Raw genomic sequence first — 57,671 nt, forward strand, 5'->3', positions numbered from 1 at the left:
CGCATTTTCCATGCGGAAGAGACAGACACTGAAGCGAACGATGAAGCTAAACAATCTGGTTCTGTTTGGAGGAAAATTTATAAAGATTTAATGAACGGCGTCTCTTACATGCTCCCATTTGTTGTGGGTGGCGGTATTTTGATGGCTATTTCCTTCTTATTTGAGGGTTTTCTTGGAGAAGAATCAGAACTCTTTGCGTTCTTTAATACAGTTGGTGACAATGCATTCAACTATCTGATTCCGATACTCGCTGGTTTCATTGCAATGAGTATTGCCGATAGACCTGGTTTAATGCCTGGTATGGTCGGCGGTCTGATGGCGGTTAACAGCGACGCTGGTTTTCTAGGCGGACTGGTTGCCGGTTTCCTGGCTGGTTATCTAGTTATTTTTGTAAAATGGATGTTCCGCGGATTACCAAAATCCCTAAATGGGCTAAAATCCATTTTGATTTATCCGGTAATAGGTTTATTTTTAATTGGAATATCCATGTATGTAGTTATCGGCCCTGTCTTTTCGACAATTAACACGGCAATGATGACCTTTCTTGAAAATCTTGGTACCGGGAATGCAGTGCTGGTAGGTGCGCTGCTTGGTGGCATGATGGCGATTGATATGGGTGGACCCTTTAATAAGGCTGCTTACACCTTTTCGATTGGCATGTTTACGGATACGGGAGACGGTAGTTTGATGGCTGCAGTTATGATCGGCGGTATGATTCCTCCGATTGCGATTGCGCTGGCAACGACCTTCTTTAAGCATAAATTTACGGAAGAGGAGCGGCAATCAGGGTTAACCAATTATATCATGGGACTATCTTTCATCACAGAAGGTGCAATCCCATTTGCAGCCGCTGATCCGGTTCGCGTAATTGGTTCATCCGTACTGGGTACCGTAATTGCAGGTGGCTTAACACAGCTTTGGAGCAGTACGATACCAGCCCCCCACGGCGGTATTTTCGTTATTGGACTTGACGGAATCACCTCTGCCCTGTACTTCCTGCTAGCACTTCTCATCGGCTCAGTCATATCCGGTATCACACTCGGCCTATGGAAGAAACCTAAAAATTAACGGGACACGGGGACAGGTTCATTGTCCCTCCCGTCTCCTCATTCATCGGATGACAGAAACATAGTCCCCTGGGGCGTAGGACTGGGACAGCGGACCTGTCCCCCTGTCCCAGGGCCCGCCTCTCTCCACAGCGGGAGGCGGGCTTTTTTTATATAAATTTGTGTCAATCCAGTGACAAATCAGGTAACTTTTTGTTACAATACATATAAGAAAACCCTTTCATTTGAATGATATTGGTTAGGAGATGATCAAAATGGGTGTTACCCTTATGTTTATGATGCTTGCAACATTGACGCCATTTTTATTCCTACGTTTAAATAAAAAATTATATGCTGCCATCCAATCTGTACTGTTGATAGGAATGTGGTTCTACTTTTTCGTAGCTATGTTCCAGACAGCTCCTGCTCCATTTTCTATTTCATGGATAATGTTTTACTTGAGTCTCATTGTTGCGGAAGTCGCTTGGATCATGTTTATCATAGACGAAGTCAAATTTATGGCACTTAGAAGAAGCAACCTGTATTAAACGAAAAAGGCCCCCTCACTTGTTTGTTAAGAATAAGGAGGGGGGTTTTGATTTGATATGATATTTTTGGTCTTTCGCTTTACATAAACCTATTAGATTTCATTGGTTCCATTCGATTCCTCATCAATGGTCCCCATGGTCTTCATGCTGCTCCATTTGCTCATGCTGGTGATCTCCTTCATCGTGGTCATGATCATGCGTAAAGCCAAATGACATGGTAAATAGCGAACCTGCTACAATAATACTTGCCAGTACAGCCGCATGAAACATCATATTCCAAGGTGCATGCGTTGCTCCCGACTCGATGATGTGCATAAACATAAACAACTGAATCCCCGCCTGAATCACAGCCAGCGCCATGATGGCGGCAATGATCCAATGATTCGGCAGATCGGAACCTAGCGCAGTCCACGCAGCTATGATGGTCAAGACAATGGATATCAGAAATCCAATGAGATGTTTTACCGGGAACTTGCTGGATTGTTTTTCCATATTATATCACCATCCCAATCAAATAAACACTGGTAAATATGAAAATCCAGATAACATCAAGGAAGTGCCAATACAACCCAATGATAAACACTTTTCGGCTCGTGACTGCAGTGATCCCCCGTTGCTTGAGCTGAATCAACAGGAGGATCATCCAGCCAAGCCCAAGTGCCACATGGACCCCGTGCGTACCTGCCAGTACATAAAAGGCGGACCAGAACGCACTCGATGGCAATGTTGCCCCTTCACTTACATAATGGACAAATTCATATACCTCAAAGCCCAGAAACGTCAGACCTAATACTGCGGTGATAATCAGCCAAGTCATCAAACCTTTCACTGTTCCTTCGCGCATCCGGTGAATTCCGATACCACACGTAAAGCTACTCGTTAAAAGAATGAACGTCATCACCAGCACAATGCCTGGCTCAAATAATTCCGCCGGTGTTGGCGCATCAGCCGTTCTGCCAAATAGAACGGCATATGTGGCAAATAATGTTGCAAATAACGCTATTTCAGCAGCAAGGAAAATCCAGAAACCAACAATGTTCATCTGCCCCTCATGCGACCTATATTCCAAAGGGACGGCGTTCATTTCATTTTCACTCATGCTATAACCCCCTCGCTGCGCGCTCTGTTCGTTTAATTTCATCCACATCGATATGATAGCCTTCATCATAATCGAATGAACGGATAACCATCATCACCAGCACACCGATTAAACCAATCACTGCCAAGGTAATCCACTCAAACACAAGGGCAAAACATGCAGCGAACAGAATAGCCATCATAATAATTGGCTTCCCGGTGTTATTTGGCATATGAATCGGTGCTAATTTATCCTCATCAAAGGTGGTCTCCCCTTTTTCCTTCATATCGATAAAGGCATCATGACTTTCCACATGCGGAAGGGTGGCAAAATTATATTTGGGTATTGGTGTAGGCGTCGCCCATTCCAGCGTCCGTCCATAGCCCCAGTCATCGCCATTCGTTTCTCTTTTACTGTACCGATAACTGTAATAAATACCATAAACGAAGATGGCAAAGGCGATACCCATGACAAATCCGCCAACCGTTGAGACGAAATTAAGCGTCATCCATTCCGGTCCAATGGTGAAAATCCTTCTAGCCATGCCGTCGAGCCCCAAGAAATACTGCGGGAAGAAACAAACATGGAATCCAATTAAGAATAACCAAAAGCTCCATTTCCCGATTCGTTCATTTAATTTATGTCCAAACATTTTTGGATACCAGAAAATGAGACCGGCAAAACAAGCAAACACCGTACCCGGAATCAACACATAATGGAAATGGGAAACCAAGAAGTAGGTGTTATGATACTGGTAATCGGTTGCGGCCATGCCAAGCATAACACCGGTGACTCCACCTACTGTAAAACTCGGTATGAATGCCAGGGACCATAACATTGGCACCGTGGCAGTGATTCGTGACTTATACAGGGTTGCCAGCCAATTGAATATTTTCACCCCGGTTGGTATGGCAATCATCATTGTCGTAATCGAGAATATCGAGTTGACAAATGCACCGGCACCCATCGTAAAGAAGTGGTGCACCCACACAACGAAACTTAATCCTGCAATCACAATAATCGCCCAGACCATCGCCGTGTATCCAAATAGTTGCTTTCGTGCAAAGGTTGCAATAACCTCGGAAAAGATACCAAACGCCGGTAAAATAACAATGTAAACCTCCGGATGACCCCACATCCAGAACAGATTGGCCCACATCATCGGCAGCCCTTCTCCTGTTAGTGTAAAGAACTGCGATCCAAAAATACGGTCAATCGTAAACAATGCCAAGGCCACTGTTAAGATCGGGAATGCAAAAACGATAATAAAAGATGTGATAAACGTAGACCACGTGAATATCGGCATTTTAAATAATGTCATACCAGGGGCACGCCTTCTTAAGATCGTGACCATCAGGTTAATTCCTGTAGCCAGTGTCCCGATCCCCGATAATTGCACCCCGAGCAGGTAAAAGTTGATCCCCGGCCCGGGACTCATCGCAGATCCGGCAAGCGGAGCGTAGTTTGTCCACCCGGCATCCGGTGCTCCTCCGATGACGAAGGAAAGATTAAATAGCATCGCCCCAAAGAAAAAGGACCAAAAACTAAGAGCATTTAAAAACGGAAAGGCAAAATCCCGTGCCCCAATTTGCAGGGGAACAACAATATTCATTAAACCGATTAAAAATGGCATGGCCATAAAGATAATCATGATCGTCCCATGGGTTGTAAAAACTTCATCATAGTGCTGTCCACCCAAGAAATTCATCGTCGGAAACGCCAGCTGTGTCCGCATCATTAACGCATCCGCACCTGCACGAAACAACATGGCCAGCGCACTTAATATATACATGATACCGATTTTTTTATGGTCGACGGTTGTCAGCCATTCCCGCCACAGCCATTTCCATTTTTTAAAATACGTTAACAGGAAAATAATGGCTGATGTAACGAGAACAATGGCTACCATCCCAGCATAAATTAACGGCTCACCCGTAACAAAAAATTCATCTAACTGCATGTTTTCTCACCTGCTTTCTACTTACTGTTCATGCTCTTCGCGCCAGTTCTCATCATTTTCCAGATGCAGTTGTTCCTCGTACAACTCTCTGTGACGTTCCACAGAATAATCTCGATCGTCATTGCTTCCATGATCAGCAAATGCAAGATGTGTTGAGGAGAATTCCATCTCATCCAATAAACCGGGTTTTAGCAAATCATCATACGTTTGCTGTGTTAATTCCGGTGCCTCGTCCTGGGTCGCCTCCACCCAGTCGTTGAATGCTTCTTCTTCCTGCGCGTGTACATCAAATGTCTGTCCGGTGAATCCTTCTCCCGTAAAGTTTGCATTACGTCCTTGGAAGACGCCGGTTTCGTCTGCTTGCAAATAAAGGGTATTTTCCATACCAGCCATGTTATACTTCTGCCCTCCAAGCTTCGGAATCCAGAAAGATGCCATCGAATCTGCAGAAGACAGGCGGAATTCAATCGCTCTGTCCGTCGGGATATTTAAGTAGTTCACAGTTTCAATTCCCTCTTCCGGATAACTGAAAAACCATTTCCAATCTGCGGAAGTCGCATAAATGACCAATGGCTCTTCCTCAGCACTTGACTCCGGAGGTTCCTCCAGGTCAAATATCGTACTCACCGTTGGAATCGATAATGCAGTGACGATCAATATCGGGATGACCGTCCAGACAATTTCAATCTTCATATTCCCGTGAAGACTGGGTTTGTAGTCTTCCTCTTTCCGATTCGGGTTACTGTCGCGGTATTTATATAGCATAAAAGCAAATAAGCTAAATACAACAACAATAATCCCCGTCATGAAAATAAGGGAGTATAAAATTAAATCCCTCTGGTTCGCTGCTACAGGACCTTTCGGATCAAGCACCGCCAATTGGTCACAACCGCTTAGAAATAAAGCGAAACCAACCAGTAATAAGGCCAGGCCTTTTTTATAAGAATGTCGTTTTTTCTTCATTAGAAACACTCCTGCATGAACAAAATTAACTATTTTCAGGACTCAGAATAGATCAAATCGTTTTTTAGCGTCGTCACCGATATTACAAGGAAGTAGATTCAAGTCTTATTAGAAAACGACAAGAAATGGAATGACGTTCTGATGGCTAAACTACTTAGCTATCTGACCTTCGATTGTTCATTTTTAATCTTCCATTTTATTGCCCCGAGTCCCGATTTTATTATTTTCTACTATAACCATACCCAAAATAGTAACAAATAAAGCAGACTTATCGGGACTTCTTACAATCTTTTTATATAATCTTCATATTTCCGGTACATTTTTGTAATAAAATCTTCAAATTTACATTTTATAGGAAGATTGATCTGCTAAGGTGAGTATCTAAAATAGCAGCTATTCGTTGCGAATTTTTTTAAGATTGACCGCCTTCGAAAAAATATTTAGTTGTTAACAGGAAGGCGCAATATATATATGAAGTTATGAAAAATCGGCTCTCTGCCGAAACAGAAAACCGATTTTTCATCATTTCATTTTTTCTGGTAGTGCGTGTATCGATTCGATTAACAGATTGAGCTTTGCCTCAATACGGTGGAGCAAGTAAAATGTCACCGCAATCGGAAAGCCGACATCTGTAATGAATGATAGCCATGCTTCCATTGGTGGTGCCTCCTTTCCAATCATTGTTGGGGGGGTTCTCCCGATTTGGCTTGGCGCTCTCCCGATCTGGCTTGGCGCTCTCCCGAGTTTGGATCGTGCTCTCCCGATTTGAGTTGGCGCTCTCCCGGTTTGACTTGGCGCTCTCCCGATCTGGCTTGGCGCTCTCCCGAGTTTGGATCGTGCTCTCCCGATTTGAGTTGGCGCTCTCCCGGCTTGACTTGGCGCTCTCCCGGGTTCGGACTGTGCTCTCCCGATTTGGCTTGGCTCTCTCCCGAGTTTGGATCGTGCTCTCCCTATCTGACTTGCCGCTCTCCCGAGTTAAGCCACCACCCCCGTGCCATCCAAAGCGACCTCACTCACTTTCCCTTCTATCAAAACAGACCAGTGGACGAGCCGCTGGTCATGTTTTTCACTATTTTCATTGAATGATCGCTCATGGATGATGTCAGCACTTGCATTCCTTTCACTATCCCAACTCAATGTCCTCCACGGTACGTTCAACAACACGGGCGCTTTCTTTCCTTATTACGTCACCGCCTGTTGATGTGAAGGCATTTTGCTCGATGATTTCATCCATTACAGTGTTGACTGTTTCTGGATCTACTGGCTCGATCGGATTATCTAATGCATACGTGACAATCTTATCGTCCTCGTTGCGAAATTTAAGCTCAATCTTCTTGGTCATGGTCTAACCTCCTTTCCGAAAGATTACTTGAACTCCCAATTTCGGGATTCCAATTAGTCTTCTCTAATTTCGGAGTTGTCCCTGCGCTCGATGCTGTACAAGGGACTCTCCTGCAATGCTGCAAGTCCTTCAGCGATTGGCAACAATTGATCTGCGTCTGCATCTGTTTTTACATTATTGAAGTTTTTATACTTGTACACCGGCTCCCCGGTCAAGTCATCATCACCTTCATACAGAATCAAACGCAGCGTTGAACTGACCTTATCCGCTACCGCCATGCTTATCACCTCCCTCACCCATACAATCGAACAGAAAGTAGATTTGGGGGCAAAGGACGGAGGGACAGGTCCCTTGTCCCAGCATCCGTCCATGATCTGGAATGGGAGAGGGACAATGAACCTGTCCCCCTGTCCCACTTTTGTCCTAGAAAAAATTTATGGAAAACGGACATTATCCTGTCAATCATGGTATATAATCTGTAAAATAAGGACTAAGAAATTAGGAGGAGTTCGTTGTTCGATGATCAGCCAAAAGCGTTTGAGAAATCTTTCCAAGAAAAAATTGTTTCTATATGGTGGAATCGTTTTCATTTTCCTTATTGGGATTGGCGTAGGCTATGCTGTTTATTTAGTTGACAGGACGGCTGGCACGGTAGCTGACTCACATGAGGAAGTGGGACGTGACAATGAGACATCGCCGCTTCGTGAGGGGCATGTTGATCCGGTGGAGGATAATGTTTCGGTTCTTTTTATTGGGGTGGATAGCAGCGAACAACGGGATAATGAGGAAGAAAGCCGTTCGGATGCGTTGTTGCTTGCAACCTTCAATAAGGATGATAGTACGGTGAAATTATTAAGTATTCCGAGAGATTCCTATGTTTACATTCCGGAAGTTGCTTATCAAACGAAAATCAATCATGCGCATGCGTTCGGCGGCCCGGAAGCGACGATTGAAACAGTGGAGAATTTCCTGCAGGTGCCTGTGGATTACTTTGTGCGTATAAACTTTGAAGGATTTGTTGAGGTTGTAGATACACTGGACGGAATCAAGCATGACGTGCCCTATGAATTTACAGAATCCGACTCCAATGATGACAAGGACTCGATTCATTTATATCCAGGGAAGCAAAATTTGAACGGTGAAGAAGCATTAGCCATGGCACGCACGCGAAAGCATGACAGTGATGTCGAACGTGGAAAACGGCAACAGGAGATTCTCGCAGCGATTGCCAGTAAGGCGACCTCCCCGTCTGCTGTCTTCAAACTGGATGAATTAATCACAGCTGTCGGGTCAAATATGGCAACCAATATGAAATTTAATGAAATCAGGAGCTTCTTGTCTTATGGGTTGGATGAAGAAGTTGCAATCGAAACCGTTAACCTTGATGGCGAAGGAAGTTATATGAATGATGGTGGCTGGTATTATCAAGTGGAAGAAGACAGCAGAGCCAAGACACAAACCGAGCTCAGGGAGCATCTTGATTTGCCTGAGGTGGACCATAATAGCGACTTTGCGGAGGATGAAGACGCATTTTATTAGAAGGCTATAGAGACAATTGACTTACTTCTCGACAATGGTTTTTATATAGATCGACCCGTGGACGCATGAATGTGCTTCAATCAACATAACGACGGTAGGAATACCACACTTTCTTCCTAAAAATGATGGATGGATGGCTGGGACAATGAACCTGTCCCCTTGTCCCTTTTAAGGGATCATACTCTCTTTTAAGAAGCCTGATTAGGGGCTGGTAAGGAGGGATGTCTATGGGAAATGATAAGCATGAAGGAGACAGGGAGGATGATAACCTGGTTAAAAAGACGTCTAAGGAAGTCAACGATCTCTTTGGGCATACGGTGGATACGTCCGGAAAGATCGTCAAATCGATTTCAGGTGAAGGAGGTCTAGTTGGTAAAGCGACTGATGCTTCAGGTAGAATCTTAAAAGGTACAGCTGGAAAAGCCAATGATATTATCGGGAAAACATCAGAAGCACCTGGGAAATTTTACAGGAGTGCCACAAGGCGTCATAATCAAAAGGATCATAAAGAGCAAGACCACAATGATAAATCAGATAAATAAGTTGAAAACGAGGTTGGGACAAAACAAACGTGTTTCATTAAAAAGACGAACATTATCAAACTTAGCGTAGGAAATATGCGGAGACTCCAGCGGGAGAAAAGGCATAGGTGAGACACCGAAGTGCGATAGCACAAGGGGGCACACCAGCCGCCCGCGGAAAGCGAAGTATATTTCCGAAGCGATGTATGTTCGGATTTTATTTGTTAAAAATACTTTTGTCCCAGCCTCGTTTCATTTATAAACCTAGCTATCAAACATTGCTTATTTACAAGAGCACAGCGATCTTTTTAGTTACATAAGCAGCTAAACAAAGAACATTTCGCTGCTTCTTCTTTATTTATCTTTCGGTTTATATTCCGCTTTGATGGATTTCCAAATCGATACAACCATAATTAGAAGAATGACTGTAAATGGTAAGGCTGCTGTTAGTGATGCTGTTTGCAACGCGTCCAATCCACCTGTAAATAATAACACAAGGGCAATGGCTGTAATCAGAACGCCCCAAATGATTTTGGTGACCAGGGCTGGATTTAGACTACCTTTAGACGTCATCGTTCCTAAAATATATGTTGCAGAGTCCGCAGACGTTACCATAAATGTGAAAATAAGTAATATCGAAATGATCGATAGAATGTCTGTAAAGGGCACGACACCGAGCGCTTCAAACAAGGCTACGGTGACATCTTCGTCCACAGCCTCTGCAATCTGTGTCCCATTATTTAAATCACTGTAAAGCGCCGTCCCACCAAATACGGCAATCCAGATACAGGCAATGGCGGGCGGTACAACCATCACACCTGCTACAAATTCACGGATCGTTCTACCTCTGGATACACGCGCAACAAATGCGCCTACAAATGGAGACCAAGCAATGGCCCAGGCCCAGTAAAATATCGTCCAATCGTTTACCCAGTCACCACCTGTATACGGCGTCAGACGAAGACTGTACTGAACAAAATTGGTTATATAATCGCCTAAACCAAGGACAGCAGAATTTAAAATAAATACGGTTGGCCCAAGTAAAAATACAATGACCATCACAAGCAAAGCCATCCCCAGATTAATATTGCTCAACCATTTGATTCCTCTATCCAGTCCTGTACCGGATGAAATTAAATAGCACCCCATCATGATTAGAGCTATAATAACCTGGACCCCGATATGATTCGGAATATTAAATACGGAGGCAAGTCCTCCATTCAACTGGATAAACGATAATCCAACCGTTGTCGCAACACCCATGACTGTAGCAATGACAGCCAATATATTAATCGTATTCGCTACCCCTTTGTTTTTTCCGATAACGGGTTCGATAGCAACAGAAACCAATCCACTCTTCCTTTTTCTAAATTGCAGAAAGGCAATCCCCAGTCCAGCTACCGCAAAGACAGCCCACTGACTAATTCCCCAGTGGAAAAAGGAATACCCCATTGCTACCCTAGCCGCTTCTTCTGACTGCGGCTCCAGGCCGGGAAAAGGTGTAACAAAAAAATGACTCATCGGTTCAGCGACACTCCAGAAAACAAGTGATACACCAAAGCCAGCCGAAAATAGCATACCAACCCATGTAAAAAACGGGTACTCCGGCCGTGAATCAACTGGTCCCAACCGCATTTTCCCATATTTACTGATGGAAATTCCAACTAAAAAAAGAATAATGGCAAATACAGCCAGTAAATAAAACCATCCAAAATTAGTCGTTGTGAAATCAAATAATGTCTGAGCTACGGAGCCAAATTTCGCTGGCAGGAAAGCGCCAATGATAACGAGTAATCCAAGAATCGTTGCCGAGATAAAAAATACCGGGTTTTTGTACGAGTTTTCTTTATTCATAACATATCCTTTCTGTTTAGTTTTTATGTAGATGAATGTTACACTATACCCTACACGCCAATGATTAAACATCTCAGGACACAATACTGGAGTCTATATCATCATGCTTCCCTTTTAAGAGGCACGTAAACGAGCACGGCTCCTATACCAGCCTCCCTTACCTCCTTAGTACCACTCTAAACATAAATTCAAATACCTTCAACATGCGCTTCCAGCGAAATGGCTGTTTCAGTAAACGATACAACCACTCCAGGTTTAATTTAATCCAAATTTCAGGTGCACGCTTTACTTCACCAGCCAATATATCAAAGCTGCCGCCTATCCCCATAAATAATCCTTTTCTAAATTTATCTTTATGTTTTGCGATCCACTGTTCTTGCCGAGGCAGGCCAAGCGCAACAAAAATAAGATCCGGATCTGTCTGTACGACTTGTGCAACTATTTCAGGATCATCGATATCAAAAAAACCATGATGACGACCGGCAATGCTCAATCCGGGAAATTTTTTCTTTGCCTCCGAGACAGTCTTTTCATTCACATCTTCCTTTGCCCCGAGAAAATAACAGCTTAACCCTTCTGCTTCTGCAAGCTCCAATAATTCCATCATCAGATCATAACCTGCGATCCGCTCCGGAAGTGGTTGCTTCATATATTTTGCTGCCAACAGAATTCCGGCACCATCTGGAACAACATAGTCCGCAGATTGAACAATTTGTTTGTATTCCAGATCTTCTCTCGTTTTCATAACAATTTCAGGATTAGCAGTGACCACATGACTTTTATCTTGCTGCTGTAATCGAGGAAGAAGATCCTTACGCAAAAATTCGTCTTTCGTTGTTTTCAAAATTTTTATACCCATTATTTCTGTCGAATCATGCATTTTTAAACAACCTTTCCCATCATTTCCGACATATAATTACAGAATGTAACAAACGTGTTAAAAAATGTTGTTTACGGATAAACATATTCATAGTAGAATTAAGATAGTTTGCAATAAGCAAATGTAACATGCATTTTTTATGAACACTGGAAATATGATAGCATTAAATATTTTATTTTCCTATTTAAATGTTACGAATAAAGGGAGAATTTTTATGTCTAAAAATAAGACACAAACGCGTACAGTGAAACGTAAAAAGCGCAAATTGAGAAAAAGGGCATATTTGATTTTCATACCTATACTAGTTGTATTCCTTGGTGTAGTAGGCTATGGAACTTATTTATATATTAAAGCAGACACCGTTTTATCCAATTCCTATGAAGAAGATGAAAGAGAAAAATCCGATCTGCGGGAAAGTGCAGTTGACCCGACAGAAGATAATGTTTCTGTTCTCATTATGGGGGTAGACTCAAGTGATGTTCGGGATAATGCAGAAAGTGCACGGACAGATGCGCTCATGGTCGCCACATTAAACAAAGAGGAAAACAGTGTAAAATTAGTAAGTATTCCGCGTGATACGTATGTATATATTTCGGAAGTTGGCTACGAAACCAAAATCGCCCATGCACACGCACATGGTGGAACATCCGCAACCATTGACACGGTTGAAAATCTATTAGATATTCCAATCGATTATTATACGAAATTGAATTTTGAAGCATTTGTCGATGTTGTTGATGCGATTGACGGTATAAATACAGAAGTGCCTTATGAATTAGAGGAACAAAATTCAAAAGATGAAGCGGGAGCCATTCATCTTCTTCCCGGGGAGCAGGAATTAAACGGGGAAGAAGCACTTGCCTTAGCTCGTACCAGAAAACAGGATAATGACATTGAACGTGGAAAAAGACAACAAGAAATCATTAAGGCTGTCGTTGACAAAGCCATATCCTTGGATTCTGTGCTGAAATACGATGATATTATTGAGGCTATTGGAAGTAACATGACAACGAATATGACATTTCCGGAAATGCGAAGCTTTATATCTTATGGAACAGGTGGAGCAAATCTAGACTTTGAAACAATAACACTGGAAGGTAGTGACTACCAGCCTGGAAGTGCTTATTACTGGTTACTGGATGATTATGCACTTAGTGAGACACAATCAGAGTTAAAACGTCACCTGGACATTGCAGATACAAATACTGCTTCCGAATCGGAAGAAACGTCCACAACATCAGGTAACCCCGAAAGCGCATATTAAAAGAACGAAAGCTGCTGACCGTTATAGTCAGCAGCTTTTTTATGGCTTATGCCGCAGTGCCCTGAAGAAATTCGTCAAAGGCTTAAAGTCACTGTTAATCATCTCTAGATTTTCAACCAAGAATTGTACTGCCAACAATACCACAGCAAAAATCAGGATCGAACCCCACATCGTTGTCATGGAGAAGAAGATAGCAGCGATACTAAACATTCCGCTCAATGTGTAGATAAATAAAACCGTCTGTTTATGCGTAAACCCAAGTCTTATTAAGTTGTGATGCAAATGCGCACTATCCGGACGGGAAATAGGCTGTCTATTCATATACCTTCTTACCATCGCTATAAAAGTATCTAAAATCGGAACACCCAAAATAAATATTGGGATAATAAAGGAAATAAGGGTTACACTCTTAAATCCGAGTAATGCTAATACGGAGATCATATACCCTAAAAATAAAGCTCCTGTATCCCCCATGAAGATCTTTGCCGGATGAAAATTAAACGGCAGAAATCCAACCGTACTAAAAAATAATATAAGTGCCATGGTCGCTACATACACATCACCCATCATCACTGCCAGTCCGGCAATCGTGAATAACGCTATTGATGAAACGCCTGCGGCAAGACCATCCAGGCCGTCAATGAAATTCATCGCATTGGTTACGCCTACAATCCAGAGAATCGTAATGATGGAACTAAGGAAACCAAATTCCAGCTGACCGCCAAATGGCAAGTTAATAAATTCAACTTGTAACCCGCCCCAAGACACAACGAGAATCGCTACCGCAATTTGTGTTAGAAATTTAACCTTAGGGGGTAAATCGTATATATCATCTACTATCCCCAATGTGATAATGATAAACCCACCGATCATGATAGCAATATGATATTCACTTACCGGTTGGAGAATCAAGACCCCAAATATAAAACTAGCAAAAATAGCTAGTCCACCTAATGTTGGTGTTGGATCATCATGCACTTTACGAAAATTTGGCTTATCCGTTATGTGTAACTTTTTGGAATATTTTATTACAATTTGCGTCAAGATTACTGCAAGTAGCAGACTTAAACAGGCTAAAAACGCAATGTTAACCACGCTGCCCACCTCATTTTATATAAGACCTTGTTGGATAAAATCTATTTGTCCATGCTTATGTATATATTATAAACGTTTTCAGCAAATTTCTCCACTGTAAATTTATCAGAAGCATGGGTTTTTAGATTTTTTCCTATTGCGGATAACATTCCCTTCTTATATAAACGTAATGCATCTTCCATCGCGGCGGTTAATTCCATGATATTCCCCGGCTGTACCTTCCACCCAATGGATCTATCCAAAATTAATTCTCTAACGCCTCCTACATCCGTCGAAATAACCGGTGTATTCGCCCGGGCAGACTCCAATAACACAAGGGGAAAACTTTCACTAAATGAGGTGAGCATGGTTACATCAGCCATATGATAAAAACGGTCTGCATCATTTCGATTCCCCATAAAATGTACCTGATTCGTTATTCCAAGCATCGTTGCATAATCCATTAGTGCCTTTTTCAGAGAACCATCGCCAACCAGTAGGATATGGCATTTATGCTTTTTACTCAGAAATGCTGAAAAGGCCTCTAATGCGGTGTGATGCCCTTTCACATGTTCAAGACGCGCTACCATTAAAATGATAAAATCATCTTCTGCAAAGCCAAAATCTGACTTCTCATAAGGACGATCGATTTGCTTATGGAAATCAATGCCATTTAATGCGGTTATAATTCTCCCATCCTGCACCCCTGCATTTGTTAAACTGGTACGAAATGGCTCGGAGATAGCGATGACCCGATCTGCATGTTTTACAGCATGTATGTTTAATTTGGATAATATATTTCCATATCTTCCTTTATGGATGAAATCATGTAGCGGATGACTATGAATGGTAACGACCCATTGAAATGGGATAAGTTTACGTAATATGTTGGCATATACATTCGCTCTTGGTCCATGTGTATGTACAACGCTTATCTTTTCTCGCTTGATATAAGCTATCATTTTGTATAGGAGTGGAATACTTACTCTGGTGGCATTTGAAAAGTGGACGGTTTGTATGCCGGCGGCACTTGCCCGTTGAAATAATTCTCCTTCTTCCAATACACCCAGGACAAATTGTTCGCTTTGGTTTTGTTGGAACACCTGCAATAATCCAAGAATATGGTGCATCCCTCCTCCCGTTTCGTTTCCGGCATTTAAGTGCAATATTCTGATTATCTTCACCCTCTTGTTTACATGTTGTAGTACATCAATATGGACAAGAAAAAGGTGAAATATAATCGCATTTTGAATAGATGTGCGAAACATGTCAATAATTGTGATGAATTATTCATCACAGAAAGTGGCTAAATTCATGACAAAAACGCATAAGATTCTTGTTCTATTTATCATCATGCAGCCAATTATCGATATTCTAACCTCTCTATCAAGCATGTATACAACATTTCCCGTTTCCATTGGCGCAGTATGCAGAGCAATGATGATCATCGTTTTATTTTTTCTGTTGCTTGGATACTTTTGGAAAACAAATCATCGCATAATGTTGCTTTACATTGCTTCATTTGCAGCTATATTCCTCATGGTCATGGTGAATATAGTCTTCAAGCAAAATATGGACTGGTTTGCGGAAATGAATTTCGCCCTAAAGACTAGCTACTATCTAACCATGATTTTCGTAGCAATGGTATGGATGGATAAACGCATAAGTAATAGCATTCTATACCAAGCGTCTGTCCTCGTTAGTCTTATTGTTGGAGGAAGTTTCTGGCTGGCTATCATTACGGATACCAGTATGCACAGCTATGCTTATACAGAAATCGGTTATACCGGTTGGTTCTTTGCGGCAAATGAATTAAGTGTGACGATCGTTATTCTGTTGGGGATCATGACAGCAAAGCTCCATCATGACAAACAATGGTCTTCCTGGCTGGGGTTTATGCTGATGCTAAGTATCGTGCCCATAATCGGAACAAAGACCGCATTTTGGGGTGGCATGCTTATTGTCTTGTTTTACATGCTTTACGTACTATGGACATGTAAGTTACGGATATGGAACGATAAACACAGCTTGCTGTTATTTAGTATTGTCATTATTTTTATATGCTTCCTACCTCTATCATCCAATAGTACGCGGGGAGCTGAAGCCATTTCGAATCAAGCGCAAACTCATGTCGAGGAAACGCAAGGAAGTCATTCCTTTCTGCAGAAACTAGTAAGCTCCAGAGATCTCTATTTTCAGAATATAAAAGCGGATTTCTCCGATGCCAATGGTGTACGAAAAGTCTTTGGCCTGGGATACGCTGGTGATTACAAAGATTCACCCAAAGTCATCGAAATGGACTTCTTTGATTTGTTTTTTAGCTATGGAATTATGGGGAGTATCTTATTGCTGCTCCCCTTGTTGTATGTAGGGGTTCAAATCATGAAAACAGCATTCCCGCTGCATATGGAAAAGGCATTATTACTATTTGTAATCAGCCTCTGCTTTGGTATCGGATTGATAGCGGGACATGTTTTATTTGCACCATCTGTCATGACATACATGGCTATTCTCTTTTGTTTATCGGGGGTGGATACGTATGGATAAGTTGGTCAGTATCATCGTACCTGTATATAACGTAGAAATACAGCTTCACGATTGCATCCATAGCATTTTAAACCAAACATATACATATATTGAAGTTATCCTAGTTAATGACGGATCGACTGATTCCAGTGGGTCTATTTGCGATGATTTTGCTAAAGGCGATAATCGTGTAAACGTCATTCACCAGAAAAATGCCGGGCCGTCAGCTGCCAGGAACGCAGGAATAGATGCTGCGCTTGGTGATTATATTCAATTTGTAGACTCGGATGATTATATGGAACCTACAATGACAGAAACCCTACTTAAAGCAATGATCAGTGACGTTCAACTTGTCCTATGCGGGTATCAAACCATTAATCGGGATAACCATCACACCAAAGACTATATACCATCGAGGAAGGGTGTGTTTCAATATGTTCCTTTGATGAAACATATTGGCGAGCTTTATAAAGATGTTCTCCTCCCCTCTCCCTGTAATAAATTATATCGAGCTGCATGTATAAATCAGAAAACGATACGATTTATGGAGGGTCTTTCCGTGGGTGAAGATCTGTTATTTAATCTGGATTATCTCCAGATATGTAACAAGGTTCATGTCATTAACAATCGACTGTATTACTATTCCATTGCTGACCATAGCTCCCTATCACGCCGGTTTAATAAGGATTTATTTAAAGAACAACAGCTTATTTTCCAAAAAATGAAGGCATTTTTAATCGCGCATAATTGTTACCAAGACGAAAACAAACACTTCATCCACAGCACCCATACCAACAACATCATCCATGCGCTTGGAAACTTATTTCATGCAAATAGCACACTTACCTCGAAGGAGAAAAAGGAAAGGATACGGACGATTGTGACAGATGATTCTCTCAAGGAACATATGGCTTATTTTAACGATACGCTACAAAAACGTATCATTGGTCTGTTCATCAGAATCGAGTCCATCAACGGTATTTATATTTTTTTTAAAACAAAAAACACCATACAACAAAAGATGCATCCCCTATTTCAGGCGTTAAAAACGATCAATAACAACTAACATTCGCAAGAAGTCGTTTTCCCACGTCTAAATCCGGTTGTTTTGTGTCATCCTGCATAATAAGAGTGTCATGGAAAGAAGGGTTTCCAACATGAAAAACGTCATGCTTTATGCGTATACCTATTTCAATCTGGGTGATGATTTATTTATTAAACTCATCGCTGAGCGATATCCGGATACCCAGTTTATGTTAGTCGCACCAAAGGCATACAAACATGCCTTTAAAGAACGACACAATATTCGGATCCTACCTAGCGATACCATCATCCGTAGAGGAATCCATTTTATGTTCAAAACGATGGGCATCCTTCGTTTTTCCCGGCCATACATATCCAAAAACTGTGATGCTGCCGTTCTTATTGGCGGATCCTTGTTTATCCAGGGGCAAAATTGGAGAGAAACTATGAAAATGACCAAAGCGATGCCAATCAAAGGAAAGCCTTTTTTTCTGTTAGGTGCCAATTTCGGTCCTTTTCATGAACAAGAATTTTATCAGGAACATAAATATTTATTTCAACATTATACGGATATATGCTTTCGAGATACGTATTCCTATGAGCTATTTAACGATTTAAACCATGTTCGAGTAGCTGACGATATTGTATTTCACCTGCAAAAGCAAACAACTCAGAAAAGTCAGGACGATGGATATATTGTCATCACTGTCATCAAGCCATCCATAAGAGAAAATTTATCCGGTTATGATGCGATGTATTACACGAAGATAAAAGATATCGCGATCTATTTCATGGACAAAGGCTATCCGGTTACATTCATGTCTTTTTGTGCATTCGAGGCGGATGAGGAGGCCATCATAGAAATAATGCAGAAAATCTCTCCGAATTATGCAAGTAGAATAACAACATATGCTTATAAATATCATATAGACGAAGCATTACGCATCATTGCTCGTTCCACTTTTGTTATCGCGAGTCGATTCCATGCCATGATTCTAGGATGGGTATACCAAAAACCCGTATTCCCTATCGTTTATAGTGACAAAATGAAACACGTCATGGTAGATCTCGATTTCAACGGAAGTTATATAGACATGGATAATGTGCAGAAACTCACCGCCGAACAAGTCTACATGAGCATGGAAACCAATTCACAAGCTGTTCGTGCACAAGTTAAAAATGCAGAAAAACAGTTTGAAAAGCTGGACGCTTATCTATTGCAATAGAAAGAGGAGAATGCATTGATTATTATTTACGAACCTGAATGGATCAAGGACGGAGAAACAGGAACTTTGCGCGCTTTATTTGAGATAGATGGACATCAAGATTATTTATGGTTCGCTGTTCCAGCAGCTTATCAGGAGTACGTAACCTATGAAAGAGGGGACGCCTTTTTGGTAGGGTTACTGCTTCTAGCAATGAAAAAGGGGCAGGATATCAAGTTGCAATTCCCTGTTTCTGCACGCCTGTATTATACACTAACCCATTATCTAATCAACGCTTTACATATAGCTATGCCGAGTTTAAAGCCCATTTCAATCCTAGCTCAGGATTTGGAAAGTTCCCCAATAACAAACAGTGGAGCGGTTGGTACAGGTTTTTCCGGTGGTGTGGATTCATTTCACACCGTATATGAACACCTGCATGGCAACTGTCCGGAGCCTTTCAAATTAACACATTTTGTTTTTCATAATATTGGATCACATGGTGATTTTGGTGGGGAGGATGCCAGAAAGCTTTTTAAAGAAAGACTGCAAGCGGTAAAACCTTTTGCGGATGAGATGAAAATCGACACCATACCGATCGATTCCAATTTAAGTGAAGTTTTACATATGAACTTTGCACAAACACATACCATAAGAAATGCTGCTGCTATTCTAACCCTGCAAAAGTTATTTCGCTATTATTATTATTCATCCGGTCGGCAATTGAAGCACTTTGCGTTAAGTCCGATAAGTGGCTCCTATGACATCTTGAGTTTACCTATGCTGTCCACAGAATCGTTAACCTTTTTCTCAGCGGGATCCGGGTATAGCCGAATGGAAAAAACAGCGGAAATTTCTGGCTATGTGCCTACATACCGCTATCTCAATGTATGCACAAACGACAGCTCAATGAATTGCTCCGTATGCGTAAAATGTTTGCGTACCATGCTGACATTGGAGGTATTAGGTAAACTGCCTCTCTATAAGCACGTGTTTGATCGAAGAAAATACCAAACAAAGCGGACCAAATATATCGCTCAGGTTGTAGCCATGCGTAACAAGGATACCTATTCGAATGAAATCTACCGGAAAATGAAGGAAAACCAATTCCCCATTCCTGCTTTGTCCATCCTGTTGTCAGCCCTTTATCGGCTTAAATTTACCGGGGAGAAAATCGCACAACAAGTATGGAGCCGAAATTCGATATAAAAAGGATAGACCATTATGGCAAATGAAAATAAATTAGTAAAGAATACCTTACTCTACGCAATAGCCAACTTTGGGTCTAAATTTCTAACGTTTCTCATGCTGCCTTTATACACCCATTATTTCACTACTTCTGAATATGGGCTATGGGATCTGATTGTAACTACGTCGACGTTACTCACTCCCTTTATTACGTTTGAGTTGGTTGCTGCCGTTTACCGATGGTTGCTTGATGAAGAAAGGGAAGAGAGTAGAAAAAGTATCATAACGACCGGTGCGATAGCCATTCTTAGAAACCTTCTTATCTTTAACTTGCTCGGAGTTATCATCATCATAACGTTTCCCATTCCGTATGGCATAGAGGCACTTATTTTCATCAATGTTACCGTCGCCAGTAGTTTTTTGCAACAATGCGCACGAGGATTGGGGTATAATAAACTATTTGCCGCTTCAGGTATGATTCAAGCGGCAGTAACTGTTATTTCCATCCTCTTTTTTATATTTGTTTTAGAACTGAGGCTGGAGGCATTTTTCTATGCGTCTATTCTTGCAGGGATTAGTGTCGTAACCATTGCTTGGAAAGTCATGGGTTTTGGCAGGTATCTATCTAGTAAAACCTATTCGAAAAAAATGCTTACATCCTTTCTTCTCTATTCTGTCCCCATTATTCCAGGGGCAGTTAGCTGGTGGATCATGAGTATGTCCGATCGTTATTTTATCATTGCCTATTTAGGCATGGAGTACAATGGAATATATGCCGTCGCAAATAAAATTCCTGCCCTTCTATTGATGGTTCATACGGTTTTTTCATTGGCTTGGAAAGACAGCGCTATTGTTGCCTTTCATTCGGATGATAAGAATGAATATTATTCAACTGTTTTCCGGTACTTTTTTAGATTGATGACAACTTCTGTCATTTGTATAACCTTACTGGCAAAGCCCATTTTGGATATTGTCGTAGCTGATGCATTTTTTGATTCATGGAAATTTATCGGCATACTCTTACTGGGAACTTTATTCAGCGCTTTCTCCCAATTCTGGGGAGCGGGTTTTCACGGTGCTAAGAAAACAAACATTATATTCACAACGACCTTCGTAGGAGCTGGCATTAATGTTTTGTTTAATCTCATCTTTATAAATGTTTTGGGGTTATATACCGTCGCCATCTCCACATTCCTCGCTTTCTTTACAATGTGGGTCATTCGCGTCTTCGCCTCTACCCATTACTTTAAAATAACCATGAATAAGCGGGATCTATTCGTATTATTTCTCCTTATCATCGGTGCGACTGTAGCACCATTTGTTTTAAGTCACACGGGTGTGTTGATCAGTATTGTTATTGGCATTGCATTGTTTTTCGTCTATAATAAAGATGCGATTACACTGATACGACAAGCATCACGTAGCTTTCTACATAAATGAAGATTGCTGTTATTGATTGGAGATGATAATTTGGTACTAAATTTTGCCCACAGGGGGTCACTAACCGAAGCACCGGAAAATACAATACCCGCATTTGAAAAAGCCATTGATCGTGGTGCAAAAGGACTTGAATTGGACGTGCAGCTGACAAAAGATGATAAACTAGTTGTCAGCCATGATCATACATTCAAGCGACATAATAAAGATGTGGAAGGACGTATTAGGGATTTCAGCTTGGAGGAAATCAGGCAGATAGATGTCGGTTCATCCTTTGGTAAGCAATTCGCTGGCCTTACACTGCCTACCCTCGATGAAGTTCTCGCCATCGCACCGAACGACTTGCATCTCAATATCGAGATCAAAAATATCCCTGTCATTTATGATGGTATTGAGGAAATATTACTCGCATGTCTATCGGATAACCATCGTTTGGATCATGTTATTATATCTTCGTTTGACCATGTTGCATTAAAAAAGGTTCAAGATCAAAATGCGGATATTCCACTTGGCATGCTGTTTTATTATCGCCCTTTGAATGCTTGGGACTACGTGACACGTAGCGGACTGAACATCCGTAGTATTCATCCGCACCATGTTTATACTGATAGAAACTTTGTGGAAAATTGTAAAGCCCTGGGTTATGAAGTGTATCCGTTTACGGTGAATGCAACGGAGAGATATGCAGAGTTGCTGGATTATGGCGTGGATGGCGTGTTTTCCAATAATCCGGAGATATTTGATAAATAAAGGAGCTGGGACAAAGGTGTTTTTAACGAATAGATTCCGAATATGCATCGCTTCTAAAAATATACTTCGCGCACCTTAGGGCGGCTGGTGAGCCTCCTTGTGCGCTTCGTGTTGCAAGTGGCTTCGAGGGGCAGCACTCCTCGCAAAAAAGATTGCTATTGCACTACGGTGTCTCACCTATGCCTTCCCTCCCGCTGGAGTCTCCGCATATTTCCTACGCTAATTTTGATAATGTTCGTCTTTTTAATAAAACACTTTTGTTTTGTCCCAGACTCTTTATTTATCATCAAATTCATCTTCGATTCATGGTAGTTTGTTAGCCTTCCTTATAGATGCTTTACTTCCTTTCCATCTATCGATAACGCATCCCTTACCGCATAGTTTCTAAGCTCCATTTTCCTCCGTTTTCTGGTTATCGTTCGTATTTTGATTATCTTCATTTTCTGCATCATCGCTAACCAAATCGTTGGCAGAGTTTTTGAATTCATGTAATGTTTTCCCGGCAGCTCTTCCAATTTCCGGAAGTTTCTTAGGCCCAAAGATAATTAAGGCCAATACAATTATTAGGATTAATCCGGGGATACCAATATTTGCTATACCCACTTTATTTATCCTCCTTTTTCAATAGCATAGTTAGGTAAACTTTTTTTACCTTAGTGCTAATGTCGAATATCGAGCTATTTCTCATCATTGTTTGTGATTCAGAAACAATGATGAGATTTCATTTCTTAATCTATCTACTTTAAGGTTAATGTCTCAAAGTAGATAAAAAGGTTTTCTAGTATGTTGTATGATGCGCTTTCTTCATAACCAACCCAATTTATTTGGACGTCCGCATGTTTTTCAACCGTGACTCTATTTTATCCTGAATATCTGACAACTTATCTTCCTCCAATGCAATTATAGGCTATTCATCGGATGGTTTTGCCCATGGTTGAAATCGAACGTTCACTCTCATTTCCAAACGCATCCAGAGCGTAAACATCAAATTCATATATCGTGTTTGGCTCTAAATCACTAACTGTTATGCTTACTGGATCAGGAACAGGATCTTTATAAAACTCAGAGAAAGCAAGATATTCTTTTTCCTCCCCACCTACAGCTCGAGCGACGATTCGGTAATCATGAACAAGCAGGTTGTCCTTTGCTTGTGTTAACAAAAGTGTCAAAGTTGAATTGGTCGTCTTTGCTTTATCGACGGCAACCATTGCATTGTCTGTAAAATATGGCGGTGTTTGATCTCGATCATCTGTATAAGTATGATAATATTCGTCATAAGGCGGATATCTTAGATGGAATGGATCTCCTGTCCAATCATCTTGATGGATGTCGCGACGATAAATAATAACATCGTGATCATGCACTTCCACAATTAAAGCTTGATTTAAATAATCCCCACCGACAGGATGGTCTCCCTGAATTCTGCCGTCCTCAAGCCATAAGTCATGGCCTGTTGATGTTCCAATGGCAGTAAAATCTTTTTGGTGAATGATTCTGGGATCATCCAGAGGGTAGTGGGTATGCCCTGAGAACGAAATTGCCCGCGGGTATTTACTTAGCGTCTCATAAATAAGATCTCTGTTTTCATCGAATCCCCATTCACTTCCATATATGGTGTCTTTAATTGGTTGATGGTGAAAAACAAAAATAGGTTTATAGGGATCATCATCATGAGCTATTTGCAATTGTTCATCCAGCCATTTAATTTGCTTTTCACTGAAAGTACCTTCCGTTAATTCATCCTCCGTAGCAAGGATAATAAAGTGGTAGCCTTTGACTTTTTTATGATAATATATTGACTCCATTCCCGTTTTTGAAGAAAAAGCTCTTGGGCTTCAGGTGCAGATAACCCATTCCAATAGTCATGATTTCCTATTGCAAACATCGATACAGCCTGCGATTGTTTATTTTTATCGTATACGCTCTTGAACCGATTGTATTCCTCTTCATACCCATTATCAGTCAGATCTCCAACAGTTATAAGAGCATCCTGATTTGGTACCATCCTGTTTAATTGTTGCATCGTTTCGGTAAACTTATTCAATGTATGATCAGAGTCGCCTTGTATATGAACGTCGCTGATGACTGGAAATATTAAGTTATATGCATTCTGATTGGTATCTTGATTTGCATTCTTCCCTTTGGATGTAAGCGCTGATACCGGAATAGCATTTAATGAGCCTGTTGCTGTAACCACAAGCGCAGTACCGGCAACTTGTGATGTTCGCTTTAGAAATGTTCGACGATCTACAGTTTTATCTGCCTTTTCTAAATGAAATGGTTCTTGTGATTTTTTATGTTGAGAATCTTTTGTCATATTTATGATTCCTCCTCTATAAAATTTACATACTTGTGAAAAAACTTGTTTTACCCATTATTAGATAGCAAATGTGAATTTTTATATATTCAAACATGGTCAACTACTCTTATACCTAATTGTTTTTTTCATTAATCATATGCGGTGCTTTCGGAAGTTCGATCCCCATTTCCTCATCTTTCTGATATTTTTTGCTATTAAACGAATTAAAATCATCGACCTTCACTTCTTCATTTTCTACATCAATAAAATAACGCGTAAAATTTCCGTTATAAATAATGTTGGTTACCTTTCCCTTTAATGAGCTGGATGCATTGATTTTAATCTGCTCCGGCCGAACAAGGACGGTTGCTTCTTCTCCTGTATTCACCATTTCGCCATGTTCTTTGGTTAGCCTGTCAACTGGAAAGCGTATCGTACCTGTATCCAAATAAACCCCGTTCTCATTCTCCTGTACACGCCCGGTGAAAAAGTTTGCTTGTCCGACAAATGTCGAAACAAATTTGTTGCGGGGGTAATTGTATATCATATCGGAGCTATCAAGCTGGTGAATCACTCCTCCATTTAGAACCGCAATCCGGTCGGAAATGCTTAACGCTTCCTCCTGATCGTGGGTGACAAAAATAACCGTTAAATTAAGCTTATCCTTTATTTTTCGTATTTCTTCACGAAGCGAAATACGTAAATTGGCATCAAGATTGGATAATGGTTCATCCAGTAATAACACTTTCGGCTCAAGAACAAGACAACGTGCAATGGCTACGCGTTGCTGCTGTCCGCCACTTAATTCTGCCGGTTTCCGTTCGCCATAACCATCCAGCTCTACTTGAGATAGTGCGGTCCTAATTCGCGCATCCCGGTCTTTTTTCGGTATCTTCATTTGCTTTAATCCATAACCAACATTATCGTATACCGTCATATGGGGGAAAAGGGCATAATTTTGAAATACCATACCCGTTGACCGCTTTTCAGGCGGTTCTGCATCGATTTTTTCATTATCTAAAATAATCTCACCTGCATCCTGTTTATTGAATCCGCCTATCGTTCGTAATAGGGTTGTTTTCCCACAACCGCTGGGACCAATAAATGAAACAAGCTCACCTTGCTTGATCGAAATGGAAATATTATCTACTGCTTTCACATCATCAAAGTATTTGCATACATTTTTTAATTCCAGAAAGTTGTTTTCTGACATGTATACCCCTCCCACTTAGTAAACATTAAATACGAATTCCTGTCTTCTTTTCAACAAACTTCAACAAAGCCAGGCAAGCTAATACAATCACGATCATGATGAACGACATGGCAGATGCTAAGCCAATCTTTGCCTGTTCCGCTAAATTCAGAATATATATCGCCACAAGATTGGTGTTTGGTGAAATTAAGAAAACAACAGAACTGATGGAAACCATTGCCGTCATAAACGCATAGATAAACCCTGCTGTAAATGGCGGAACCATTAAGGGCACAATAACCTTCCAAAATGTTTTATACGGCCCTGCTCCAAGATCATTTGACGCCTCTTCCATGGACGTGTCAATCTGGTGCATTTTACTGATTGCCGCTTCCAGTCCAACACCAATTTTTCGAAATGTCATATTCAACACAAGAATCATGACCGTTCCTGTTAGGAAAAATGGCGGGCCATTGAAAATTAATACATAACCAATACCCATAACCGTCCCGGGAACTGCTAAACCGAACAACGTTAGAAACTCCAATAATTTCTTACCTGGTATTGGCTTTCTTGCAAACAAAAAGCCTTGTAGAATTCCGATTCCAGCTGCAAGTAGTGCACTGATGAACGAAACAATTAAACTTGTATAAAGCGAATCCCAACCTGTTCGATTATTAAAATGTTCAAGTGTAAACGTATTGTTTATTCCAATGATCTTTACAAATGCACCTAACACCACCATGACAAACATCAATAAGATGAAGGCAGTAAATAGACCACTAATCGTTCCAACAAAAGATTTAACCGATTTGGAAAGGGGGACACTATGTGATCCCGATTCCCCACTGATTGTGCCAACACTGCTATCTTTTAGAAAATACGTTTGAAAAATAAAAATCAATAAGCTTGGTATGATTAGGAATACCCCAAGCACCGCAGCCAACTCTAAATTATGTTGTCCAACAACAAGCAAGTAAGCTTCTGATGCCAGAAAGCGAGTTCCCCCGCCTATAATAAGAGGGTTGGAAAAATCCGCCAATGCCATTACAAAAACGAGCAAACCTGCTTTTATGATCCCGGACTTTGCTAACGGGAGCGTAATACCTCCAATTGTTCTCCACTGATTTGCGCCAAGATCCTGTGCGGCGTATTCTAAATCGGCATTCATATTCCTCATTGTACTTTCAACCAGCATATATCCAATTGGGAAATATCCAATAATTTGCGCTAATACAACTCCCCAAAACCCATAAATGCTAAACTGTCCACCAAACAATTGACTAACGTAATCCGTCACAATACCGCTTCTACCAAATAATATAATCAATGCCAATGAAAATATAAATGGCGGCGCAACCAAGGGTAATAACGCAATACCCTGAAAAGATTTTGACAAAAAACTTTTTGAGCGTGTTACATAAAGCGCGATATTGATACTTAAAAACAACACGATAACGGTTGAGATAACTGCGGATAATATACTGTTCAGCAGAGCATCCCAATAGTAGGATGCCTGGAAAAACTGTTTATAATAATCCAATGTTAATTGACCCGTTCCAATCCCAAAACTTTTTAACAAAACAGCAAATACTGGAGCAACAATAAATACTATGATTGCAACAGCAAGTATTATCGTGGCAATTGCAAACCACGGCTCGGCCCAGAATCTTCCCCAAATCGTTGAAGAAGATTTAAGCCGATTGTTTACTGGCTGTGTAGCATCCACTCATAACGCCTCCTTTTAGTGGAAATTCAAAAATTCCGGTAAAAATGACACTTCGAATTTCTTCGTTGACTTGTTTCTCCGCTGCTCGGAAAAGAAGTGCACTTTTCCTTCGTGCGATGCAGATTCAGGGAAGCATTACTTGTGCTCATGTATCTAAATGCATATATTCCGCTGCTCGAAACTGCATCGCCTCGAACTTCTCGGTCCTTTTTATCCTCCTTTTTGAACGCGCTCTTTTATGAAAAATTTTCCCGCCATTCCTTCATGATTCGATCACGATTTTCCTCGGCCCAAACCGCATCATAATCAATCAGGTAGTCTTCTATTTCTTCTGCCGTTCCTTCTATATTTGGATTTGTTACCATCGAACGATGCTCAGCAGATTTTTTCATCCCTTCTTCGGAACCGATATAATCAATGGCTTCTTCGACCAACTCCTTATTTTTTGTATCTTTGAACATCCATACCACATCCAAGTCATAGCCTACCCCTTCATTCGGTATAACAGCTTCTAATGGATATCCTTCATCAACCCGGTTGTAAACAGCTTGGTCCCAGGTTATACCAATTGCGTATTCGCCTTGAGCAGTCATTTGTGCAGGTGCATCACCTGATTTTGCGTATTGTCCAACGTTTTCATCCAGCTTTTCTAAATAGTCCCATCCTTCATCTTCTCCCATAATTTGCATAATAGTGGAGACGAACAAGTAGGATGTTCCCGATGTACCGGGGTCTGGTAGCACAATTTCGCCTTTATATTGAGGATCCAATAAATCCTCCCATGATTCCGGCTTGTCTAGCCCTTTCTCTTCCAAAATATCTGTATTGATTGCCAGCAAATTAAACCAATAAGACCATCCATACCATTTTCCGTCTTCATCTTTAAATTCATCAGGGACGTCTTCCCATGTTGGGGAATCATACGGTTCTAAATAATCTTCGTTTTCCGCTTTTAGCGCGATACTGTGCAGCATCCCCCATTGCATATCGGCTCCGAAATCGGGGGCCTCCGAATTCATCCGGCTCCATCCTTCTCCACTGGATAACCGTAATACATTCACACCAATACCCGTTTCATCTTCTAATCCTTTCACTAAATCCTGCATTTCTTCCGAATCATTATGGGTATAAACATCAATTTCGCCTTTTGCACCATTTGCTTCAGTTGCATCTTCAGAATCGCCGCATGCCGTAAGAATCAAACCGATGGTAAGAAATACAAATAGCAATAGATATTTTTTCATCCTTGATAACCTCTCCTTTTCCTATTCATAAAAATCACTTTTTTAAGCTTCTTGCAATGTAATAGCTTGATAGTCGTTTATAATATAATCCGCATCTTGTAAATGTCCCGTTTGCATCGCAGGTACCGAAACAATACCAATGCGAATCTTAACCCCGCTGTTCTTGCCAAGCATCATATCTCCATTCGAATCACCAATAATTAGCGTCTTTCGAGGATCGACATGTAACTGCTCACAAGCGTAGTCAACCATTTCCGGATATGGCTTACCTCGTTGGACAAGATCATGCCCAACAATAGTTAAAAAATAGTCCGTAATCCCTAATGCATTCAAATGCTGGACAGCCTTTTCGTAATTATCCGATGTGACGATGCCCATTTTCATTCCATGTTTTTTCGCCTGTTCCAAGAAATGGATGAGTCCTTTAATCGGTTTGACATGGTTATGAATGGGAAATGACTCCTCCAACGCTTGATGGGCATCATTGACTACCTGGTACGCTTGATTCCAAGGAACACCTTGTTGATAAAGCCCCAAAGATAGAATAGATAATAGATCTTGCAGAGATCCGATAGCTAGTGGTCCTTTCGGATCCCATGATCGATTCTCGTAAGAAAATCCCAGCGAACGGGCCAATAAACCTTTGTTACAGGAGACCTGATCGTCAATCAAATCAATAAATGCTTCTGCCCAGTGAACCCACAGTGTAAAATCAATGATCGTTCCATCTTTATCAAATAAAATACAGTCAATTTCATACGTATTTCCGTTTATCGCAACAACACTCATCATCTCGCCCCCTTTCTTAACACAAGTGTTTGTCACCCACCAATAATCATGTGCATTTGATTGGGTTATAAGTTGTGTTAATTTGTGTTTATGTGTCTATGTTTGAATATTATAAAGCAAATTACAATGAAGTCAAAATTCAAATTTATTTATTTTGCTTGATAAGTCATTAAAAAAGCTTAGGTAAAGCACCTAAGCTAAAAAATACTTGATTTTACTCTGTTATCCTGTCGAAAGTAATCGATGATGGAACATCTTACAGGATTTCAACGCCCGTATTTCGGTATTTTTCCAATACACTTTCACTGATTTTGGAATCTGTAATAATTCGATTAACCTCATCAAACGTACACGCATTTAACAGGGAGACAACATCAAATTTACTGCTGTCAGCCAACACAATTTTGCGTTGTGCGATTTCCATCATTTTCTTTTTCACCTGTAATTCACCAGCACCATAATCCGTTAACCCTTTTGTAAGGGAGACGCCACTAATACTCATAAAAAATGTATCAATATGGAATTGCGTAATAAAATCTTCCGTAAAATCCCCCACTGTACAAAGCTCCTGATTTCGTAAAATCCCCCCAGCAAAGATGATAGTGTAGTCAGGCATCTCCGACAGTTCGTTGGCTATCGTCATGGAATTGGTAAGAACCGTTAAACGCGAAAACTGTTTTTTCAGCTCTTTCGCGAATTCCGTATTGGTTGTACTGACATCCATCGCTATTGATTGCCCTTCAATGACATAGTCAATCGCCTTTTTGGCAATTTCTTGTTTTTCCTTTAAATATTTTGATTCACGTACGGTAAAGGATAATTCTCTACTGTTTATTTCCTCCAGCACGGCACCTCCATGCACACGTGTCAAAAAGCCTTGTTTTTCCAAGAACTCCAAATCTCTTCGTATTGTCTCAAATGATACATGAAAATAATTCATTAAATGAGATACTTTAACCGACTTATCCTTTCTAACCATCTTAACAATTTCGTTATGTCTCTCTTTGGCAAACAACAGCGACACCTCTTTGGAAAAGTAATGATGTTACAAGTAATACGATTAAATACAACTAAATGCAACTTATACACATTGTATACCATCCATTTATATTTTTCATCCCTTATGGAATTTTTTCATTAAAATGTAAAGAATATTTCAATATGGGGGAAAGGAGAACTTACGTGAAGAAATAGAAGAAGATGCGGGGTTACCAGAAGACCACGACGAATGGCTGAGTAAGATTGGCGGGAATCTAGCTGATATATCACAACCATAGGTGAACATTTACCCTAAATATGGTTATGATTCCTATGATCCACTTACGAAACTCCATGTGGATGACTGGCACTGTTTCCCGGTAGTAGCTACCGCTATATATTTTATCATCAATGGGAAAAGGAGACTGGGACAAAAGTGTTTTTAACAAATAAATTCCGAACATATATCGCTTCTAAAAATATACTTCGCGCACCTTAGGGCGGCTGGTGAGCCCCCTTGTGCGCTTCGTGTTGCAAGTGACTTCGAGGGGCAGCACTCCTCGCAAAAAAGATTGCTATTGCACTTCGGTGTCTCACCTATGCCTTCCCTCCCGTTGGAGTCTCCGCATATTTCCTACGCTAAGTTTGATAATGTTCGTCTTTTTTATTAAACACGTTTGTTTTGTCCCAGCCTCATGATTATTCATTGTTCTTACATTGTCTCGCATACAGTAATAGCTACAAGCCCAATAATAAAAATTCAAGCTCTAGCCCTTCTCAAAATACGCTAAAATCCCATCTACGATTCTTTGCGATGCATGACCGTCCCCATACGGATTTGACGCTTTTGCCATTTTCTCATATGCTTCGTCATCTGAAAGAAGTTCGTTTGCTAAATGAAAGATGTCTTCTTCATTCGTTCCAGCTAATTTTAATGTACCAGCATCCACTCCCTCAGGACGCTCTGTCGTATCCCGTAAAACCAATACCGGTACACCTAGTGATGGCGCCTCTTCTTGCACGCCTCCGGAATCCGTTAAAATAATATGCGCTTGAGCTGCAAAATTGTGAAAATCTACAGCACCCAATGGATCAATTAACGTAACTTTTTCATTATCACCTAATATGTTGTTGGCTGCTTGTTGTACAACCGGATTTAGATGAACAGGATAAATGACTTGAATATCCTCGTGCTCCTGGGTTAAACGTTTGATTGCGCGGAATATTTGATTCATGTTCTGCCCCAAGTTCTCACGTCGATGTGCCGTCATGAGAACCAAGCGCTTATCGCCTAATTCATCCAGAACCCGACTGGAATATGTATCCGTAATTGTTGTGTTTAATGCATCAATTGCTGTATTACCAGTTACATAAATCGTTTCTTCGGCTTTATTTTCATTTAAAAGGTTTTGCTTCGCTTTATCTGTTGGGGCAAAATGCAAGTCCGCAATGACACCTGTTAGTTGCCTATTCATCTCTTCTGGATAAGGGGAGTATTTATTCCATGTACGCAGCCCCGCTTCCACATGACCAACGATAATCTGATTATAGAAGGCAGCAAGTGAAGCGGCAAACGTTGTACTTGTATCACCGTGGACCAGTACAACATCCGGTTTTGTTTCTTTCATTATTTCATCAAGGCCGTTTAACGTACGATTCGTAATTTGAGCCAGGGTTTGATTTTGTTTCATAATGTCCAAATCATAATCCGGTTTTATACGAAAGATATCCAAGACTTGATCAAGCATTTCACGATGCTGTGCAGTCACTGTAACAATGGATTCAAATCGCTCGGATCGTTTGTTTAATTCTTTGACAAGTGGAGCCATTTTAATTGCTTCAGGTCTTGTGCCAAATACAGTCATTACTTTGATTCGTTTGATGTTCCTCACTCCCTTGCTTTTAGGTTAGAGAACAGTTTTTCTCAAGTCTATATACAGTGTAATGAATGCAAAGAACCAATGTCAATTTCTTACTAATTATAAACATTTTAATTATTTCAAGCGATTTTTAATTTTTTTAAGATAATTAGACAAAATATATGGTAAAACGTCAGGAAAGATGAATAACTAACGAATATTTATGATATCAATGTGAGATGGAACTCTGATTGGGTGATAAGATGACAGCAGTTAGTAAAGATGTAAAAATCAGTAACCTAAAAGGGATATTAATATTTTTAGTAGTTTTTGGCCATTTAATTGAAATATACAAAGATGATTACTTCGAGTTATTTGTTTTTATTTATGCTTTTCATATGCCGCTATTTATCTTCATTAGCGGATATTTAGCGAAACGAATGCGTATTAGTAAAGTTGTCAACTTCATTCTGCTTTATTTGATATTTCAAACATTTTTCAATTGGGTGTTGCACTTAACCGGGGATTATCCAAACCTACAATTTACATACGGAGAACCACATTTTCATTTATGGTATATTGTCAGTATGGGGTTTTGGTATGGTATTATTTTAATAATTACGAAACTCAATTTGAATACAGCAGGAAAATGGATAACGTTTATCATTATCTTTATCATTGGCTTTATGTCACGCTGGTATACAGATGACGTTGTCGATTTCGTACAAAAATACTATGGAAACTTTTCATCTTATACACTAAGCTATCAAAGAACTTTATCATTTTTGCCTTTCTTTTTCTTGGGATATTTTATGAATAAACAATGGCTCTCATCTATTTATCATTCTTTAAATCATAGAATTACTACAATCATGTTATTGATTATCACAATGCTTTTTACATTTTTGTATGTACAAAATGCTGATGGGTTTGAGTCTATTTTTAGAGGGAGTCATGGTATTAACAAATTCCTTGACGATAACGATGGTTTTTCAATGTATTTTCCAAAAATCATCTTTTCTTATGCTCTATCTTTTTGGCTATGCTACTTAATCATAAACTTAATACCAAATAAAGCAAGTATTTTTACAAAGTGGGGAGACAACTCATTAACTATATTTTTGTTTCACCCTATTATTGTTTTTGTTATACGTAGCACGGAATATATGACAGAGTGGGAACCAGATACAAAACTCATTGCTTTCTTGTTGGTAACGATTATTGTCACGTTTATATTGGGGTCTAACTTTTTTGAGAGGGCGACAAGATATATGTGTAATCCGTATTACTTTATTAAAAAGGTAATGAATAAATAAAATTTTCATGTGGCATAAACACTCCGAACTTTCATACTCGAAGTAAATAAAAAGAAAACCGCACCTTATTATCACATAATCAAGGTGCGGTAGAAAAAGCTATTTATAGGATGGTATATCTAAATACATTAAGGATAAGTCGAATTGTTGATAAAGATTATACATCGTGTCTATTTGTTTAGAAGCCCATCCGATATCTGTAGCATACTGATGAGACGCTTGACCATTTAAATCCATGCTTTCTGGATTCCAACGCATTTTGTAAATTGTGTTTTGACCAGACTTCACATAATTATTCCCAATAAATTTGGCACCACCCACAATTGCTTTGCGAGGTGTTGTCCAACCTTCATCATATGCCCTTTTTGCGCCACATTCTACGGCACAACCATCAAATGCTCCGACTCCATACATATTATAGACAGTTGTTCCGTTATACTTGACTCCTTGGGCTAGCTCGGATGTTCCGTTTCCAGTCTCCAGTAAAGAATGAGAGATCAAGTAAAGGTCATTCATATTATTTTTTTCACCTGCATCAATAAATGCTTGAGCTTGACCTTGTAGTGTTCCTTTTCCCTTTAAATACTTGTTTATTTCCTTAGCTGGTGTAGCACTTGGCTTTGTGAGATCAAGGAACTGAAAAATTTGTCTCGAATCATTTATGAAATTGTCCGGATCTAAATAATATAAAACATCCGACCGACTAGCATCAACCCATTGACCACTATTATATTCAATTTGATTCCATCCATTGGCTTCGTCGATAACCTTTACTTTTGTGCCCTTAGTTAGCTGTCCTACGACCTTCTTTGAAGCGTTAGGGCCAGATCGAACATTTAACACATCTGCAGTTACTTTTCCATTGTTTATATAGGCTCCAGAAACATAAGCATATGAACTATCTGTTTGTGGAGTGGTATTCATTTGGATATTCATCGCATCATTAAGTGTCAAATTGTAATCCGTATTTTTCACGATGTCATTGTCAAAAGTAATACCATCAACGTGTATATAGCCAGTTTTTGCATCCCCATTTAAAATTACAATGGCTTCATACCAGTTTTTGGTAAATTTCTTAAATTGTAATTTGCTTCCATAAGTATAACTTTTTAATACTTTTGAATCCCTGGAAGCTGAACTATAAACTCTAGTTTGGGAATCAGCCGCATATCCGTTCATAGATTTTTGTTCAGGATCTACAATTTCAACATCCTTTGTTTGGAAATAACCTGTACGTTTTTCCCCATTAACATACACGATCGCTTCAAACCATTTATCAGAATATGTTCTAAGCTGTAATATGTCTCCTTTAGAATAAGACTTAATCTTTTTAGAACTTGTTGATGTTGATTCATAGACATTCGTTGCATTTTTCAATCCAATAGCTCGCAAATGTGTCTGATTATCAGGATCTATATCGGCAACATCGTTTTTATGAATGTATCCCGTAACGGATTCTCCATTTATGATTACAATAGCCTCATACCAGTCAGAAGTAAGTGATTTATACTGCAATATATGCCCTTGCTTATAAGACTTCAAAACTTTCGAACTGGTGGAAGCACTCGAATATACATTGGTTTGATTTTTCAATGCGATACCTTTGTAGCTCGTTTGATCCTCCGGAAAGTTTTCAACATCATTTTTATGAATGTAACCCGTAATGGATTCTCCATCTATGATTACAATAGCCTCATACCAGTCAGAAGTAAGTGATCTATACTGCAATATATGCCCTTGCTTATAAGACTTCAAAACTTTCGAACTGGTGGAAGCACTCGAATATACATTAGTTTGATTTTTCGATGCGATACCTTTGTAACTCGTTTGATCCTCCGGAAAATTTTCAACATCGTTTTTATGAATGTATCCCGTAATGGATTCTCCATTTATGATTACAATGGCCTCGTACCAGTCAGAAGTAAGTGATCTATACTGCAATATATGTCCTTGTTTATAAGACTTCAAAACTTTCGAACTAGTGGAAGCACTCGAATATACATTGGTTTGATTTTTCAATGCGATACCTTTGTAACTCGTTTGATCCTCCGGAAAGTTTTCAACATCGTTTTTATGAATGTATCCCGTAATGGATTCTCCATTTATGATTACAATGGCTTCATTCCAGTTTGAATCTAGGGAACGATACAACAAAATATGTCCCTTTTTATAAGACTTTAAGATATCTGAATCAGTAGATGTATCAGAATAAACGTTAGTTGAGCTCTTTTGAGCAATACCGTTAATAAACGTTTTTCCTGAGCTTTTCTGAAGACTGTGCGTCTTTGTTTCTTCTGATTCCTCATCAGAATTATGGCTATGTTCTTCGGTGCTCCTTTTTGCATCCACACTATCGTTTGAATTTGCCCTATGTGAACCTTCATTTTCATCATCTTGTTCAGAGGTATCTGTTTCGTCAGATTGGTTTAACTGTTTATCCTCTTCTTCATCCATAATAAATTCATTAGAAACATAACCTTTTAGGGTTTCCTCATGATCTTCATCATGGTAGGAGACGTAAGAATATTCCTCGTTCTCATTCAGTACAGTAACAGATTCTCCATCTTTCATTAAATATAATATATCACTTGATTCCGAAGCTGTTGTCAATAGTTCTACCGTATCTTCCGGATCATCGGCTTGTACTACAGCGTCTTTTTCAAGCTTTTCTTCCGTATTATCTCTATCTTCTTCCTCTTCATCCACAATAAATTCGTTAGAAACATAACCTTTTAGGGTTTCCTCATGATCTTTATCATGATAGGAGACGTAAGAATATTCCTCGTCCTCATTCAGTACAGTAACAGATTCTCCATCTTCCATTAAGTATAATATATCACTTGATTCCGAAGCTGTTGCCAATAGTTCTACCGTATCTTCCGGATCATCGGCTTGTACTACAGCGTCTTTTTTAAGCTTTTCTTCCGTATTATCTCTATCTTCTTCCTCTTCATCCATAATAAATTCATTAGAAACATAGCCTTTTAAGGTTTCCTCGTGATCTTCATCATGGTAGGAGACGTAAGAATATTCCTCGTCCTCATTCAGTACAGTAACAGGTTCTCCATCTTCCATTAAGTATAATATATCACTTGATTCCGAAGCTGTTGCCAATAGTTCTATCGTACCTTCCCCATCATCGGAATGCACTACAACATCTTTAATATCCTTTTCTTTTGTGTCATCAGATGTTGCCGCCTTTATGGTAGTAGGTGCATACATTGACTGAGAAAAAACAATAAAGAAGACTAAAAAAATAAAACTAACTTTTTTAAAATTACTCACAAACCACTCCTCCATTACATTATCATTCTTAAACTACTCAGATTCCGTTTGAAGACCCTCCTCCCTAGAATTATACATACGGAGTAGATAAATAGATCTCAGATATATAATATTTCTTATACTTATCTGACTCTATAAATTGACCCGTTATTATATTATCGTATAAAACTGTAAAATTGTTAACCCTTGATACAAGGTTTTTCGACAAATAATTAACAATGAACGTATAAAATCACTATTACTGTTGATAAAATATGATATAGAAGAAAATTAAAAAGAAATAAAAGCGATTTTTTGTCGAAAATTGTTTCATTCTCGTATATAATATAAATGCTCAAAAGTGTCTTTAAAAAAGTTGAGGGGTTATTAAGCAGTGAGGGATTTAATGAAAAATGAATACCAGTCTGAAACTAATTATTCGATTCAGATATTAACATTATTTGTTTTATTGATCGTGAATACAATGGTGCGGTCTCAATTCGATATATTAAGTACTATCGGAAATCTCAGTATAAATTTAACGTTAATTTTAATGTTTATTTATTTAATAAAGGGGGTTATTAACAAAAATACATTTAATGTTAGACTGACTAATATTTACATAAGCATTTTTTTGTTTGTCGTTATTTTTAGCATTAGTTTCTTCGTTTATGATCGAGTTGATATTATATACTTCTTGAAACTAATTTTATTTTTAATGTTTATTTTAGGAACTGTAAGAATTAGGTGGAGTCCAAAATATATTAAAATAGCAGCACATCTTTTTGGAATTACATTGTTTTTTGTATTTTTGCATTGGGTTCATTTAGACTTCACAGATCATAGATTTAAAAGTATTTTCCACAACCCAAATTATCTAGGGGTTTTTCTATTTGTGATGTTGTATTTTAAAATTCTTGCTGTTAAGTACGGTAGTAAACTTGAACGTTTATATTTCTTAATTCTTATAGCTCTAAACTTTATTTTAATTTATTGCACAAATTCACGGGCTGTAATGGTAGCAGTTGCAGTGGTATTACTAGCTTGGATTTTCCTGAAGGAGTTCAGAAAATTTTTTCCATATCTATTTTTTGTGGTAGTAACTTTAAATATCGTATTTTTGATTACTTATGTTAAGTTGCATAATACAAGCTTAGGGATGTTTCTGAATGAAATTAGCCTCAAAATTATAGGTAAATCCTTTTATTCAGGAAGAAGCGTTCTGTGGGAAGAGATCTTACAAAAAGTAGAAGAAAAACCTCTTTTTGGCTATGGTTTAGGCGTAAAAGCAAGTGATATAACGTCATTCTCATTAACTGCTCATAATCAGTATCTTCAATTCATGATTGAGGAGGGAATTTTAGGGTTAGTGATCTTTTTGCTTTTATTGTATAGTATATGGAAGTTACTTATTAAAAGACTAGATCATTATCCAAGTAAGCTTTCAGCCTGCTTTTTTCTTGGTATTTTAATATACGTGAACTTCGAGTTAACATTATTTCAAAACAACTACCCCATCGCGTTCATTCAGTGGTTGATAATAGTCATTGGCATTAACTTTGAGTCAAAGACTAGAAGCGATGTCGCAGTAGAGAGTTAAGCAATAATGAAAATGATTTCTCAAAATATTTCATCGGGTAGCCTTCAATTGGTAAAATAAATAAAATGAACAGGAATAGTTGGATATTGTCAGAAACTAATTCATTCCTGCGAATGATATATTAGTTCGTATAGTATAAAATGCAAAGAGGACTTGATGCAACTAAAAGTCTGGAAAAGAACTGGTTTTTAAAAAACAATATTTTTCTAAATCAGAACCGAAAGGATTAAAAAATGTCTAATGACCTAAATAAGAGCAAAAGAATGGGATATGAGATTATTGTAACTAAAGTAAGCATGAAACAAAGTACCTTGACTTTAACAGGTGAAACCAATTTAACAACAGATTCTGCAAAAAATATGTTCCTAATGGTTAAAAAGAGGGGGACAAAGTTAATTTACCATTACCCAGTTGTCTTTAATAAAAACAATAACTGGACCGTAGAAATTGATTATAATACACATGAGTTTACCAAAGGTATTTGGGATTACTATTTAGAAATGGATGGACAAAAATTTCGCTTAAAAGTGAGCCAACCGCAAATACTGGAGAATTGTAATACATTGGTTTACATTAATCATGGTAGATCCCATGAAGCGATATGTTATGTTACAACAAAAGGCTCTTTCTCTACGAAAAATAAACCAGCCGTTATGATGTTAAACGATGTGAATGGTGAATCTGATCACCGTGGTAATGTAGTGTTACAGGGACTGATTAATCCTGAATTCAAATTTAAACATCACTTGGCTAGCTCATTAGTTTTTGTTTTGGTGGATAGAAAAAAAGGTGAAACGCACGAGCTTCCATTTCAATTAATTGATAAATACGGCGACCATTCTGCACGTATGCTTCGAGTAAACTTGAATTTTAAAGACCCCATTTTTCAGGGTAATATGGAAACAAAACGTTGGAATTGCTATGTAAAGTTAGTTATTGATGATGTAATACATCTATTACGAGTTAAAGTAACAAACCAAGATATCAAATATTCTACAAGAGTAGATGGTGAAAGTAGTACCATTTTTCAGGTTTATTTTTATCCAACTACTTACAACAATTTGTCCATTGCTTCTACACCTTTAAAAGTAATACGAAACCTAGAACACTTTTGTTTTAATAATGAGACATTACAATTAAGTGGATACGCATATTTTGATTCTATTAACTTTGACTCTGAAAATAGCGTGGAAAGGTGTATTGAAATACGGGAAAAGGCCTCTAATAAAACAATTCGGTTTCCATTAGGTAATATGCAAAAGCCTGATTTAGTTAATAAATTTAACGATTATAGCTACTCCGGCTTCAAAGTACAAATCTCATTAAATGATATTTTGTTTCTAGGAGATGACAAGGAAAAGTCTTATGAATTTTATGTGGTTTTGAAATACGGCAACTATATAAAAACAAAGCGTTTGGGATGTGAAGATCGTACATTTTTCGTAGATAAAGCGTATGATATAGATTCCGTCAAATGTAAGAATAAAATGATTAGGAGTTATCTTTTATTTTCACGAAAAAGTAATTTAATAATGGAAACTTATACTTATTCTAAAAGAAAAAACAAATTCCTGGAAAAACAAAGAAGAGTAGAAATGATGCCTTCATCAGCCAATCATGACGTTTGGTTAATTGGCGAACTAACTGGAACGGCACAAGAGAATGGATATCATTTTTTCAAATTTTGTCGAAAGCACTACCCAGACAAAAATATTTATTACGTTATTAAAAAAGATTCACCCGACCTTCATAGAGTAAAGAAATTGGGCAACGTTATTATTTATGGTTCAATGAAGCACTTTCGAAAAGCTTCTATTGCAACAACCTTTATTGGTTCTCACGATCTCGCAAACATTTTACCAACACCTGGGATTGATTGGCCAAGTTATCAAACAGGAAAACGAATCTTTTTGCAACATGGAATACTTGGAAGAAAAAATGTACATTACTATAAGCAAAATTATCAATATCCATTTTCTATGGTTTGCGTAAGTTCCAATTCCGAATTTGAATTAGTTAAAACTAAATTAGGTTATAACGATGATGAAGTCAAAATTACTGGATTGCCACGTTTTGATTCGTTGCTAAATCGTCCGAGCGAGCAAAATTCTATCTTACTCATACCGACTTGGAGAAATTGGATAAAAGATGATGAGTCATTTTTGGAATCTGATTTTTATAAGTATTATAGGGATTTTTTAAGTGATGAAAAATTGCTAGGACTACTGAAAGAATATAATGTAACGCTAAATTTCTATATTCATTATCTGATGAATCACTTCACAAGTCATTTTGAAATAATGAATTCGAAACGTATCAATATTATTAAATTTGGCCAACAGAGTGTCCAAGATTTATTGAAACAATCGAAGTTGATGATCACGGATTATTCCTCTGTATCGTTTGATTTTAATTATATGGAAAAACCCGTTATTTTTTATCACTTCGACGTTGATAAATTTTTCAGGAGTGGGTCTCTACGACCGCTTAACGAAACATTTGTTGGAGATATTTGCGAAAATAAAAATCAATTAATTAGTACTATAGAATACTATTTTAAAAATAAATTTCGAGAAAAAGAGGTATTTAAGGATAAGAAAAAACACTTTATTTCCAAAATAGACAGTAATAATTGTAAACGAATTTATGATGCCATTAACAAGTAGATTGAATTATAGACTACAAAAGGGAATTCTTATATGTTTAATTTTTAGGTCGTTAAGGGGATAATGTACCTAAATAAACATTAACCGAAAAGAAGAATTATAAAGCACAGGCACCTCTATTTAGTATTGCAAAGATTATTTTCAAATAAAAGATCTTATTTCTAACTAAAAATGTTTTCCGTATAGAAAGGGATGTATTCTCATGAAAAGTGAAACTAAAAATATAAAAAAAGGTCATTTAAATGAATTTTTTGACTTATTACCTCGATTTTTTGCTTTAAAAGTATATACCAAACGTAATAATATAGAAGGTATATATCGCAACCTTCAAAAATTAAAACCTCTTTATAAGAGAAAAACAGCTTATTATCTTCGTTTGGCAGAGCTTGCCTATGAGTTAAAAAAATGGGAACAGTCTTTAGATTATATTAATATCGCTATTCAACTAGAAGACGACCATACATCTAAACAATATTACCTACTTAAAGCCGACTGTTTGATTCGTTTAGATGAGTCAGCTCAAGCGGCAGCAAGTTTAAACGAATATTTGTCGGCTAACCCCAATGATGCTAAAGCTTGGCATAAGTTAGCCGATCAATATAGTATACTTCACCAATGGAAGGAAGCAGCTAATAGCTTTGAATCTTATCTCAAGCAAAATCCAAAAGACTCAAGTGCCAATTTCCAATTAGCAGAAAGTTATCGTAAATTAAGGGATTGGCAGGAAGCTGAAATTAATTATAGACAATCTACGAAAAACCTTGATAACAGGCGCAATGGGCAGCCACTCGCAATTTCCTATTACAGACTGGGGTTAATGCAGCTAAAAAATAATAAGGATGAACAGGCTTTTAAATCATTTAATGAGGTTATAAGTTTAGATAAAGAATTAAACAGTGAACGTTTTGGTATAGGTGTTTTTCACGAACACTATAAACAGTGGGAATACGCTATTAAGGCATATAAAAGTCAATTACAAGAAGATGATACAGATGCAGAACTATATTTTAAATTAGCTTCATTATTAGATAAATTATACAGACCGGAACAAGCTTTACAGTATTATGAAAAGGCTTTGGAGTTAGATAAGGTTCGATCACCATGGCATTTCGCACTAGCTAGTTGTTATGAACAATTAAAGGACTATAAAAATGCGGCCAAATGGTATGAAAGTGCAATCGCTCGACAAGAAAAACATCGCCCAGGGAATTATAGACGATTGGGATTTGTTCTCGACAAACTGGGAAGGAATAAAGAATCCTTAGAGGCGTATAAAGAGGCCGAACTATTTCGTAGGCCAAGCACAATTAATGAAAAGTTATATAAGAAAAATATTACAAAACCCGAAGTTCGATATGCCACCTGTTACGAACATTATCCTTTGAATGAAAATATAATTTTATATAGAAGTTCCGGAGCTAGGTTAACAGATAACCCCTATGCGATTTTCAAATATATAATGAATGACATCAATTTTAAAGATTATATTCATGTATGGATTATAGATTCATTTAAAGTCATACCTGATGAATTAAAATCTAAGGATAATATTATTTTTGTCAAAAAGGGGTCGGATGCTTCCCGAAAATATATGGCAAGTGCTAAATATCTAATTTGCAATTCAAAATTTGAGGATTACTTTGTTCGAAGGCCTAATCAACTTTATCTTCAAACTAGTCACGGCATTTTTTACAAAACAATGGGACGTGACCAAGTGAGATCATCAATCGGATCCGCGGGAGGCACTCACAACTTGCTCCAGGCAACTCATCTTATCATGCCTAATGACTATATGGTAAAAAAGCAGCCTAGATGTTATTCAACAGAGGGTATAAATTCTGGACAAATCGCAAAAATTGGATATCCACGGATAGATACAACACTCAATGCATCAAAGACTGCTAAGCGTCAAATGGCTGTTCAATTAGGTCTTGACCCATCGAAAAAAACTGTTTTTTATGCCCCAACTTGGCGCGGTTCCTTATCCAATAAAAAAATGGATTCAACTAAACTAATTGAGGATTTAAACATGTTGGCTAAACTTGATATAAACATGGTATTTCGTGGACACACCTTTTCAAACAAGTTACTAAAGGACATAGAACTACCTAGTAATATTATCGTTCCTCCTGCAGAAATTCAGACAAACGAGCTATTAAGTATAGCTGATACACTTATTACTGATTACTCTAGCGTATTCTTTGATTTTCTTGCTACGGAACGACCAATTATTCATTACATCTATGATATAGAAGAATATAAAAAGGAACGCGGTCTAAATTTGGCAGAAAGTGAATTGCCTGGCAGCGTGGTAAAAACCAGTGATCAACTGGTTGCTGGTGTTGCGGACAGTCTTAAAAATAATAAACCCGACTCACATTACTTGGCTGCCAAAAGAAGGTTTTGTCCATATGATGATGGAAATTCAACTCAAAGAATTATAAACTGGTTCTTCTATGGAAATAGTCAAGACATCAATATTGTTAATCAGAAAGATAATACTGAATCCTGGTTGTATCTAGGTGGGATGTTGAACAATAAATCGGGAATTTTCGATCTGGTTACCAAACTAAATGAACTCAAGAAAAATGGAAATACTGTGTCTATAATATTAGAGAAAAAATTAACAAAAAATAAGGACAAACTTTCTATGTTAAAAGAACTAAGACCAGATATTAATCTTGTTCCCCATGATGGGAAAATGCTAAAAACGTTAGAAGAAGTTGCAGCAATTAATTTTTATCAACAAAATGGTTCTTTTGCCAATAAGGAGATGGAGATAACATACAAAAATTTGTTTATACGCGAAGCTAGACGTTTATTTGGAAGTAGTAAATTTGATCAAATCATTAACTTTGAAGACGACTCTTATTATTGGAGTGCATTGAATGATGTATTTCAAAACTATAATGACCAAAGAGTTTAGAAATGTAAATTAGGTATATGTTGCATATCAGTGCACAAAGTACACCTGAATTAGATTTGAAAAACATGAATACAGCCATTTTACCAGTTAGAAAGAATATTAACCCCTTAAAGGAAAACCATCTAACTAAATAGTATGGTTTTCCTTTAAGGGGTTGCTTCAGTAATATCAATAAAAATGAATTTAAGAGAAAAGAAAAAAGGCGGAAACTCGGAAATTATATCATAGTTGTCGTTAAACTTGTATGTATCCGCCACCGTGTTTTCGCACATATTCATTCGACCAATACAAAGGCTATTTCCTTGTAACAACTGATGGATTTTAAACAAAATAAAAAATAGGAGTTTTTTTAGTAAATCCTCCTATAAGATAACATCAGTTTAATTTAGCCATAAAATAACCCATTTATTCCGTTCCTTTATTTTCTAGACTAGGAATAATTACTTTGTCCACTACATTTTTGGATGATTGTCCTAAGTTATCATCAAAGAAAAACTTTACAAAAGGTGGTATCTTTTCCATTTCAAACTGCTCTTTCTTAATTGCACTAACAAGGCCTTTGCTGGTTTGAACCAAAGGTCCAGGTATAAAATTGAAATAATCATAATAAAAGTTACGTTCTTTCGTGTATGTTTCTAAATCAAACGCAAAAAAAAGCATAGGTCTGTTCAATATAGCGAATTCAAAACATACCGAGGAATAATCGGTAATTAATATATCCGTTACAAATAGTAAATCGTTTATTTCTCGATAATCGCTAAAATCAAAAAAGAAATCTGAGTATTCATAGGGAATGTTTACTTTATTTTTTACAAATGGATGAATTTTAAATAAAAATACGTAATCATCATGCAGAGCTTCATATAATGTGTCAAGCTCTAAATTCTCATAAGGATAATATGCTGTAGTTTGGCCATACCCACGAAATGTAGGAGCAAATAAAATTATTTTTTTATTTCTTAAAAAGGAGTACTTAGAATAGAAAGTTTCTTTGATGTACGATTTATATGAATCATCAAAGAAGATATCTGAACGTGGTGTTCCTGCTGCGTATACTTTATCTATGGCAATGCCAAAGCCTTCCGCGTATTTTTCTCGAACACATTCACTGCTAACAACAACTTTGGTATAATTTTTATGATCCTTGGATCTTAAAGGCAGGTTATTCAGTTTCCCCTCCCGGCTATAGCCAAATGTTTTAAATGCACCTGCTGCGTGCCAAACTTGAATTAAATCTGCCTTTTTGCGTATACGTAAAGGATATATCAGAGGGTAAAAATCATCTAGTAGAATAATCTTGGACGTAGCAAAATGATATGCCATGCGGATTAAATAAAGACAAGATTTTTTATTATCAACTCGTTTGTTTAAAAAAAGATTAATTTTTAAATTTAAGTGTCGACTTTGTAATTCGTTATACACAAAAAGCAAATTCCCATTTAATTCAGATCGGCTATCAGAGGCAAAGGATATCTTCTTTTTATTCATAGGCATAATACAAAAAAACATATAACTTAATTTAAAAAGGCGCCTTTTTAAACCAGCAATATACCGAGCGTACATAAGCTACCCTCCTTCCTCAATTAAATATCTACATCAGGATGTTGAATTAACTCATTTTTATGAAGCACGGAATCACAGCATAGCTATCCTCTCCCTCATAGACAATAGCGGGTATTTTAGTAGTCAGATCGTAACTGATAAAATAGCTGTCCGCGTTCATCTATACAGGGATGCATAGCTGTAATAAGTAATGTTATGGAGTAGTATGCGACATAATTAATATCCTTGTTTGAATGATCAATTTATAAAATAGCATCAATCCCGAAGTAATAATGTTTTATTGATCTATTCGTTCTGAAGCTTTCGCTCTAGTCTAATCAGTTCTTCTTTTTCCGGAATAAATCTTCCAATTTTAAAACTCAAATTATTATCCTTTGTGGTAAAATAAGGTGTTATCATTCGATTATTTACTATCTTAGCTTCTAAATTATCGCTAAAATCCTTCATATTTGTATTTTCCAAACTCCCTTGTAAAAAGCTATTTTCCCACTCTACGTTTATAAAAATTTTCCAAGTACCTTCAGAGAGATCCAAGTGTGAAAAGTCTATAAAAAAAGATGGCTCGTATACAAGACGGTTTACTTGGTTTATTTCACCGTAAACAAAGGATTGATTTTTGTGTTTCTGGTTTTGTAAAATCATGTAAATAGTTGGTTGGCTTGACTGATTAGGTTCTCCATCAAAAACTAGTCTGCTCTCAATATAATAGGATTGATTGCTTATCCATTTACAGTCTAACATATGGCTTGTCATATCTTTCAGTAACGTTCGTTTACTACGATTGCGTAGTATAGTTAACATCATAGAAGACCAGTTCTCTAAATAATTATCTTCACTGTACTTTTTTGAGGTAACGTAAGCGTTATAACTCATATCTTCTAATAGTGATGGTTCGGTTAACATTTTTACCATCGCATCACTTAAATCACTTATGGACCCATTATCGATAATCAAACCATTATTATTTGCAATCATTTCATTCACTAGATAGCTTGAGTCAAAAGATAAAACTGGACAACCTTTCGACAGACTTTGAAGAACATCTAAACCGTTGTTTTCATCTGCATCTAGTAATATCGAAAAAACGGATGATTGGTACTCTATCTCCATTTCCGGAACAACCCCGGTGAATTCGATATTATTTGCGAGATCTAAAGTTCTAATTAAATCCATATTTTTATGATCTATAATATCAGTTCCACAGATATTTAATAGAGCATTGGGGGTTTTGTCTACTGCTATTCTAAACGCTCGTATAACTTGCTCTAGAAGAATCATTTCATTTTGATTAACTTTTACAGTAATCTGCATTCGGTCATTTTTCATTTTTTTGTCGTAATTATTAGTGTCATTACTTTTTAAAAAAGGAGGTATTATAAAATAGTTATTACGATTACCATATTTTTCAACTGCTTCTTCCTTCTCCAAATCGGTAGAGAAAATTAATCCATCAAGTAAGGTTGGGTTTAAAAAATTGCTACTTAAGTCACGCTTTAAACATTGATTAATAAAATGAATTTTATAAGCGTAATTGTTATTGAATTCTTCTATAATTTTATATGTCTCTATCTGGTTTGTTACTATAACCGTATTCACTTTATTCACTAATAGTTCTAAAAAATATTGCCGTAACTCCTGCGAACCGGAAAAATTACCAACAACTTTCTCACTTCTATCAAATAGTAAATAAACTGGTTCATGTAATAACTCCCCTGAATTTCTTATGTTAACTTTAGAAAGATAACAACTACCATCTACACGATAGTAAATTTCATTGGATATAACACCCGACTTCAAAAAAACCCTTCGATGTAAGTAACCCTCGTTATCCAGTTCTTCAAATTTGATAAGTGATAAACTTTCATCAAAATATTCAACTAATCTTAGTACATTATTTTCATCAAATGTATATTGTTTTTTATATTTTTTTGTGAAATAGGGAGAGTGGGTTTCATCTTCCCCTTTTATTAGTGTGTAATCCTTGTTTTCCGAAGCTAGGTAAAAATTTTTTTCTTTTCCACCGTTCACATTATTGCTTCTAAAAAAATGAAACATATTCACAAAAATGTTGCTTAAACTTTCACCACAATCACCTTCAAGAACAGAAATTTTGTGGTCAAAATCATTGTCGAAATCAAAAAAAGCCACTTTTGTTTCAAACTTGCTTTTTTGTAAAAGAATTCGTCTGAATTGTGGTTCCGTCAAGTTTTCCATGTCTTCGAAAATAGATAAACATTGATCGATTAAAAAAACGTCCTTAACCATAATTAATTCTTCCTTTTAATTTATTGATAATGATTCAAGATCTGTTCCTTTTTTATTCGGTAATTATAACGAATCAAAGTGAACACATCCCATCTTTTACTCCTCTATGAAAACAAGAAGTACAGTTTCTTAAATAAAACATTATCTTTTATCCAAAATTAACCAGTCAATCACTCTGTCCGAAGCTCTCCCATCTAAAAATTCAAAGTTCAGTTCCCTGAATTTCTTAACCTTTTCAAATTCATAATCCTCTTTTTCAAGAGCCGTAATTAATTCATCAAAATTTCTTGTGATTTTTCCCGGTACAAAAGATTCAAATTCATCGTAAAAATCTCGTGCCGATATATATTCTTCTAAATCAAAAGCATAAAATATCATGGGAATATTTAATAATGAGCTTTCATAAATAGTTGATGAATAATCAGTTATCAAAACATCTGCTACAAAAAGAAGATCGTTAATTTCTCTGTAATCGGTAGCGTCTATAAGTACATCAGTAAATTCTGCTGGTATTTCCAATGCATTTTTAACCAAAAAGTGCATCTTGAATAAGATAATAGAATTGGTTTCTCTGCAATACTCAGCTAAAGCTTGAAAATTGATTTTTTGCATCGGATAATAGGCCGTTTTTGGTCCACCGCCTCTAAAAGTCGGTCCAAATACAATTACTTTTTTTACATTTTTTATTTTAGGATAAGTACCAGTAACCTTTCTTTTGGTTTTTTCCTTATATTCTTCATCAAAAAATATATCAGTTTTCGGTATTCCAGTAGCGATTACTTTATTTTCATCTATTGCAAATGCTTCAGCGTAGTAAGGTATCACATGCTTTGAACTTGTAATCGCATTTGTATAAATTCTATGATTTGTACTATCGATTTTAGGTGAAGCTGGTTTGCCAAGTCGACTATAGCCAAAGGTTTTAAAAGCTCCATTTGCATGCCAAAGTTGGATGACCTCTGTATCATCATCAAAAATTAAATCATTTACCATAGGTTGGTAATCCTCTATGAAGATTTTATCAAATGATCCCAAAAAGAAAGGCAATTTAAACTTATCAAGAAAATGGCTGCGGGACCATATGTTGGGCTTAAAAACTTTTTTTATAGTATATTCTTTATCTAGACCGCGTTCTATCATTCGATCATAAACAAATTTAAGATTTCCTCCAATTGAAGAACGAGATGCTGAGGTAAATAAGATCCTTTTGCCATTTTTTTTAACGTGGTTTTTGGCAAAAGTAAAGATACGCTCAAACAAACTAGTTCTGAAGTCAGCAAACTTTTTCTTAAAAGAAGTGCGCTTTCGTTTGTGTGAAGCTTTAGAATTGGGCGCTTGAAAAAACACATCTAGATATAGATTGTTATCTTGATTCAACTCCGTATGTACTTTGTATACTCTTTTAGGTCCGCTTTTAAAGTCTTTGCTAAATCTTTTGGGAAAAGACTTTTCTTCATAAGCTAATAAGTTATTTGCTATTGTTACATTATGTTTTTCTTCAAGAGAATTCTCTACTATTACCCACCACTTCCCATCAGGGATACGATCTCCATTATAAAGAGTAGAGACATTAATAGAGGCTGAAAATAAATGATTATCCTGTGTATATTTCACAATTGGAATTATTCTCTGATCTACATTGTTTAACAAATAAAGTTTGTAACTCTCATTTATATCTCCGGAAATTAGTCCTTCTAGTTTCAAATTAATCCTTTCCCAATTCAGTTCATGGATTGTAACCGCGAAAGAGGGAGAAGGGGTATCCATATAATTCTTCATATTATCAAATCACCTTAAGACAAAGATTGAAAAAATATAATCTTTAGTTATACAAAAGAATTATATGCACAGTTTTTACGCAAGTCAAGTCTTTAGAGTTATCCACAATTTAAAAAATTTTCTACTATTAACTTATTTTTCAAAACAAACCAATGAAAAGCATAAAAATATGGATAATATAGTCTCACATGATTCTACAATTTCTCAGCTAATTTTCAATTTTCGAGGCTGATTTTTTATGTTTTCGTTGCTAAAAGTGTTAAATTATTTTATGATTAATACGAATAAGGTCTAATTGACGTGCAAGATGAGAACACTCTGTCTTGGATAAACGTGCATTTTTCCATATTCTATCAATTATAAGTGTATCTTACTACATCTTACTACAATCGACAGGATATGTTATAGTAATACATATTAAATGATGAGGTGAATAAAATTGATTTACGCAGGTATTCTGGCAGGAGGAATAGGAAAACGTATGGGAAACGTGCCTATGCCTAAGCAGTTTTTACTGCTTAATGACAAGCCAATTATTGTTCATACGGTAGAAAAATTCGTTTTAAATAATAGCTTTGAAAAAATTATTGTAGCTACTCCAAAGGAATGGATGAATCATACCAGTGACATCTTAAAGAAATATCAGCTGGATCTTCCTAAAATTAAGGTTGTTGAAGGCGGTAACGAACGTAATGAAACGATTATGAACATTATTCACTTTATTGAAGAAGACCATTCCCTTCATGAAGAAGACATTTTGGTGACTCATGATGCAGTGCGCCCGTTTTTGACACATCGTATTATTCAGGACAATATTGATCAGGGACTTCAAAACACTGCGGTTGATACGGTAATCGAAGCAACAGATACTATTGTGGAATCAACTGACCATGATTCTATTTCCTCGATTCCTAAACGTGATCACATGTATCAAGGGCAAACTCCGCAGACATTCAATATAAAAAAAATAAAAGAAGCATATAATCTGTTAACTGAGAATGAAAAAGAGATTTTGACAGATGCTTGTAAGATCTTCTCGATTAAAGGTGAAAAAGTAAAATTAGTTTTTGGTGAAATATTCAATGTGAAAGTCACCACTCCGTATGATTTAAATGTTGCTAATGCCATCATTAAGGGGAGCTTAGATCAATGATTAATCCAGTATATCGGCTTGTTTCGCCAAGACAATTCGAAATTACGTACAAGGACAGTTCGATTATATCCGACGATGTGGTTATCAGACCGACCCACCTTTCTATTTGCGCAGCTGACCAGCGTTATTATACCGGATCTCGCGGGAAAGAAGCCATGAAAAAGAAGCTACCGATGGCTTTAATTCATGAAGCCGTTGGTGAAGTTGTTTTTGATGCTCAAGGTGAAATGCCAGTTGGTACGAAGGTAGTTATGGTTCCTAATGAACCAAGGGTCTCTGATGCGATAATTGCGGAAAATTACCTACGATCAAGCAAATTTAGGTCAAGCGGATACGATGGGTTTATGCAAGACTATGTATTCTTGAAGCGTAACCGTCTGATTGAGTTACCGGAAAGTATTGACTTAAATGTTGCTGCTTTTACAGAATTAGTTACTATTGCTGTGCATTCTTTAAGCCGCTTTGAGACAAAAGCTCATAATCGTCGAGAAACATTTGGTGTTTGGGGCGACGGAAACCTAGGGTATATCTCTTGTCTTATTCTAAAATATCTTTATCCAAACAGTAAAGTTATTATCTTCGGGAAAACGGATTACAAATTGAATCATTTTTCTTTTGTGGATGATACCGTGAAAATTGATGAAATCCCGGAAGATTTGACTATCGATCACGCGGTTGAATGCGCAGGTGGTAAAGGCAGTCAATATGCAATTGATCAAATGATTGATCATGTTAATCCTGAAGGAGCCATTTGTCTTTTGGGAGTTAGTGAATATCCGATTGAGATAAATACAAGAATGGTGTTGGAAAAAGGGCTCACTATTTTGGGAAGTAGCCGAAGTGGCAGTAGTGATTTTCAGCGTACAATTGATCTTTATAAAGAGCACCCAGATATTGTCAACTATTTGAGCATGTTGATCGGTGCCGTGCATGATGTGAAGACGATCAAAGATGTGACACAGGCATTTGAGAGTGATTTGTCAAGCTCCTGGGGTAAAACTGTCATGAGATGGATCATTTAAGATGGACGTTGTACGAAATGTGAAGTTGAATTATTTTAAATGGTATAAAGCACTGTTTAGAATGGTCTTTCGCCTTTCATCATTCTTTAGAAAACAGGACAAGCATAAAGTTATAATTTCGTTATATCGGTCTAAAGAATTGGAAGGTAATTTAAAGTTTGTTTCAGATGAATTAACAAAACAAATGCCAGACGCTAAGATTCATCTTATTTCTGCGGAAAATAAGATGAATCTTAGGTTACTGAAAGAGGCGATCTCCCTCTCCAATGCAAGCTACTTAATTTTGGATGACTATTACTTACCAGTTTACCTAGCTTATCCCAAGATGAACTTGAAAGTAATACAACTCTGGCATGCAGCGGGAGCATTCAAAAAATTCGGCTATAGCGCAGTTGGCACAAAGTTTGGTGCTGATTCCCGTTATCTGAAAATTGTTCCCGTACATTCTAATTATACACATGTGTATGTATCATCGACAAAAGTAGTCCCATATTATGCAGAGGCATTTCATATGCATGTAAAAAATATTATACCAATTGGAGTGCCACGAACAGATTTGTTTCAACAAGAGGAAAAGTGTGCCTCTATTGTAGCTTCTATATATCAAGATTTTCCCATGCTAAAAGACAAAATTGTAAACATTTTAATTGCACCCACTTATCGAGCAAAGGGCCCTCAGGGTGAGTCTGCAATCAATACAATTGAGCTTATAATCAAAGTTGCCGCGAGTATTGACTGTAATAAAAGGATTATTTTTAAACCACATCCATATATGAATTCTAATGAATTAGATGTATTACGGGAATACAACAATGTTGTGTTAGCATCAATATATTCCATCAACGAGTGGATGCTACTGGCAGATGCTTTTATTACGGATTATTCTTCTTCAGTGTTTGAATTTGCCTTATTAAAAAAGCCTATTGCTCACTTTATTCCCGATATAAAACAATACAAAGAAAACCGAGGCTTCTACCAAGATATAGAGGATATTTCCGATGGCGTCCAGCTATTCGATGTCAAACAAGTAGTGAAGTGGATAAATGAAAGGGAGAGGAACGAGTCATTTGATACTTCTCGAATGGTGCATTACAATTTTGACAGTATTGATCATGTATCTGCAAAAGTCGTTCACCATTTCCTTAATAATTAATAGGGAAATGGTATATCGATTATTACACAAGACAATATATACCTGATACCTTTATGTAAAATATTGAAATATACACCTAAGAGATGGTAATTACTATTTAAAAAAATTGACTTGGTTAGAGTTGTTTAATCTAGCTAGTTGCATCGTGATAATATAAATGAAGGTGAAAGCCTTCTTTTTATTGTTTTTTATCATTGTTATTTGTATAATTTGTTAAGTGTTATAAGCATAATAATTTTAGATAAGCTGAAATGTAACTCGGTACAGTTTTCAAGTCTGAGAGGATATATCATGAAATCTGCAATAACAGTTTTAAAAGAACAATTTAAATACTTTTATTTAATAAGACGTCTATCGTTGTATGAATTAAAAAGCAGAAACCGTAGCAATTATTTAGGCATGGTTTGGGAATTCCTCAATCCATCCTTCCAATTATTAATTTATTGGTTTGTATTTGGTACAATAAGACATCGGGATCCAGTTGAAGTAGGCGGAGAAGACATAACGTTCTTTTTCTGGTTAATAGCAGCTTTTTTTCTATGGACCTTCTTTTATAAATCAACGATTGAAGGGTCCAAGTCGATCTATACGAAGTTACGCATGTTAACAAAAATGAATTTCCCGATGAGTGTTATTCCGAGTTATACTATTTTTTCACAATTCTATGTACATCTGATTATGTTGTTAATTACAATTGTGATCTTGCAGTTTAACGGGTTTTATGTGAATATCTATTATTTACAATTGATCTATTATATATTTGGTGCACTTTGTTTATTTTTTGCCATTTCACTTATCACATCAACACTATCCACTATCATAAGGGATATACATATGCTGATAAACTCAACATTGCGTATGTTCCTCTATGTTTCTGGTGTGTTGTGGCCACTAACGATTTTAACAGATCAATTTCCTAACATCATGAAAATGTTAAAGCTAAATCCATTGCTATACTTGATAGAAGGATATCGATCATCGTTTTTCGGTACAGAGTGGTACTTTATCGAGCATTGGCAATACACTCTTTATTTCTGGGGATTAGTCATTGTTCTGTTCCTTTTCGGTTCCGTACTGCACGTAAAATTCCGCAGACACTTTATTGATTATTTGTAAGGGTTCGTGATGATAATGAAAAAAGCAATAATTGCCAAACATATTACAAAAAAGTATAAGCTATATCAGGGTAATAAAGAACGTTTATTAGATTTGGTTACGCCAAAGAGTTATGGAGAAGCCTTTTACGCATTGACAGATGTCAACTTTGAAGCTGAAAAGGGAGATATTATTGGCTTTGTAGGAATAAATGGGTCTGGAAAATCTACATTATCCAATATTATTGCAGGCATTGTTCCTGAAACATCAGGATCCGTTAAATTGAATGGAGAAGCATCTTTGATTGCAGTTTCGGCCGGATTAAAGAATGATTTAACTGGAAGAGATAATATTGAATTAAAATGTCTAATGTTAGGTTTTAATAAAGCTGAGATAAAAGAATTGGAACCGGCGATCATCGAATTTTCGGAATTAGGTCAGTTTATAGATCAACCTGTTAAATCATATTCCAGTGGAATGAAATCTCGACTCGGCTTTGCGATCTCGGTGAATGTAGACCCAAATATTTTGATTATCGATGAAGCTTTATCTGTAGGAGATAAAGCATTTGCTGAAAAAAGTCTTAATAAAATGAAGGAATTCAAGAGCCAAGGAAAAACCATGATATTTGTTAGCCATTCTATTAAGCAAATGAAGGAGTTTTGTGAAAAAATTCTATGGCTGGAATTTGGAAAAGTAAAGGAATACGGAGCCGTTGAGGATGTTCTACCAAAGTATGAAGCGTTTTTAAAACGGTGGAAACAAATGACGAAAAAAGAAAGAGAATTATACAGAGATGGAGCTTTTGATGATCAACCTGTTATAGAAGAAGACCTCTCCATTGATTATGAAAATAAATACACGGAAAAAGTTGAAAGTCGGCTAGGACGTATTAACTCAGAGGAGGAAGTCTATATTTTCTCACGGCCGAACAATGCGAACGATAAAAAAGCTGCAAAGCGATATAAGCACTATGTTTATTATATTAAGCGTAAAGCTGTTTACAATAATGAATTGTTTTATTTGTTAAGTGAATTACCAAGTGCTGAAAACGGTGTTATTGGTTGGATAGAGGCAGCGAACGTGAAAAGTTTTAAAAACACGGTTATCGACCAAGATCCTAAAACATTTTATCTAACCGGAGATGGGATGGCCTTTAATCGACCTTGGGGAGCAAAAAAGAACTGCATTTACAAAGATCTATCCCCTTTTAGAGACTGGCAGTTCAAAGTAGATAGGACAGAAACCGTCGGTAAAGCTACTTGGTATCATGGAAAGCTAGATGATGAGCAGGTATGGGTGCGGCGAAAGTTTGTAAAAGAATGAAAATATAAAAGTATTACAGGATAAGAATGAGGTATCTAAAGTAATTTCCTGAAGAACTATTAAAAGTCTTTACGTCGCCCTACAGGTTCTTGACAAATAGTCTTTTTTATTTATCAACTGCAAAAAAGTAAAAAGAAAGGGTTTATGTATATATATTTGTTTTAAGCCAATAATATAGGTAGTTACTTACTTTTTTCCTTTTATTGTGCCATAACTTGAATCTTTAGATTAATCTTATTTCGTCTACCCTAATTCTTCTCTTAACTTGCTACTTGGAAAAATTTGAAATGGCTGGCTCCGTTTAACTTATGTCCCTGTTTATTGAGCAATTTACAAGCAGCGAGAGTGAGCGGTGGTTAGCCAGATTATTCCATATTTAATTATTAGATGCTGCTACTTATCGTTTCTCTCTTTTTTATTCTTTTAATGCCTCTATATATGTCACCCGATTTACTCTCTACATAACTATAAATAATCCCTATTATTGATAAAGAATTTGTTTTCAGTATTGATGTACGCAAATAACCTTAAGCCTAAGAGAGAAATACAGTTTCTACATTTTCTTTCAATATCCAACCTTTTTTTACAAAAAATTCATTTTTAAAATACATGTTTCTATTCTTCAAGTTTTATAGTATAATAAAGATGTAGATTTTTTGTTAAGTGTTTGTTAAACAAATGTAAAGCATATATAGTAATATTAGGATACAGGAATTAAATGACGGAGGTTTTTCAAGATGAAAAAAGTAATCACCTACGGAACATTCGATTTACTTCATACTGGTCATATTAATATACTACGCCGTGCTAAGCAATGTGGAGATTATTTGATTGTCGCTATTTCAGCAGATGAATTTAATGCCATTAAAGGTAAGGAAGCATATTATTCATTTGAACAGCGTAAGGCAATACTTGAAGCGATTCGTTATGTGGATGAAGTAATTCCGGAGTATACGTGGGAACAAAAGAAAGATGATGTAGAAAAGCATGACGTTGATGTTTTTGTAATGGGAGATGACTGGGAAGGTGAGTTCGATTTCCTAAAAGATCAATGCGAAGTTGTTTATTTACCTCGGACAGTCGGTATCTCAACTACAAAAATTAAAACAGACTTAAACCTGAATAAGGCTAATAATGGCTAGAGAAGTCATCGTTTCTGTGTATCTTTTTGTTTTCCGTATACTCTTTAGTTCATTCAAACTATTTCCTCAAAAGGAGAAAACAGTCGGTGTTGCTTCATTTGGGGATAATATTTTTTATGCAACCCGTTCTTTGCGAAATATATCCAATGAAGAAATTGTTATTTTGAAAGATAAATCTTGTCGATATGACTTTGATGAATCAATTAGTGATGTAGTCATGTTTGACCTGAAGCATCCCATTGATTATTTGAAATCTATTTATCACTTAGCTACAGCTAGCAATGTTTTGGTAGATACCTATTATGGTTTTTTAGCTGCCGTGAACTTTAGACATGGGACAACTTGTATTCAGCTTTGGCATGCGGCTGGAGCGATTAAACAGTTTGGCCTGTTGGATCCATCGAATGAACATCGCAATGAAAAGGCAATCGACCGTTTTAAACAAGTGTATCGTCGTTTTGATTATACCGTCGTTGGCTCTGAAGCAATGGCGAATACGTTTAACAAAAGCTTTGGATTGACGAATGATCGGATTTTACGAACAGGAATACCGCGTACAGATATCTTAATAAACAATAAAGAAAAACAGCGGATCTACCAGGAGTTGAAACGGAGCTTTCCAATCATTGCGCGTAAAAAAGTACTATTATATGCACCAACGTATCGTAATGAAGAACTCTCTGCATACCAACTAAATCTGGATATTGAAAAGCTCTATCATGAGCTTTCCGAGGAATATGTATTATTTATCAAACTCCACCCTGCTATTTCCAATAAACTTAGAGAATTTTACAGTGATTTTATATATGATGTATCCGATTTTGATGACACCAATGATTTATTGTTAATTTCGGACTTATTGATCACCGATTATTCATCGATTCCATTTGAATATGCATTGCTTCGTAAACCAATGATATTCTATGCTTATGATATGGATGAATATAAAGTGACGAGTGGACTGATAGAAGATTACGAGAATCAGATGCCCGGTCCTGTTGTTACTTCTACTGATGCGATCATACAAGTGATTAAAGAAGACGATTTCGATCGCAATCAGATAAATGCATTTGCAGCAGAATGGAATGAATATTCTGATGGCAATTCCAGTAT

General features: G+C 37.4%; 47 protein-coding genes (2 of these 47 running past the window's edge). 22 read left to right on the forward strand and 25 right to left on the reverse strand.

From position 1 onward, the window contains the following. Both KFZ56_RS16525 and KFZ56_RS16530 read left to right on the forward strand, forming a co-directional pair. Nucleotides 1-1,068, forward strand: the 3' portion of a protein-coding gene (locus KFZ56_RS16525) for a PTS fructose transporter subunit IIABC (RefSeq protein WP_222643141.1). The gene continues 810 nt to the left of window position 1, outside the view; only the last 1,068 of its 1,878 coding nucleotides appear in the window; its start codon lies off the left edge, out of view; its stop codon occupies nt 1,066-1,068. Between the two features lie 253 nt (nt 1,069-1,321). Beyond that, nucleotides 1,322-1,594: a spore morphogenesis/germination protein YwcE gene (locus KFZ56_RS16530; protein ID WP_222643142.1), complete on the forward strand. Its 273-nt coding sequence runs from the start codon at nt 1,322-1,324 to the stop codon at nt 1,592-1,594. A gap of 123 nt (nt 1,595-1,717) precedes the next feature. Here the strand turns inward: KFZ56_RS16530 and KFZ56_RS16535 are convergent, their stop codons facing one another. From KFZ56_RS16535 to KFZ56_RS16570, 8 genes are all read right to left on the reverse strand, one after another. After that, a complete protein-coding gene (locus KFZ56_RS16535) occupies nt 1,718-2,086 on the reverse strand; it encodes a cytochrome C oxidase subunit IV family protein (RefSeq protein WP_222643143.1) in 369 nt (122 codons plus the stop codon). A gap of 1 nt (nt 2,087) precedes the next feature. Next, nucleotides 2,088-2,693, reverse strand: coding sequence for a cytochrome aa3 quinol oxidase subunit III (gene qoxC, locus KFZ56_RS16540; RefSeq protein WP_222643144.1), 606 nt, complete (start codon nt 2,691-2,693; stop codon nt 2,088-2,090). A gap of 1 nt (nt 2,694) precedes the next feature. After that, the gene (gene qoxB / locus KFZ56_RS16545) at nt 2,695-4,632 is read right to left on the reverse strand and encodes a cytochrome aa3 quinol oxidase subunit I (RefSeq protein WP_222643145.1); all 1,938 of its coding nucleotides are present in this window, start codon (nt 4,630-4,632) and stop codon (nt 2,695-2,697) included. A 21-nt stretch (nt 4,633-4,653) separates the two neighbouring features. Beyond that, nucleotides 4,654-5,595 (reverse strand): cytochrome aa3 quinol oxidase subunit II, encoded by a 942-nt coding sequence (gene qoxA, locus KFZ56_RS16550; protein ID WP_222643146.1) that lies wholly within the window; start codon nt 5,593-5,595, stop codon nt 4,654-4,656. A 522-nt stretch (nt 5,596-6,117) separates the two neighbouring features. Then, on the reverse strand, nt 6,118-6,252 hold the full coding sequence (locus KFZ56_RS16555) for a YvrJ family protein (RefSeq protein ID WP_222643147.1): 135 nt from the start codon (nt 6,250-6,252) through the stop codon (nt 6,118-6,120). A 318-nt stretch (nt 6,253-6,570) separates the two neighbouring features. After that, a complete protein-coding gene (locus tag KFZ56_RS16560) occupies nt 6,571-6,732 on the reverse strand; it encodes a hypothetical protein (RefSeq protein ID WP_222643148.1) in 162 nt (53 codons plus the stop codon). Continuing rightward, nucleotides 6,719-6,937 (reverse strand): DUF2922 domain-containing protein, encoded by a 219-nt coding sequence (locus KFZ56_RS16565; protein WP_222643149.1) that lies wholly within the window; start codon nt 6,935-6,937, stop codon nt 6,719-6,721. Before KFZ56_RS16565 ends, KFZ56_RS16560 begins: the two co-directional genes overlap by 14 nt. Nucleotides 6,938-6,990: 53 nt before the next feature. Next, complete coding sequence (locus KFZ56_RS16570; protein WP_222643150.1) at nt 6,991-7,215, reverse strand: DUF1659 domain-containing protein; 225 nt, start codon at nt 7,213-7,215, stop codon at nt 6,991-6,993. Nucleotides 7,216-7,456: 241 nt separating this feature from the next. Here KFZ56_RS16570 and KFZ56_RS16575 point away from each other — a divergent pair, with 241 nt between their 5' ends. Beyond that, complete coding sequence (locus KFZ56_RS16575) at nt 7,457-8,476, forward strand: LCP family protein (protein WP_222643152.1); 1,020 nt, start codon at nt 7,457-7,459, stop codon at nt 8,474-8,476. Between the two features lie 227 nt (nt 8,477-8,703). Further along, complete coding sequence (locus KFZ56_RS16580) at nt 8,704-9,018, forward strand: hypothetical protein (protein WP_222643154.1); 315 nt, start codon at nt 8,704-8,706, stop codon at nt 9,016-9,018. Between the two features lie 333 nt (nt 9,019-9,351). Here the strand turns inward: KFZ56_RS16580 and KFZ56_RS16585 are convergent, their stop codons facing one another. Together KFZ56_RS16585 and KFZ56_RS16590 are read right to left on the reverse strand one after the other, a co-directional pair. Beyond that, nucleotides 9,352-10,851: a BCCT family transporter gene (locus KFZ56_RS16585; RefSeq protein WP_222643155.1), complete on the reverse strand. Its 1,500-nt coding sequence runs from the start codon at nt 10,849-10,851 to the stop codon at nt 9,352-9,354. A gap of 157 nt (nt 10,852-11,008) precedes the next feature. Next, nucleotides 11,009-11,731 (reverse strand): WecB/TagA/CpsF family glycosyltransferase, encoded by a 723-nt coding sequence (locus tag KFZ56_RS16590; RefSeq protein ID WP_222643156.1) that lies wholly within the window; start codon nt 11,729-11,731, stop codon nt 11,009-11,011. A gap of 214 nt (nt 11,732-11,945) precedes the next feature. On the opposite strand from KFZ56_RS16590, the gene KFZ56_RS16595 reads away from it, so the two are divergent. Next, nucleotides 11,946-12,995, forward strand: a complete 1,050-nt coding sequence (locus tag KFZ56_RS16595; RefSeq protein WP_222643157.1) for an LCP family protein — start codon at nt 11,946-11,948, stop codon at nt 12,993-12,995. 39 nt (nt 12,996-13,034) lie between these two features. On the opposite strand, the gene KFZ56_RS16600 is transcribed toward KFZ56_RS16595, so the two are convergent. Together KFZ56_RS16600 and KFZ56_RS16605 are read right to left on the reverse strand one after the other, a co-directional pair. Continuing rightward, a complete protein-coding gene (locus KFZ56_RS16600; RefSeq protein ID WP_375540706.1) occupies nt 13,035-14,081 on the reverse strand; it encodes an MraY family glycosyltransferase in 1,047 nt (348 codons plus the stop codon). Nucleotides 14,082-14,131: 50 nt separating this feature from the next. Further along, nucleotides 14,132-15,199 (reverse strand): glycosyltransferase family 4 protein, encoded by a 1,068-nt coding sequence (locus KFZ56_RS16605; RefSeq protein WP_222643159.1) that lies wholly within the window; start codon nt 15,197-15,199, stop codon nt 14,132-14,134. Between the two features lie 184 nt (nt 15,200-15,383). Here KFZ56_RS16605 and KFZ56_RS16610 point away from each other — a divergent pair, with 184 nt between their 5' ends. The 6 genes from KFZ56_RS16610 to KFZ56_RS16635 all read left to right on the forward strand — a co-directional run bounded on the left by KFZ56_RS16610 (nt 15,384) and on the right by KFZ56_RS16635 (nt 22,198). Continuing rightward, nucleotides 15,384-16,616: an O-antigen ligase family protein gene (locus tag KFZ56_RS16610; RefSeq protein ID WP_222643160.1), complete on the forward strand. Its 1,233-nt coding sequence runs from the start codon at nt 15,384-15,386 to the stop codon at nt 16,614-16,616. Next, entirely contained in the window at nt 16,609-17,661 is a 1,053-nt protein-coding gene (locus tag KFZ56_RS16615) for a glycosyltransferase (protein ID WP_222643161.1), read from the forward strand. The genes KFZ56_RS16610 and KFZ56_RS16615 overlap by 8 nt, the downstream gene beginning before the upstream one ends. Nucleotides 17,662-17,752: 91 nt before the next feature. Further along, nucleotides 17,753-18,844, forward strand: a complete 1,092-nt coding sequence (locus KFZ56_RS16620) for a polysaccharide pyruvyl transferase family protein (RefSeq protein WP_222643163.1) — start codon at nt 17,753-17,755, stop codon at nt 18,842-18,844. A gap of 15 nt (nt 18,845-18,859) precedes the next feature. Then, nucleotides 18,860-20,032: a hypothetical protein gene (locus KFZ56_RS16625; RefSeq protein ID WP_222643164.1), complete on the forward strand. Its 1,173-nt coding sequence runs from the start codon at nt 18,860-18,862 to the stop codon at nt 20,030-20,032. 15 nt (nt 20,033-20,047) lie between these two features. After that, nucleotides 20,048-21,451 (forward strand): lipopolysaccharide biosynthesis protein, encoded by a 1,404-nt coding sequence (locus KFZ56_RS16630; RefSeq protein ID WP_222643165.1) that lies wholly within the window; start codon nt 20,048-20,050, stop codon nt 21,449-21,451. 30 nt (nt 21,452-21,481) lie between these two features. Further along, nucleotides 21,482-22,198, forward strand: a complete 717-nt coding sequence (locus KFZ56_RS16635; protein WP_222643166.1) for a glycerophosphodiester phosphodiesterase — start codon at nt 21,482-21,484, stop codon at nt 22,196-22,198. Between the two features lie 384 nt (nt 22,199-22,582). Here KFZ56_RS16635 and tatA read toward each other — a convergent pair whose 3' ends face one another. The 9 genes from tatA to wecB form a co-directional block, all read right to left on the reverse strand. Further along, a complete protein-coding gene (gene tatA / locus KFZ56_RS16640) occupies nt 22,583-22,801 on the reverse strand; it encodes a twin-arginine translocase TatA/TatE family subunit (RefSeq protein WP_222643167.1) in 219 nt (72 codons plus the stop codon). Nucleotides 22,802-23,109: 308 nt separating this feature from the next. Continuing rightward, on the reverse strand, nt 23,110-24,003 hold the full coding sequence (locus tag KFZ56_RS19690; protein ID WP_255585188.1) for a hypothetical protein: 894 nt from the start codon (nt 24,001-24,003) through the stop codon (nt 23,110-23,112). Further along, a complete protein-coding gene (locus KFZ56_RS19695; protein WP_255585189.1) occupies nt 23,931-24,515 on the reverse strand; it encodes a metallophosphoesterase family protein in 585 nt (194 codons plus the stop codon). Before KFZ56_RS19695 ends, KFZ56_RS19690 begins: the two co-directional genes overlap by 73 nt. Nucleotides 24,516-24,630: 115 nt before the next feature. Beyond that, a complete protein-coding gene (locus tag KFZ56_RS16650) occupies nt 24,631-25,710 on the reverse strand; it encodes an ABC transporter ATP-binding protein (protein WP_222643168.1) in 1,080 nt (359 codons plus the stop codon). A gap of 25 nt (nt 25,711-25,735) precedes the next feature. After that, complete coding sequence (locus tag KFZ56_RS16655) at nt 25,736-27,418, reverse strand: ABC transporter permease (protein WP_309228318.1); 1,683 nt, start codon at nt 27,416-27,418, stop codon at nt 25,736-25,738. A gap of 236 nt (nt 27,419-27,654) precedes the next feature. Further along, a complete protein-coding gene (locus KFZ56_RS16660) occupies nt 27,655-28,662 on the reverse strand; it encodes an ABC transporter substrate-binding protein (RefSeq protein WP_222643169.1) in 1,008 nt (335 codons plus the stop codon). Nucleotides 28,663-28,704: 42 nt separating this feature from the next. Next, nucleotides 28,705-29,451: an HAD family hydrolase gene (locus tag KFZ56_RS16665; RefSeq protein ID WP_222643171.1), complete on the reverse strand. Its 747-nt coding sequence runs from the start codon at nt 29,449-29,451 to the stop codon at nt 28,705-28,707. Nucleotides 29,452-29,707: 256 nt separating this feature from the next. Continuing rightward, nucleotides 29,708-30,475 carry a DeoR/GlpR family DNA-binding transcription regulator gene (locus KFZ56_RS16670; RefSeq protein WP_309228319.1) on the reverse strand — a complete coding sequence of 256 codons (768 nt, stop codon included), beginning with the start codon at nt 30,473-30,475 and terminating at the stop codon, nt 29,708-29,710. 721 nt (nt 30,476-31,196) lie between these two features. Continuing rightward, on the reverse strand, nt 31,197-32,294 hold the full coding sequence (wecB, locus tag KFZ56_RS16675) for a non-hydrolyzing UDP-N-acetylglucosamine 2-epimerase (RefSeq protein ID WP_222644034.1): 1,098 nt from the start codon (nt 32,292-32,294) through the stop codon (nt 31,197-31,199). 245 nt (nt 32,295-32,539) lie between these two features. On the opposite strand from wecB, the gene KFZ56_RS16680 reads away from it, so the two are divergent. Then, nucleotides 32,540-33,604, forward strand: a complete 1,065-nt coding sequence (locus tag KFZ56_RS16680; protein WP_222643173.1) for an acyltransferase family protein — start codon at nt 32,540-32,542, stop codon at nt 33,602-33,604. Between the two features lie 99 nt (nt 33,605-33,703). Here KFZ56_RS16680 and KFZ56_RS19905 read toward each other — a convergent pair whose 3' ends face one another. Continuing rightward, on the reverse strand, nt 33,704-36,889 hold the full coding sequence (locus tag KFZ56_RS19905) for an SH3 domain-containing protein (protein WP_222643174.1): 3,186 nt from the start codon (nt 36,887-36,889) through the stop codon (nt 33,704-33,706). Between the two features lie 373 nt (nt 36,890-37,262). On the opposite strand from KFZ56_RS19905, the gene KFZ56_RS19910 reads away from it, so the two are divergent. The 3 genes from KFZ56_RS19910 to KFZ56_RS16700 all read left to right on the forward strand — a co-directional run bounded on the left by KFZ56_RS19910 (nt 37,263) and on the right by KFZ56_RS16700 (nt 44,060). After that, a complete protein-coding gene (locus KFZ56_RS19910) occupies nt 37,263-38,468 on the forward strand; it encodes an O-antigen ligase family protein (protein WP_222643175.1) in 1,206 nt (401 codons plus the stop codon). A gap of 263 nt (nt 38,469-38,731) precedes the next feature. Further along, a complete protein-coding gene (locus KFZ56_RS16695) occupies nt 38,732-41,134 on the forward strand; it encodes a CDP-glycerol glycerophosphotransferase family protein (RefSeq protein WP_222643176.1) in 2,403 nt (800 codons plus the stop codon). 202 nt (nt 41,135-41,336) lie between these two features. Further along, a complete protein-coding gene (locus tag KFZ56_RS16700) occupies nt 41,337-44,060 on the forward strand; it encodes a CDP-glycerol glycerophosphotransferase family protein (protein ID WP_222643178.1) in 2,724 nt (907 codons plus the stop codon). A 405-nt stretch (nt 44,061-44,465) separates the two neighbouring features. Here KFZ56_RS16700 and KFZ56_RS16705 read toward each other — a convergent pair whose 3' ends face one another. The 3 genes from KFZ56_RS16705 to KFZ56_RS16715 form a co-directional block, all read right to left on the reverse strand. Continuing rightward, nucleotides 44,466-45,623 carry a CDP-glycerol glycerophosphotransferase family protein gene (locus tag KFZ56_RS16705; RefSeq protein WP_222643180.1) on the reverse strand — a complete coding sequence of 386 codons (1,158 nt, stop codon included), beginning with the start codon at nt 45,621-45,623 and terminating at the stop codon, nt 44,466-44,468. Between the two features lie 285 nt (nt 45,624-45,908). Continuing rightward, entirely contained in the window at nt 45,909-47,888 is a 1,980-nt protein-coding gene (locus KFZ56_RS16710; RefSeq protein ID WP_222643182.1) for a glycosyltransferase, read from the reverse strand. Nucleotides 47,889-48,029: 141 nt separating this feature from the next. Next, nucleotides 48,030-49,667 (reverse strand): CDP-glycerol glycerophosphotransferase family protein, encoded by a 1,638-nt coding sequence (locus KFZ56_RS16715; RefSeq protein ID WP_222643184.1) that lies wholly within the window; start codon nt 49,665-49,667, stop codon nt 48,030-48,032. A gap of 439 nt (nt 49,668-50,106) precedes the next feature. Here KFZ56_RS16715 and KFZ56_RS16720 point away from each other — a divergent pair, with 439 nt between their 5' ends. The 7 genes from KFZ56_RS16720 to KFZ56_RS16750 all read left to right on the forward strand — a co-directional run. After that, nucleotides 50,107-50,820 carry an IspD/TarI family cytidylyltransferase gene (locus KFZ56_RS16720; protein ID WP_222643186.1) on the forward strand — a complete coding sequence of 238 codons (714 nt, stop codon included), beginning with the start codon at nt 50,107-50,109 and terminating at the stop codon, nt 50,818-50,820. Beyond that, nucleotides 50,817-51,842: a ribitol-5-phosphate dehydrogenase gene (locus KFZ56_RS16725; protein WP_222643188.1), complete on the forward strand. Its 1,026-nt coding sequence runs from the start codon at nt 50,817-50,819 to the stop codon at nt 51,840-51,842. Before KFZ56_RS16720 ends, KFZ56_RS16725 begins: the two co-directional genes overlap by 4 nt. Nucleotides 51,843-51,861: 19 nt before the next feature. Continuing rightward, on the forward strand, nt 51,862-52,995 hold the full coding sequence (locus KFZ56_RS16730; RefSeq protein WP_222643189.1) for a CDP-glycerol glycerophosphotransferase family protein: 1,134 nt from the start codon (nt 51,862-51,864) through the stop codon (nt 52,993-52,995). A 291-nt stretch (nt 52,996-53,286) separates the two neighbouring features. After that, the gene (locus KFZ56_RS16735; protein WP_222643191.1) at nt 53,287-54,111 is read left to right on the forward strand and encodes an ABC transporter permease; all 825 of its coding nucleotides are present in this window, start codon (nt 53,287-53,289) and stop codon (nt 54,109-54,111) included. Nucleotides 54,112-54,126: 15 nt separating this feature from the next. Then, nucleotides 54,127-55,416 carry a teichoic acids export ABC transporter ATP-binding subunit TagH gene (tagH, locus tag KFZ56_RS19915; RefSeq protein ID WP_222643193.1) on the forward strand — a complete coding sequence of 430 codons (1,290 nt, stop codon included), beginning with the start codon at nt 54,127-54,129 and terminating at the stop codon, nt 55,414-55,416. Between the two features lie 737 nt (nt 55,417-56,153). Then, a complete protein-coding gene (gene tagD, locus KFZ56_RS16745) occupies nt 56,154-56,558 on the forward strand; it encodes a glycerol-3-phosphate cytidylyltransferase (RefSeq protein ID WP_222643194.1) in 405 nt (134 codons plus the stop codon). Next, a protein-coding gene (locus KFZ56_RS16750) for a CDP-glycerol glycerophosphotransferase family protein (RefSeq protein WP_222643195.1) crosses the window boundary here: on the forward strand, nt 56,551-57,671 show its 5' portion. The gene runs 67 nt beyond the window's last position; only the first 1,121 of its 1,188 coding nucleotides appear in the window; the start codon lies at nt 56,551-56,553; the stop codon falls past the right edge of the window. The genes tagD and KFZ56_RS16750 overlap by 8 nt, the downstream gene beginning before the upstream one ends.

This window comes from Virgibacillus sp. NKC19-3, from assembly GCF_019837165.1.
In the GTDB taxonomy this organism is placed as follows: Bacteria; Bacillota; Bacilli; order Bacillales; family Amphibacillaceae; genus Virgibacillus_L; species Virgibacillus_L saliphilus.

Coding starts and splice junctions, on each gene's coding strand:
- KFZ56_RS16530 (WP_222643142.1), top strand. CDS start 1,322: ATGGGTGTTACCCTTATGTTTATGATGCTTGCAACATTGACGCCATTT.
- KFZ56_RS16535 (WP_222643143.1), bottom strand. CDS start 2,086: ATGGAAAAACAATCCAGCAAGTTCCCGGTAAAACATCTCATTGGATTT.
- qoxC (WP_222643144.1), bottom strand. CDS start 2,693: ATGAGTGAAAATGAAATGAACGCCGTCCCTTTGGAATATAGGTCGCAT.
- qoxB (WP_222643145.1), bottom strand. CDS start 4,632: ATGCAGTTAGATGAATTTTTTGTTACGGGTGAGCCGTTAATTTATGCT.
- qoxA (WP_222643146.1), bottom strand. CDS start 5,595: ATGAAGAAAAAACGACATTCTTATAAAAAAGGCCTGGCCTTATTACTG.
- KFZ56_RS16555 (WP_222643147.1), bottom strand. CDS start 6,252: ATGGAAGCATGGCTATCATTCATTACAGATGTCGGCTTTCCGATTGCG.
- KFZ56_RS16565 (WP_222643149.1), bottom strand. CDS start 6,937: ATGACCAAGAAGATTGAGCTTAAATTTCGCAACGAGGACGATAAGATT.
- KFZ56_RS16570 (WP_222643150.1), bottom strand. CDS start 7,215: ATGGCGGTAGCGGATAAGGTCAGTTCAACGCTGCGTTTGATTCTGTAT.
- KFZ56_RS16575 (WP_222643152.1), top strand. CDS start 7,457: ATGATCAGCCAAAAGCGTTTGAGAAATCTTTCCAAGAAAAAATTGTTT.
- KFZ56_RS16580 (WP_222643154.1), top strand. CDS start 8,704: ATGGGAAATGATAAGCATGAAGGAGACAGGGAGGATGATAACCTGGTT.
- KFZ56_RS16585 (WP_222643155.1), bottom strand. CDS start 10,851: ATGAATAAAGAAAACTCGTACAAAAACCCGGTATTTTTTATCTCGGCA.
- KFZ56_RS16590 (WP_222643156.1), bottom strand. CDS start 11,731: ATGCATGATTCGACAGAAATAATGGGTATAAAAATTTTGAAAACAACG.
- KFZ56_RS16595 (WP_222643157.1), top strand. CDS start 11,946: ATGTCTAAAAATAAGACACAAACGCGTACAGTGAAACGTAAAAAGCGC.
- KFZ56_RS16605 (WP_222643159.1), bottom strand. CDS start 15,199: ATGCACCATATTCTTGGATTATTGCAGGTGTTCCAACAAAACCAAAGC.
- KFZ56_RS16610 (WP_222643160.1), top strand. CDS start 15,384: ATGACAAAAACGCATAAGATTCTTGTTCTATTTATCATCATGCAGCCA.
- KFZ56_RS16615 (WP_222643161.1), top strand. CDS start 16,609: ATGGATAAGTTGGTCAGTATCATCGTACCTGTATATAACGTAGAAATA.
- KFZ56_RS16620 (WP_222643163.1), top strand. CDS start 17,753: ATGAAAAACGTCATGCTTTATGCGTATACCTATTTCAATCTGGGTGAT.
- KFZ56_RS16630 (WP_222643165.1), top strand. CDS start 20,048: ATGGCAAATGAAAATAAATTAGTAAAGAATACCTTACTCTACGCAATA.
- KFZ56_RS19690 (WP_255585188.1), bottom strand. CDS start 24,003: ATGGAGTCAATATATTATCATAAAAAAGTCAAAGGCTACCACTTTATT.
- KFZ56_RS19695 (WP_255585189.1), bottom strand. CDS start 24,515: ATGACAAAAGATTCTCAACATAAAAAATCACAAGAACCATTTCATTTA.
- KFZ56_RS16650 (WP_222643168.1), bottom strand. CDS start 25,710: ATGTCAGAAAACAACTTTCTGGAATTAAAAAATGTATGCAAATACTTT.
- KFZ56_RS16660 (WP_222643169.1), bottom strand. CDS start 28,662: ATGAAAAAATATCTATTGCTATTTGTATTTCTTACCATCGGTTTGATT.
- KFZ56_RS16665 (WP_222643171.1), bottom strand. CDS start 29,451: ATGAGTGTTGTTGCGATAAACGGAAATACGTATGAAATTGACTGTATT.
- wecB (WP_222644034.1), bottom strand. CDS start 32,294: ATGACTGTATTTGGCACAAGACCTGAAGCAATTAAAATGGCTCCACTT.
- KFZ56_RS16695 (WP_222643176.1), top strand. CDS start 38,732: ATGGGATATGAGATTATTGTAACTAAAGTAAGCATGAAACAAAGTACC.
- KFZ56_RS16700 (WP_222643178.1), top strand. CDS start 41,337: ATGAAAAGTGAAACTAAAAATATAAAAAAAGGTCATTTAAATGAATTT.
- KFZ56_RS16705 (WP_222643180.1), bottom strand. CDS start 45,623: ATGTACGCTCGGTATATTGCTGGTTTAAAAAGGCGCCTTTTTAAATTA.
- KFZ56_RS16710 (WP_222643182.1), bottom strand. CDS start 47,888: ATGGTTAAGGACGTTTTTTTAATCGATCAATGTTTATCTATTTTCGAA.
- KFZ56_RS16715 (WP_222643184.1), bottom strand. CDS start 49,667: ATGAAGAATTATATGGATACCCCTTCTCCCTCTTTCGCGGTTACAATC.
- KFZ56_RS16725 (WP_222643188.1), top strand. CDS start 50,817: ATGATTAATCCAGTATATCGGCTTGTTTCGCCAAGACAATTCGAAATT.
- KFZ56_RS16735 (WP_222643191.1), top strand. CDS start 53,287: ATGAAATCTGCAATAACAGTTTTAAAAGAACAATTTAAATACTTTTAT.
- tagH (WP_222643193.1), top strand. CDS start 54,127: ATGAAAAAAGCAATAATTGCCAAACATATTACAAAAAAGTATAAGCTA.
- tagD (WP_222643194.1), top strand. CDS start 56,154: ATGAAAAAAGTAATCACCTACGGAACATTCGATTTACTTCATACTGGT.